The organism is Candidatus Ozemobacteraceae bacterium (assembly GCA_035373905.1).
Taxonomy (GTDB): domain Bacteria; phylum Muiribacteriota; class Ozemobacteria; order Ozemobacterales; family Ozemobacteraceae; genus MWAR01.
The window spans coordinates 115,344-173,014 of the sequence record DAOSOK010000005.1 but is presented as its reverse complement, the minus strand read 5'-3'; the positions used below and the strand labels follow the sequence as shown (position 1 = coordinate 173,014).

At 61.9% G+C, this 57,671-nt stretch carries 42 protein-coding genes (2 of these 42 cut by a window edge); 26 read left to right on the top strand and 16 right to left on the bottom strand.

What is annotated here, in order from left to right:
- Nucleotides 1-103 carry the beginning of an AmmeMemoRadiSam system radical SAM enzyme gene (gene amrS, locus PLU72_03925; protein ID HOT27314.1) on the bottom strand. The gene continues 1,034 nt to the left of window position 1, outside the view, so 103 of the gene's 1,137 nt are visible here — the first part of the coding sequence; the start codon lies at nucleotides 101-103; its stop codon lies off the left edge, out of view.
- A gap of 14 nt (nucleotides 104-117) precedes the next feature.
- Nucleotides 118-402 (bottom strand): metal-sensitive transcriptional regulator, encoded by a 285-nt coding sequence (locus PLU72_03920; GenBank protein HOT27313.1) that lies wholly within the window; start codon nucleotides 400-402, stop codon nucleotides 118-120.
- A gap of 142 nt (nucleotides 403-544) precedes the next feature.
- Between PLU72_03920 and PLU72_03915 the strand changes: the two genes are divergently transcribed.
- The 10 genes from PLU72_03915 to PLU72_03870 all read left to right on the top strand — a co-directional run bounded on the left by PLU72_03915 (nucleotide 545) and on the right by PLU72_03870 (nucleotide 13,033).
- Nucleotides 545-1,213 (top strand): AIM24 family protein, encoded by a 669-nt coding sequence (locus tag PLU72_03915; protein HOT27312.1) that lies wholly within the window; start codon nucleotides 545-547, stop codon nucleotides 1,211-1,213.
- A gap of 52 nt (nucleotides 1,214-1,265) precedes the next feature.
- Nucleotides 1,266-1,685 (top strand): hypothetical protein, encoded by a 420-nt coding sequence (locus PLU72_03910; GenBank protein ID HOT27311.1) that lies wholly within the window; start codon nucleotides 1,266-1,268, stop codon nucleotides 1,683-1,685.
- A 537-nt stretch (nucleotides 1,686-2,222) separates the two neighbouring features.
- Entirely contained in the window at nucleotides 2,223-2,897 is a 675-nt protein-coding gene (locus tag PLU72_03905; GenBank protein HOT27310.1) for a redox-sensing transcriptional repressor Rex, read from the top strand.
- A gap of 54 nt (nucleotides 2,898-2,951) precedes the next feature.
- A complete protein-coding gene (locus PLU72_03900) occupies nucleotides 2,952-3,446 on the top strand; it encodes an NAD(P)H-dependent oxidoreductase subunit E (GenBank protein ID HOT27309.1) in 495 nt (164 codons plus the stop codon).
- Nucleotides 3,443-5,338 (top strand): NADH-ubiquinone oxidoreductase-F iron-sulfur binding region domain-containing protein, encoded by a 1,896-nt coding sequence (locus tag PLU72_03895; protein HOT27308.1) that lies wholly within the window; start codon nucleotides 3,443-3,445, stop codon nucleotides 5,336-5,338. Before PLU72_03900 ends, PLU72_03895 begins: the two co-directional genes overlap by 4 nt.
- Before the next feature lie 5 nt (nucleotides 5,339-5,343).
- Nucleotides 5,344-7,350, top strand: a complete 2,007-nt coding sequence (locus tag PLU72_03890; protein HOT27307.1) for an NADH-dependent [FeFe] hydrogenase, group A6 — start codon at nucleotides 5,344-5,346, stop codon at nucleotides 7,348-7,350.
- A gap of 165 nt (nucleotides 7,351-7,515) precedes the next feature.
- Entirely contained in the window at nucleotides 7,516-9,315 is a 1,800-nt protein-coding gene (locus PLU72_03885; protein HOT27306.1) for a [Fe-Fe] hydrogenase large subunit C-terminal domain-containing protein, read from the top strand.
- Nucleotides 9,291-10,439, top strand: coding sequence for a SpoIIE family protein phosphatase (locus tag PLU72_03880; protein HOT27305.1), 1,149 nt, complete (start codon nucleotides 9,291-9,293; stop codon nucleotides 10,437-10,439). The genes PLU72_03885 and PLU72_03880 overlap by 25 nt, the downstream gene beginning before the upstream one ends.
- 105 nt (nucleotides 10,440-10,544) lie before the next feature.
- Nucleotides 10,545-11,582, top strand: coding sequence for an NHL repeat-containing protein (locus PLU72_03875; GenBank protein ID HOT27304.1), 1,038 nt, complete (start codon nucleotides 10,545-10,547; stop codon nucleotides 11,580-11,582).
- 11 nt (nucleotides 11,583-11,593) lie between these two features.
- Nucleotides 11,594-13,033 (top strand): adenylate/guanylate cyclase domain-containing protein, encoded by a 1,440-nt coding sequence (locus PLU72_03870; GenBank protein HOT27303.1) that lies wholly within the window; start codon nucleotides 11,594-11,596, stop codon nucleotides 13,031-13,033.
- A 2-nt stretch (nucleotides 13,034-13,035) separates the two neighbouring features.
- Here the strand turns inward: PLU72_03870 and PLU72_03865 are convergent, their stop codons facing one another.
- Both PLU72_03865 and PLU72_03860 read right to left on the bottom strand, forming a co-directional pair.
- Complete coding sequence (locus PLU72_03865; GenBank protein HOT27302.1) at nucleotides 13,036-15,447, bottom strand: ATP-dependent DNA helicase; 2,412 nt, start codon at nucleotides 15,445-15,447, stop codon at nucleotides 13,036-13,038.
- Nucleotides 15,448-15,588: 141 nt separating this feature from the next.
- Nucleotides 15,589-17,172, bottom strand: coding sequence for a fused MFS/spermidine synthase (locus PLU72_03860; protein HOT27301.1), 1,584 nt, complete (start codon nucleotides 17,170-17,172; stop codon nucleotides 15,589-15,591).
- A gap of 92 nt (nucleotides 17,173-17,264) precedes the next feature.
- On the opposite strand from PLU72_03860, the gene PLU72_03855 reads away from it, so the two are divergent.
- The 3 genes from PLU72_03855 to PLU72_03845 all read left to right on the top strand — a co-directional run bounded on the left by PLU72_03855 (nucleotide 17,265) and on the right by PLU72_03845 (nucleotide 19,686).
- Nucleotides 17,265-17,954: a hypothetical protein gene (locus PLU72_03855; protein ID HOT27300.1), complete on the top strand. Its 690-nt coding sequence runs from the start codon at nucleotides 17,265-17,267 to the stop codon at nucleotides 17,952-17,954.
- Nucleotides 17,955-18,125: 171 nt separating this feature from the next.
- Nucleotides 18,126-19,022, top strand: coding sequence for a hypothetical protein (locus tag PLU72_03850; GenBank protein HOT27299.1), 897 nt, complete (start codon nucleotides 18,126-18,128; stop codon nucleotides 19,020-19,022).
- 16 nt (nucleotides 19,023-19,038) lie between these two features.
- Nucleotides 19,039-19,686 carry a hypothetical protein gene (locus PLU72_03845; protein ID HOT27298.1) on the top strand — a complete coding sequence of 216 codons (648 nt, stop codon included), beginning with the start codon at nucleotides 19,039-19,041 and terminating at the stop codon, nucleotides 19,684-19,686.
- A gap of 18 nt (nucleotides 19,687-19,704) precedes the next feature.
- Here PLU72_03845 and PLU72_03840 read toward each other — a convergent pair whose 3' ends face one another.
- Entirely contained in the window at nucleotides 19,705-20,052 is a 348-nt protein-coding gene (locus PLU72_03840; GenBank protein HOT27297.1) for an STAS domain-containing protein, read from the bottom strand.
- A 642-nt stretch (nucleotides 20,053-20,694) separates the two neighbouring features.
- Here PLU72_03840 and PLU72_03835 point away from each other — a divergent pair.
- The 9 genes from PLU72_03835 (at nucleotide 20,695) to PLU72_03795 (ending at nucleotide 33,928) form a co-directional block, all read left to right on the top strand.
- Nucleotides 20,695-23,097 carry a hypothetical protein gene (locus PLU72_03835; GenBank protein HOT27296.1) on the top strand — a complete coding sequence of 801 codons (2,403 nt, stop codon included), beginning with the start codon at nucleotides 20,695-20,697 and terminating at the stop codon, nucleotides 23,095-23,097.
- Between the two features lie 139 nt (nucleotides 23,098-23,236).
- The gene (locus PLU72_03830; GenBank protein ID HOT27295.1) at nucleotides 23,237-23,881 is read left to right on the top strand and encodes a hypothetical protein; all 645 of its coding nucleotides are present in this window, start codon (nucleotides 23,237-23,239) and stop codon (nucleotides 23,879-23,881) included.
- A 67-nt stretch (nucleotides 23,882-23,948) separates the two neighbouring features.
- On the top strand, nucleotides 23,949-24,509 hold the full coding sequence (locus PLU72_03825; GenBank protein HOT27294.1) for an RNA polymerase sigma factor: 561 nt from the start codon (nucleotides 23,949-23,951) through the stop codon (nucleotides 24,507-24,509).
- Between the two features lie 470 nt (nucleotides 24,510-24,979).
- On the top strand, nucleotides 24,980-27,049 hold the full coding sequence (locus PLU72_03820; protein HOT27293.1) for a hypothetical protein: 2,070 nt from the start codon (nucleotides 24,980-24,982) through the stop codon (nucleotides 27,047-27,049).
- Nucleotides 27,046-27,510, top strand: coding sequence for a hypothetical protein (locus tag PLU72_03815; GenBank protein HOT27292.1), 465 nt, complete (start codon nucleotides 27,046-27,048; stop codon nucleotides 27,508-27,510). The genes PLU72_03820 and PLU72_03815 overlap by 4 nt, the downstream gene beginning before the upstream one ends.
- A complete protein-coding gene (locus PLU72_03810; GenBank protein ID HOT27291.1) occupies nucleotides 27,507-28,253 on the top strand; it encodes a prepilin-type N-terminal cleavage/methylation domain-containing protein in 747 nt (248 codons plus the stop codon). The genes PLU72_03815 and PLU72_03810 overlap by 4 nt, the downstream gene beginning before the upstream one ends.
- A complete protein-coding gene (locus PLU72_03805; protein HOT27290.1) occupies nucleotides 28,250-31,189 on the top strand; it encodes a SpoIIE family protein phosphatase in 2,940 nt (979 codons plus the stop codon). The genes PLU72_03810 and PLU72_03805 overlap by 4 nt, the downstream gene beginning before the upstream one ends.
- Before the next feature lie 206 nt (nucleotides 31,190-31,395).
- Entirely contained in the window at nucleotides 31,396-33,183 is a 1,788-nt protein-coding gene (gene aspS / locus PLU72_03800) for an aspartate--tRNA ligase (GenBank protein ID HOT27289.1), read from the top strand.
- A 127-nt stretch (nucleotides 33,184-33,310) separates the two neighbouring features.
- On the top strand, nucleotides 33,311-33,928 hold the full coding sequence (locus tag PLU72_03795) for a hypothetical protein (GenBank protein HOT27288.1): 618 nt from the start codon (nucleotides 33,311-33,313) through the stop codon (nucleotides 33,926-33,928).
- Between the two features lie 220 nt (nucleotides 33,929-34,148).
- Here PLU72_03795 and PLU72_03790 read toward each other — a convergent pair whose 3' ends face one another.
- The 3 genes from PLU72_03790 to PLU72_03780 form a co-directional block, all read right to left on the bottom strand.
- A complete protein-coding gene (locus PLU72_03790) occupies nucleotides 34,149-37,742 on the bottom strand; it encodes an efflux RND transporter permease subunit (GenBank protein ID HOT27287.1) in 3,594 nt (1,197 codons plus the stop codon).
- Nucleotides 37,743-37,751: 9 nt separating this feature from the next.
- Complete coding sequence (locus PLU72_03785; protein HOT27286.1) at nucleotides 37,752-38,975, bottom strand: efflux RND transporter periplasmic adaptor subunit; 1,224 nt, start codon at nucleotides 38,973-38,975, stop codon at nucleotides 37,752-37,754.
- A gap of 64 nt (nucleotides 38,976-39,039) precedes the next feature.
- On the bottom strand, nucleotides 39,040-39,663 hold the full coding sequence (locus PLU72_03780; GenBank protein ID HOT27285.1) for a TetR/AcrR family transcriptional regulator: 624 nt from the start codon (nucleotides 39,661-39,663) through the stop codon (nucleotides 39,040-39,042).
- A gap of 363 nt (nucleotides 39,664-40,026) precedes the next feature.
- On the opposite strand from PLU72_03780, the gene PLU72_03775 reads away from it, so the two are divergent.
- A complete protein-coding gene (locus PLU72_03775; protein ID HOT27284.1) occupies nucleotides 40,027-42,906 on the top strand; it encodes a SpoIIE family protein phosphatase in 2,880 nt (959 codons plus the stop codon).
- Nucleotides 42,906-45,476, top strand: coding sequence for an ATP-dependent helicase HrpB (gene hrpB / locus PLU72_03770; GenBank protein ID HOT27283.1), 2,571 nt, complete (start codon nucleotides 42,906-42,908; stop codon nucleotides 45,474-45,476). The genes PLU72_03775 and hrpB overlap by 1 nt, the downstream gene beginning before the upstream one ends.
- Nucleotides 45,477-45,517: 41 nt before the next feature.
- On the opposite strand, the gene PLU72_03765 is transcribed toward hrpB, so the two are convergent.
- From PLU72_03765 to fba, 8 genes are all read right to left on the bottom strand, one after another.
- Complete coding sequence (locus PLU72_03765; GenBank protein ID HOT27282.1) at nucleotides 45,518-46,300, bottom strand: flagellin; 783 nt, start codon at nucleotides 46,298-46,300, stop codon at nucleotides 45,518-45,520.
- A gap of 103 nt (nucleotides 46,301-46,403) precedes the next feature.
- Entirely contained in the window at nucleotides 46,404-46,748 is a 345-nt protein-coding gene (locus PLU72_03760; protein HOT27281.1) for an STAS domain-containing protein, read from the bottom strand.
- 46 nt (nucleotides 46,749-46,794) lie between these two features.
- Nucleotides 46,795-49,158, bottom strand: coding sequence for a HEAT repeat domain-containing protein (locus PLU72_03755; protein HOT27280.1), 2,364 nt, complete (start codon nucleotides 49,156-49,158; stop codon nucleotides 46,795-46,797).
- Nucleotides 49,159-50,259: a hypothetical protein gene (locus PLU72_03750; protein HOT27279.1), complete on the bottom strand. Its 1,101-nt coding sequence runs from the start codon at nucleotides 50,257-50,259 to the stop codon at nucleotides 49,159-49,161.
- A 15-nt stretch (nucleotides 50,260-50,274) separates the two neighbouring features.
- Nucleotides 50,275-50,922: a YbjN domain-containing protein gene (locus PLU72_03745; GenBank protein HOT27278.1), complete on the bottom strand. Its 648-nt coding sequence runs from the start codon at nucleotides 50,920-50,922 to the stop codon at nucleotides 50,275-50,277.
- Nucleotides 50,919-52,391, bottom strand: a complete 1,473-nt coding sequence (locus PLU72_03740; protein HOT27277.1) for a tetratricopeptide repeat protein — start codon at nucleotides 52,389-52,391, stop codon at nucleotides 50,919-50,921. The genes PLU72_03745 and PLU72_03740 overlap by 4 nt, the downstream gene beginning before the upstream one ends.
- Before the next feature lie 36 nt (nucleotides 52,392-52,427).
- On the bottom strand, nucleotides 52,428-53,003 hold the full coding sequence (locus tag PLU72_03735) for a hypothetical protein (GenBank protein HOT27276.1): 576 nt from the start codon (nucleotides 53,001-53,003) through the stop codon (nucleotides 52,428-52,430).
- A 1-nt stretch (nucleotide 53,004) separates the two neighbouring features.
- Nucleotides 53,005-53,949 carry a class II fructose-1,6-bisphosphate aldolase gene (gene fba, locus PLU72_03730; GenBank protein ID HOT27275.1) on the bottom strand — a complete coding sequence of 315 codons (945 nt, stop codon included), beginning with the start codon at nucleotides 53,947-53,949 and terminating at the stop codon, nucleotides 53,005-53,007.
- A gap of 259 nt (nucleotides 53,950-54,208) precedes the next feature.
- Between fba and PLU72_03725 the strand changes: the two genes are divergently transcribed.
- Together PLU72_03725 and PLU72_03720 are read left to right on the top strand one after the other, a co-directional pair.
- Nucleotides 54,209-55,735: a tetratricopeptide repeat protein gene (locus PLU72_03725; GenBank protein HOT27274.1), complete on the top strand. Its 1,527-nt coding sequence runs from the start codon at nucleotides 54,209-54,211 to the stop codon at nucleotides 55,733-55,735.
- A protein-coding gene (locus tag PLU72_03720; protein HOT27273.1) for a hypothetical protein crosses the window boundary here: on the top strand, nucleotides 55,732-57,671 show its 5' portion. The gene runs 280 nt beyond the window's last position; only the first 1,940 of its 2,220 coding nucleotides appear in the window; it begins with the start codon at nucleotides 55,732-55,734; its stop codon lies beyond the right edge, outside the window. The genes PLU72_03725 and PLU72_03720 overlap by 4 nt, the downstream gene beginning before the upstream one ends.

Sequence of the window (57,671 nt, the reverse complement as noted above, 5' to 3'; positions counted from 1 at the left end):
GCGGCGGCACCTGGGCGCACGCTTTGATATTCAGCAACCCGGAAGGGACGCCCGACATAAGGCAGACGCCTGCGCATGCTCGCAAAAAGGTTCGGCGGTGCATGGATGACTCCTACGTCACAGGAGTTGAGAGAGAATCTGTTCCACCTCGTCGACGGCCGCCTTCGAACTTTTCTTTTGGATGGCGTGGGCCAGGCAGTGCCGGACGTGGTCGGTCAGGACGATGCGGCGGGCGCTTTCGAGCGCCGAGATCACGGCCTTCATCTGCTGCAGAATCTGCGTGCAGGGCTTCTCTTCGCCGATCATCCGACGGATTCCTTCTATATGGCCAGCTATACGAGCGAGTCTCCGGTCGACGTCCGGATGCGATTCGTGGTGATGATGATCGTCATGTTCGTTCATGTCCGCTCTCCTTCGTTCAATATCCCATCCCCGAGGATAGCACCTTCCGGTCGTCCCCGCCTTCGGTCGTTCGGATTTTCACACTTCAACCCCGGTACGGTATCATGAGAGCATCCGATTTCACCAAGGGAGGATGCAAGAGATGGCAGAGTTCAAGCTGTGCTCGAAAGACGAAGTGAATTACGTGGAGATCATCCTGAAGAACGAGTCGGTCCGGACCGAGTCCGGGGCGATGCGGTATATGCAGGGCGAGCTCGAGATGGAGTCTCAGGCGCCCAGCGTTGGCGGCTTCTTCAAGTCGATGATGTCCGGGGAAACGGCGTTCAAGCCGACCTACAAGGGAACCGGCAAACTGGTTCTCGAGCACAGTTTCAAGAATTTTCACCTGATCGAGCTCAAGCCCGGCGAAAGCTTCATTCTCGACCAGGGCGCCTACTACGCCTCGGATATCACGGTCGAGGTCAGCGCCTACAGGAACGCGGCTTTTTCGGCGTTTTTCTCGGGCGAAGGCTGGTTCCAGACCCTCGTCAAGGGGCCGGGCAAGGTCGTGTTCTGTTCCCCCGGGCCGGTTGAACTCGTCGAACTGACGAACGACAAACTGGTGGTCGACGGGAACTTCGCCGTGGCCCGCAGCGAGTCGCTGAAGTTCGAGGTCGCGAAGGCGACCAAGAGCCTCCTGGGCTCCCTCACCAGCGGCGAAGGCCTGGTCAACACCTTCACGGGAACCGGCCGCGTCTACCTCAGCCCCGTTCCCAACCGTCTGACGGCACTCGGCTGGCTCGTTTCGTCGATGATACCCCGGGGAAAATGAGCCGGCTCCGCTGATGCGATGCCGGGTTCCGACCGGGTATCCGGGCTAACCCATGGATGAACGGGCATTCCCGCGCGACGGCCTCTCCGGCTTCGGAGGGGTGATTCACCCTTCCGTGCCGGGAGGCCAGGCGACGGGCCTCGTGCGCATCTTCGCCGAAACGCTCACCTACGACGATCTCGAGCGGGATATCTCTTTCGAGTATCCCCTCGCCCGCTGCCGCCCCGTTCTCGGCGGCCACGAGAACGGCATCCTGTATTTTCAGCCCGAAGACGCGGCAGATCCGGTCTTTTACCTCGACGACCTCGCCCTTCTCGACCGGCTCGTCGAGCTCGTTCCGCCCGAACGGCGCCACCTGTACGAGGCCCTGAGGCGGAAAGGACGCCCGGGAAGCGGCCCCTTCGCCTGCTGCCTCTCGTTCGTCGTCGCTCTCGGCGCCCTGCTGGGCCTTCTCTTCGGCATTTCCCCCTGACGCTTCCGGAATTCCGAATTCCGGGGACGTGATACGCAACTTTCACAACCAGTTTTCGTTCGTCACCGTGCCCAACAGCGTTTCAGCAGATGAGCCGTCGTCGCCCAGATCACGTTTGAGGGATTCCCAGGCCACCAGACAAGGTATTGAGTCCTGCATATCAAAAACCAGCTTCGTGTCTCCGTTCGTGCTGAGCTTGTCGAAGCACGAACAGCCACTTTCCGATGATTCCTCATTTCGCCCTTCGACAGGCTCAGGGTGAACGGGTGGCGTTCATTCTGCAGGAATCAATAAGAATCCCGATGCTGAGAGATAAACCCAAGAAAATCGGAAGCATATCCTCCGAATTCGGTATCACGTCCCCCTAATTCGAGTTTGAATAGAGAAAATTTTCACGATTTCTCTTGACGCGCCCCCGCTCTGCCGATATATTCATATCGAGAAACTTTTCTCGTTATAATTTTCACAATCCGTTTGGAGCCGTCCGGTGCCAGCCTGAAGGGACGGGAACCGATCGATCAACCGGAGGACATCGCGATGACAGCCGGAAACAAAGAAGAGACGGGGATGCCGAGAATGGCGCCGGAACCGACTCTGCGCCGACTCCCTCTCTATCACCATTATCTGAAAACGCTCGCCGAGCGCGGGCGCGATGTGGTCTCGTGCACGCACATCGGCGCCGATCTGCGCCTCGACCCGACGCAGGTTCGCAAGGATCTCGCCGTCACGGGCATCAGGGGCCAGCCTAAGGTCGGGTATCGCATCGCCCAGCTTCTGACATCAATCGAGGAGTTCCTTGGCTGGAACAACCTGACGGACGCGTTTCTCGCCGGCGCCGGCCATCTCGGCCAGGCGTTGCTGGGGTACGAGGGTTTCTGCCGGTATGGGCTCAGGATCGTCGCGGCTTTCGACAGCGACCCGGCGAAAATCGGAACGACGGTTTCCGGTTGCAAGGTGCTGCCCTGCGAGAAGATCGCGGACCTCGCACGGCGCATGAAGATCAGGCTCGGCATCATCACGGTCCCGGCGTCCGCAGCCCAGCAGGTCGCCGAAGCCATGGTCGAAGGCGGCATCACGGGCATCTGGAATTTCGCACCCGTCTCGCTTTCCCTGCCTGAAGAGGTGATCGTTCAAACGGAGAACCTCGCCTCGGGCCTCGCCGTTCTTTCGACGAAACTCGGCCGCAAGCGCTCTCAAGGCGCATCCCGCTGATTCACACACACCTTTCCCTCTTCACATCATCAGATCATCGAAGGAGCCGAACACATGGAACCGGTCACGCTCACCCGCAAGTTCGAAAAGGTCTGCGAGATCCTCGACCGACACGGCCGCGACCCCGGGAAGCTGATTCCCATTCTGCAGGCCGTCCAGGAGGAGTATCGCTACCTGCCCGAGGAGGTCATGGCCTTCGTCGCCACCTCGCTCGACCTGCCGCCCGCCCGCGTCTACGGCGTCGCAACGTTCTACGCGCACTTCGCGCTCGAACCCAAGGGCAGATACGTCATCCGGATCTGCGACGGAACGGCGTGCCATGTGAAACAGTCGATCCCGATTCTCGAGGCGATCAGGAAGCGGCTCGGCCTCGACGAGAAGCGGCGCACGACGCCCGACATGCTGTTCACCGTCGAAACCGTCTCGTGTCTCGGCGCCTGCGGCCTCGCACCGGTCATCGTCATCAACGACGACGTGCATGGCCAGATGACGCCCCAGTCCGCCGTCGCCCTGATCGACGCGCTCGCCGTGAAGGAGGCCGCGAAATGACTGCCACAGCCGATCTGAACTCCATCGCTTCCACGTTTTCCGCCGCCGCCGCAAAGCCGGCGCGCCGGGTCATCATCTGCGCCGGCACAGGCTGCGTCGCGAACGGCGCCCTCAAGGTCCACCAGGCGCTGATCGAGAAGATCGCCGCCGAGCAGCTGCCGGTCATCGCCGAACTCCGCGAGGAGAAAGCCGACAAGGCCGTCTGGGTCTCGAAGAGCGGCTGTCACGGCTTCTGCCAGATGGGCCCGCTCGTCACGGTCCTGCCCGAGAATTACCTGTATACGCGCGTGAAGGTCGAGGATGTCGCCGAGATCGTCGAAACGACGCTCAAGCAGGGAAAGCCCATCGACCGGCTCGTCTATGCCGACCCGGCCACCGGCGCCCACTGCGTCCACGGTTCGGACATCCCCTTCTACAAGCGGCAGCAACGGACCGTCCTCAGGGAGTGCGGCCATATCGACCCTGATGATATTCGTGAATATATATCGCACGGTGGGTATGAGGCCGCCAGAATGGTATTTACAAAGATGTCGGCAAAGACGGTCTGCGAGGAAGTCGAAGGCTCCGGCCTGCGCGGGCGCGGCGGCGGCGGCTTCCTCACCGGTAAAAAGTGGGAACTGACGCGCGTCCAGCCCGGGCCGAAGAAATACGTCATCTGCAACGGCGACGAGGGCGACCCCGGCGCGTTCATGGACCGCAGCGTGATGGAGGGCAACCCCCACAGCGTCATCGAAGGCATGATGATCGCCGCGCGCGGCATCGAGGCCGACGAGGGCTACGTCTACGTGCGGGCCGAGTATCCGCTCGCCGTGAAGCGCATCCGCTTCGCCGTCGAAGAGGCCGAGCGGCTCGGCCTGCTTGGGGACAACATCTTCGGCAGCGGCCTTTCGTTCCGCCTTCACGTGATGGAAGGCGCTGGCGCGTTCGTCTGCGGCGAGGAAACGGCGCTCATCGCCTCGATCGAAGGCAAGCGCGGCATGCCGATGCCGAAGCCGCCGTTCCCCGCCCAGAAAGGCCTCAACGGCAAGCCGACCGTCATCAATAACGTCGAGACCCTGGCCACCGTGCCGCTCATCATCCGGAACGGCGCGGCATGGCTGCGCGGCATGGGAACGAAGAACTCGACCGGCACGAAGAACTTCGCGCTCACCGGCCACGTCGCGAACACGGGCCTGATCGAGGTCCCGTTCGGCACGACGATCCGCGAGATCGTGTTCAACATCGGCGGCGGCGTGACCCGCGACGACGGCGCTCTCTGGCCCGACGGCTTCAAGGCCGTCCAGATCGGCGGTCCGTCGGGCGGCTGCCTGACGAGCGAGCATCTCGACCTGCCGCTCGACTTCGACTCGCTCAAGGGCGTCGGAGCGATGGTCGGCTCGGGCGGCCTTGTCGTGATGAACCGCGACACGTGCATGGTTTCGGTGGCCCGGTTCTTCATGCAGTTCACGCAGAACGAAAGTTGCGGAAAATGCGTGCTGTGCCGCGAAGGCACGCGCCAGATGCTGGCACTGCTCGACGACATCATCGAGGGCCGCGCCACGGCCGAGACCATCGACACGCTTGAGACGCTGGCCGTCGCGGTCGGCAAGGGCTCGCTGTGCGGCCTCGGCAAGACCGCCCCGAACCCGGTGCTCGCCACCCTGCGGTATTTCCGAAACGAGGTCGACGCCCACGTGTTCCAGAAGCGGTGCCCGACCGGCCGGTGCAAGGCGTTGCGCTCGATCACGATCGACGCGGCGAAGTGCAGGGGCTGCACCGCCTGCGCCCGCAAGTGCCCCGTCCATGCCATCAAGGGCGAGGTGAAGAAGCCGCATGTCATCGATCCGGCGGTCTGCATCAAATGCGGAGCCTGCGCGACCGCCTGCAAATTCGACGCCGTCATGGGAGTGTGACAACGATGAACAACACGACTGCCACCGTTCTGATCGACAACCGCCCCGTTCCGATCGAGGGCGAACGCAACATTCTCGAGATGGTACGCAAGGCCGGCATCGAGCTGCCGACGTTTTGCTACCACTCGGATCTCAGCATCTACGGCGCCTGCCGCATGTGCATGGTCGACGTCGAGGGCCGCGGCCTGATGGCCGCCTGCTCGACGAAGCCCGAGGCCGGCATGAAGGTGAAGACGACGACCGAGGAGATCCGGCAGATGCGCAAGATCGTGGTCGAGCTGCTGCTCGCCAACCACGACGGCCAGTGCCCGACCTGTTCGAAGAGCGCCGCCTGCACGCTGCAGAACCTGTCGCGACGGCTCGGCATCACGAAGAACCGGTTCAAGCCGATTCACCAGCCGCGCGCGATCGACGTCTCCAGCCCCTCGCTGGTGCGCGACCCGAACAAGTGCGTGCTGTGCGGCGACTGCGTGCGCATGTGCGCCGAGGTTCAGGGCATCGGCGCGATCGACTTCGCGGGTCGCGGCCGGGACGCCGCCGTCCTGCCGGCGTTCGGCAAGAACCTCGACCAGGTCGAGTGCGTGAACTGCGGCCAGTGCGCGGCCGTCTGCCCCACCGGCGCCCTCACCGTGCGCTCGTCCGTCGAGGATGTCTGGAAACTGCTCGACGACCCGTCGAAGACGGTCATCGCCGAGATCGCCCCCGCCGTTCGCGTCGCTCTCGGAGAGATGTTCGGTCTCGAGGCGGGCGAGGTCGTCACCGGGCAGGCCGTCGCAGCCCTCAAGGCGATGGGTTTCAAAAAGGTGTTCGACACGTCGTTCTCGGCCGATCTGACGGTCATCGAGGAGGCGGAGGAGTTCCTGACCCGCTTCACGAAGGGGGAACGGCTGCCCCAGTTCACCTCCTGCTGCCCGGCCTGGGTGAAATATGCGGAACAATATCACCCCGAACTTCTGCCGAACCTGTCGAGCTGCAAATCGCCGCAGCAGATGTTCGGTTCAATAGCTCGCGATACGCTTCCGAAGGCGCTGGGCATCGAGAACAAGAACCTGGTCATCGTCTCGATCATGCCCTGCACCGCGAAGAAGTTCGAGGCACGCCGGCCCGAGTTCGCGAAGGACGGAATTCGCGACGTCGACGTCGTGCTCACGACGCAGGAGTTCGCCCGGATGATCGAGGAACGCGGCATCGATTTCCGGAGTCTGTCTCCCGAGTCGCTCGACATGCCGATGGGCTTCAAGACCGGCGCGGGCGTCATTTTCGGCGCCAGCGGCGGCGTGACCGAGGCCGTGCTGCGCTATGCCGCCGAGAAGGTAACCGGACGCACCCTCGAGAATGCCGACTTCGTGCAGGTCCGCGGGGAAGACGGCCGACGCGAGATCGAGTTCGACGTCGCCGGCAAGAAGCTGAAACTGTGCGTCGTCCACAGCCTCGCGAACGCCCGCAAGGTCGCCGACGAGGTGAAGCAGGGAAAGAGCGCCTACCACCTGGTCGAAGTCATGGCCTGCCCGGGCGGCTGCGTCGGCGGGGCGGGCCAGCCGCTCAGCCGCGACACGGCCGCCAGGCGGCGGCGTGCGAAGGGGCTGTACGACGCCGACAAGACCCAGCCGCTCCACAAGTCGCAGGAGAACCCTTACATCAGCGAGCTCTACAAGCGGAATCTCGGCGAGGTCGGCGGCCACAAGGCGCACGAACTGCTTCACACCGGGTACCATTCGCGACGCCGACTGGGTGATACGGGAATTCCCCTGATCACCGGCACGGCCGCCGAGAAGCTCAAGATCACGGTCTGCGTCGGCACGAGCTGCTACGTGAAGGGCTCGCAGACCCTGCTCCAGGGGCTGGTCAAGCACCTCGAGGAGCGCGGCCTCACGCACGCCGTCGACGTGCAGGCATCGTTCTGCCACGAGCGGTGCGACCGCGGCCCGACCGTCGTGATCGGCGACAAGGTGTTCGAGAAGTGCACCCTCGCCACGGCCATCAAGACCGTTGAAGGCCTGATCACATCCTGACGGGACAACGTGAACATCGAACGATTCACGGTCGTGTGCCTCACGGGCGGGTTTCAAACCCGCCCCCACGTCAGGAGGGCAGCGGATCGTGATCCGCCCGCGTTCCGGCAGTGAAGGCTGTTCTCCTGATGTGGCGGATATTGATATGATGGGGGAATGAACGATATGGAACGGGATCGAGCGGCTACTCCGGGCCAGGTGGTGTTCACGAACAAGGCGCGGTGCCGGGACTGTTACCGGTGCCTGCGCGTCTGCCCCGTCAAGGCGATCCGTATGGAGAACGGGCAGGCCTCGGTCGTGGCCGACCGGTGCATCGCCTGCGGCACCTGTATCCGGGAGTGCCCGCAGCACGCGAAGACCTACCGTTCCGATCTCGAGCGGGCGATCCGGCTCGTCCGGGAATCGAAGAACGTCGCCGTCAGTCTCGCCCCCTCGTTCGTCGCGCTGTATTCGCCGTGGGAACAACGCCGCATCCCGTCGGCCCTGCGGGCGCTCGGTTTCGCCCGGGTCGCCGAGACATCGGTCGGCGCCTACCCCACCGCCCAGGCGACGGCTGCCGCCGCGGCCCGGGAGCCGAATCGCCCGCATCTCTGCACCGCCTGTCCGGCGTTCGTACATTATATAATAAAATATAGAACCGAACTCGTCGACGCGTTGACGCCCGTCAGTTCGCCGATGATCGCTCATGCCCGCATGCTCAAAAACCAGCCGGGCGGCGCCGATCACGTCGTTTTCATCGGCCCGTGCGTCGCCAAGAAGGCCGAGGCCGACCGTCCCGACCTCGCCGGCATCGTCGACTGCGTGCTCACGTTCGAGGAGCTCCGGCAGTGGTTCGAGCGGGAGAACATCAGGCTCGACCGGCTCGAAGAGAGCCGGTTCGACGACGAACCGGCGGGCGACGCCCGGCTCTTCCCACTCCCGGGCGGCCTGACCAGGACGGCGGCGCTGGGCGCCGACGCGCTCGTTTCCGACATCGTCGCCGTCAGCGGCATCGACGACGTGAAACGTCTGCTCGACGGCATCACGAAGACGAAAGGGCCGAGGATCGTCGAGCCGCTGTTCTGCAACCAGGGCTGCGTCAACGGCCCAGCGATGCCGGGGGACCGCCCCCTTCTCACGCGGCGCGACGGCGTCCTGAGCTACGCCGCGGCGGCCCCGGGAACGGTTCCGGGCAGTCGGGAAGCTGATTCCGACACGTCGGCGCAGTATGGACCAGAATATAAAGATATCGATATTGAAATCACCGAGGAGAAAATCCGGAAGGTGCTCGAGACGACCGGCAAGGCGGCGCCCGAAGACCAGCTCAACTGCGGCGCCTGCGGGTATCCCTCGTGCCGCGACAAGGCGATCGCCGTCATCCAGGGCATGGCCGAAGCCGAGATGTGCATTCCCTGGATGCGCCGGCTCGCGGAACAGCGCACGGACCGCATCATCGAAACGAGTCCGAACGGGATCGTCATGTGCGACGAGCAGCTCCGCGTCATCAGCATGAACCCGGCATTCCGACGCTTTTTCTACTGTTCCGAAGGGGTGCTGGGCAAGCATATCTCGGTCCTGATGGATCCCGAGCCGTTCGAAAAGGTCCTGACCGGCGCCGAACACCTCATCGAAACGACGGTTCGGCACGAACGCTACAATCTCGTCGCCCACCAGATCGTGTATCCGCTGCGCGACGAGAGACAGATCGTCGGCATCTTCGTGAACGTCACCATGGCCCAGAAGAGTCGCGAGCAACTCGACGACCTGCGGCTTCAGACGATCTCGCAGGCCCGCGAACTCCTGACCCATCAGGTCGACATGGCCCAGCAGATGGCGAAACTGCTCGGCGAAAGCAGCGCCCGGGGCGAAGAGCTGGTCGAGAATCTCCTCCGGCTCGTGAGTGATGCTCCCGGCATGAAGGAACCAGACGAGAAAGGGGCGGAACGGAACCGGTTCGCACCATGGGATATCTTCACGTCGAAGTAGACGCGGCAAGCTCCGCCAAAAAGCGCGCCGCGGCCTGCGGCGACGTCTGGAGCGTCGAGCGGACGCCGGAAGCCACGACGATCCTGCTTTCCGACGGTCTCGGCTCGGGCGTGAAAGCGGCCGTCGCGGCCCGGATGGCGGTTTCCCGAATGACCGAACTCCTGCGCCGGGGTTTTTCGATGCGCCAGGCGTTCTCGCGCGTCGTCCACACGATGCACGAGGCGCGCGGCACCGATCTTCCCTATGCCGTTCTGAGCGCCATCCGCCTTCTCAACACCGGCGAGGCGACGGTTCTCTCCTACGAGATGCCCACGCCACTGTATCTGACGCGCAACGCCGCCGTTGCCCTCCAGATGCGCACTATCGCCCTCGAAACCGAGCTCGTCGGGGAAACCGGCCTGTTCCTGGAGCCCGGCGAAGGAATCATGCTGATGAGCGACGGTATCACCCAGGCGGGCATCGGGAAAACGATCAAGCTCGGCTGGAGCACCGAAGGCGTGAGACGATATCTCGACGAATGCCGCGCGGAGGGGCGCTCCATGAGCGAGATGGCCGGGCTCGTGCACGATCAGGCCCGCATCTACTGGGAAGGCCCCTTCGGCGACGACTGCACCACCCTGCTCGCGCGGGTGAGAACCGGTATCGTTATCAATATATTTACAGGACCGCCCGCCGACCAGCGTCTCGACGGGGAAACCGCGGGCCGCTTCCTGCGGATGCCCGGCATGCACATCGTCTGCGGCGCCACGACGGCCCAGATCGTCGCGCGCCGGCTCGGCAGGCCGCTCGGCATGGAACCCGCCGGGCAAAGCCTGATCGCGCCGCCGGCATATCGTCTGGAAGGGGTCGATCTCGTGACGGAAGGCGCGGTGACGCTGAACCAGGTGTTCAACATCCTCGAGGCCGACCCCGTCGAATACGAGCCGGACACCGGCGTCACGCAGCTCTGCCAGGCCCTGCGCTCCGCCGACCGCATCAACATTCTGATCGGCCGGGCCACCAACGCGGGCCACGAGGATATCGCGTTCCGCCAGCGCGGCATCATGCGCCGTTCCGCCATCATCACCCTGCTGATCGAAAGGCTTCGCGCCGCAGGCAAGCTCGTCGTTCCCGAATGGATCTGATCCCGGGGTTTCACAGCCCGATCACCGCCCGATCTCTCCTGCGCTTGAAAAGCGAAACTTGACTCCCCCCTCTTTTCTCACTAATTTGATGAAAAGAGAGGATCGATGGACGGGGCGTCACCGAGAGGAAAGTTCTCCAGATGCGGCCATACCGTTCTCCCGAGAAGCGGGGGGCGCGTCGGCTGGTTGCTGTTTCTCGCCGTCCTGCTCGTTCCCTTTGCCACAGGCTGCGGACGGGAACCCCACATGCTGAATCGCCCCACGACACTTCGACTGACGGGCGACGAGACGCGACTCCTCATCCTGGACACCGGGAACCGCCGGATCCTGATCTCGGACCTCGATTTTCGAAACTCACGCGAGCTACGCATTCCCGGCGTCGATCCGACAGAATTCCCTCTCTGGGGTCTCGAAGTCACCGGCCCGTCCGAATTTGCCGTGGCCAACCGAACCCGGGGAACTCCGGGCGGTCCGAAACATGATGCCGATCTCGTCCAGATCTCCCAGATCCTCTTCTTTGACTTCGACGGGAACCAAGTTCATCGCATCGTCTGGGAAGGTCGCGACAGGGCCCTTCAGTTCCCTCTCCAACTCCAGGCCTTGCCCGGCGGCGATCTCATCGTCGCGGATGGCGACACGGCAAGACTCACACGGGTTCGCCGCGACGGGCAACCACTGGCGACATTCGGCAGGTTCGGCCGCAAGAACGGTGAGCTCCATTTTCCCCAAGACATCTGCCTGCTTCCCGACGGGAACATGCTCATCGTCGATACCTTCAACAGCTGTCTCCGGCTCTTCGGGCCCGACGGAACCTTTCTGCGAACGGTCGTCGAAGCGGGAGAGGAGGAAGGCCGCGTCCGGTTTCCCCAGTTCGTCTGCCGAGATCGTGCCGGGAATTTCTACTGTTCCGAGCTCGAGACCATGCGGGTTTCGGTATTCGATGCCGACTGGCGTTTCCGGAAGGCGCTCGTTCCGCGTATTCCCGATGCCTCGGCCGGAAAAGGCCGGTTTTTCCAGCTCGGCGGGCTGGCATACGCGGAGTCTCGGCGCGAACTGCTGGTCGCCGATGCGTTTCATTCCTGCATACACGTGTTCGACGCGGACGGGAATTGGGTCCGTGCGACCGGCGCCGTTCATCGGTGAGGATCGATCACATGTGGCACTCAGGACCGCTTCGACTGAGATGGAAGGTCTTTCTCCTGTTCAGCTCCCTCGTCGTTCTTGCGGGGCTCGCCTGCAGCGTCCTCACTTTTCGCCACGTCGAAGAAGCATATGAAAGCGAATTGAACGAGCATCTCCTGTCGCAGGCCGCACAGGTGGCGCTTGCGATCGATCCCGACAGGCTCGCGGCCATCGAGTCCGACGATGATCCGTATTGTCTGGACTTGCGGTCGTTCCTGAAGAAGGCACAGCAGGCCTCACGGTTTTCCTGGCTGGCCGTCTACCGGAAGAAGCGTGATTACTTCATCTCCGTCGCCGACGGTCACAACCATCTTGCCGGCACGTTCTGCATGGGGTATCCCATCTTCGACATCACTCCAGCCATGCTGAAAGCCTGGGACGGCACTCCGTCCCTTTCCCCGGGTGAATCCGACATGTATGGGTACTGGAAGACCGCCTACGCACCGATCCGGAACGCGTCCGGAACCGTCGTGGGGATCGTCGATGCAAGCCAGAATGCCGTTCTCAGGGATCGCGTCCGGGCATCGATCGTGTGGCGGACGGCCCTCCTGGTGATCATCGGGCTCCTCCTCAGCCTTCTGACGGCAAACCGCTTCTCCAGCCTCATGACCCGGGGGCTGGACACCCTGATGACCGGCATTGCGACGATCGGCGCGGGCGACCTGACCTTCCGGTTCCCGGTTCTTTCGGGGGACGAGATCGGCGTCGTCGCGCACAAGTTCAACGAGATGGTCCAGCACCTCCAGGAGAAGATGCGCCTTTCCAGATTCGTGTCCGAGAGCGTCTGCAACGTCGTTCGAAACGATCTTCGCGGGCAGGATGCCGAGGGCCGGGAGCGCAAGGTCACCGTGCTGTTCTCCGACATCCGCTCGTTCACCGCGATCACCGAAGTCCATCCGCCCCAGGCGGTCGTGACGATGCTCAACGGGTTCCTGGAGGCCATGGCCGGGGCAATCGAACGACACGGGGGCGTCGTCGACAAGTTCATCGGCGACTCGATCATGGCGGTGTTCTACCCCGACGAGGGAAACGACGACGAACTGCGGGCGGTTCAGGCGGCCCTCGACATGACCGAGGAACTGCGCCGGTTCAATCAGCGGCGCGAGCAGGCCGGCCTGTTCACCATCCAGGCCGGCATCGGCATCAACACGGGCATCGCCGTGGCGGGCATCATCGGCTCTTCGCAGGGAAGGATCGAGTACACCGTCATCGGCGACCCGGTGAATACGGCCGCACGCCTCGAGGATCTCTCGAAAAACGGCTCCCATACGCACATCATCATCTCCGGCAGAACCTGCCAGCCCATCAGCCATCTGTTCGATGTCCAGCGTCTCGGGATCGAGAAGGTCAAGGGAAAACAGAGCGAAGTCGAAATTTTCGAGATCATCGGCCCGAGAAAAAGCGTTCTATAGCGCTACCTATTTATGTTGTTCCAGAAGGCCGTCACCGCCTGTTTCAGCGTGTCGACCGAGCGGATCGTCCGGGCATGCGACCACTCGCTCGGAAACAGGCTCCGATACCCGTGCCGGAGGAACCGTTCGTCGATCAGCAGGACAATGCCGCGGTCCCGCTCCGTCCGGATGACCCTGCCCGCCGCCTGCATGACACGGTTCATGCCGGGATACCGGTAGGCGAACTCGAAGCCCGTTCCCGACTTCCGCTCGAAAAAATCGCGGATCAGGTCCCGCTCGAGGCAGATCTGGGGCAACCCGACCCCGACGATGATCGAGCCGATCAACCGCTCTCCGCGCAGGTCGATCCCCTCGCCGAAAATGCCTCCCATGACAGCAAAGCCGACGAGCGTGGAAGATCCATCGTCTGAGAACTCCCTCAGAAATGCGTCGCGGGCGTCCTCATCCATTCCCGAAGATTGTTCCAGAACCCGGATATCACGGCATTTCGCCGTGAAGATTTCACGAACGGCGTTCATGTATTTATACGATGGGAAATATACCATATAATTTCCCCGACGACCGGCGACCGCCGCGCGAATGATGTCGACAAGCGACTCGTAGCTTTGGTCGCGCACCCGAAACTCGGTCCGGATCTGCGGAAGCACCATCAATCTGAGGCGCGCGGGATCGAACGGAGAGGGAAGACGCAGAATGCGGTCCGGCATGTTTCCGCCCTTCCTGCCGCCCAGGATCTCGAAGAAATACTTCATGGGAAGCAGCGTCGCGGAGAAGAAGACGGTGCTGCGGGCACGCTTCAGGGCTTCGGCGAGCAGATCCGACGGATCGAGGCAAAACAGCCTGATCCGCACGTCACGACCCTCGACTTCCGTATAGCAGACAAAATGTTCATCGAACGTCTCGGCCACTCGCACGAATGCCGTGGCGCGGAAATACACCTCGAGAAGCGCCGTGCGGGCTTCCGACGGCTCCGGTTCGGTCAGACAGGCCTCCGCGGCCTTCAGAAACCGACGGAGTGCCTGCACCAGCTCTTCGGGAGGCTCGGCGGCAACGCCCGGCGGGCGGTCCCCGGCCGGCACGGCCTGCGACAGTTCCCGCGAGGCTCGCGTGAAATGCGGGGTGATCTTCGCGAGTGCTCTCGCGACCGCCGGGTAGGGGATCTTCACCGGCTTCTTCAGCTCAGCGAACCAGCTTTTCCGCAGCTCCGCCGAGAACATCTCCCGCGCCCGGTCCGGAAGGTTATGGGCCTCGTCGACGAGGAATGCATACTCATCCTGGGGCGGGTCGAAGAACCGGCGCAGATACACGCGGGGATCGAACGCGTAGTTGAAGTCGCCGATGACGACATCCGACCAGAGCGAGAGAAACAGCGAGAATTCGAACGGGCAGACCCGGTGGGCCCGGGCGACTTCCTCAACCGCCGGCCGGTTGAAGGAGTCCCGCTGAAAGATCGCCTCCAGGGCATCCTTCACGCGGTCGAAGTATCCGCGGGCATATTCGCAGGCTTCCGGCCGACAGTCGGGAGTGTCGAGAAAGCAGATCTTCTCCTTCGCCGTCAGCGTCAGCACCTTGCACCGCAGGCCGATTCCCGCGAGCATTTTCAGCGTGTCTTCGGCGACATTTCTTCCGACGGTTTTTGCCGTGAGATAGAAGATCTTCGCCACGAGGCCCCCGCCCAGCGCCTTCAGCGCCGGAAACAGCGTGGCGACCGTCTTCCCGATGCCCGTCGGAGCCTGGGCGAACAGGTTCACCCCATCGGCGATCGCTCGGTACACGCCGACCGCGAACGCACGCTGGCCCGCCCGGTAACCCGCGAAGGGAAACGCGAGGCCCGCGATCGAGGCGTCGCGAGCAGACCGCCATTCGTTCATCGTTCGCGCCCACACGAGATATCGTGAAACCAGGTCGCCGAAAAACGTTTTCAGCTCCGCGACTGCGTATTCCTGCCGCAGTTCGAGCGTCTCGAGCGTGTCGAGGTTCAGGTAGGTCAACTGAACGGCAATGCATTCGAGGTTGTGCTGCGTCGCGAACATATACGCGTAGACCCTGGCCTGGCCCCAGTGCAGCGGCTGGTTTTCAACCGTGATTTCCATGAGAGGCGTCGTCGTGGTCTTGATCTCGTCGATGACAACCGGATCGGCCCCGCGCCACACCCCGTCGATCCGCCCCTTGATCTCGAGCTCGACCTCAGGCGTGACAACCCGGAACGAAACCGCGATCTCCGCCTCGTAATCCGCCGGTCGGCTCTTCTGAATCCGCTGATGCCCCCGCGTCCCAGCCACCGCCCGCCCCGCTCCAACGAACATCCCACCGCCGAGATCCCCCGCCTGCATAACGAACTCAACCAGGTCCCGCACCGACACCCGCACGAGTTCGGGGCCAGCCCGTTCATGGCCAATGTGACGATCCGTCATGCGCTCGCATCTCCGATCACGCGTGCGGACTCACCGAGCAACGAGATGGATCCCGCGTATCGACGCGGGGAGACGGCGGCCATGACACACAACATCAGGCATGCATCCTTCCCGTCGTTTTCAGGCAATCCGGGAAAGGCTCTACAGTGTCCTCAGGGCGTGAATCGCCCGGACTTTCGCGATGGCGATTCCATCGCGGATGACGTTGCCGAGCGCCCGGTTACTCAACCATTCCACCGGGGCAAAGTCATCGGTGAGGATTTTCGCGGTGTCGACGATCTCCCGGTGCTGGGCCAAGAACGCTTTGAACACAGGATACAGGATGTGGTCCTCCCCGACCTGAGCATGCATCGGATCAGGGAGTCGGCTGTCCTTCGCCATGGTTGCGATGAAGATGGAATTCACCTCGTTCCTGACCGGACAAACGAAAACGCGGGGGAAGACGCTTTTCATCGTTTGGACGAGGGATTCCGACAGTTCGAGATCGGCAGCGAACGGCAGATTGTAGTTGACCGCCACGACACCGTCCGATGCCAGGCGGCTTTTCACCTGGTACCAGAATTCGGCGGTCGTCAGGTGGAAAGGGATGGATATATCGTGATATGCATCGAGCACGACCATGTCCCATGTCCGCTCGGTGCGGGTGAGAAAGGTCCGGGCGTCTTCGATCACCACCTCGTCCTGTCCCGGCTTCACGCCGAAGTAGACGGACCCGAGCGCGGCGATGGCCGGATCGATCTCCACCCCGGTGATGGTCGATGCCGGAAAAAAAAAGCGGCAGATACGTGAGATCGTGCCGGCCCCGTAGCCCAGCACCAAAAGCCGCAGGGGCTTTTCGAACCGGGGATTGTCACGGAAGAACGGGGCAAGCATGGCGTAATCCCAGTAATTGCCGGTCATCACGCCGTCATCCCGCGCGATCGACTGGCGGCCAATGAGAGTGTGCGTCGAAAGTTGCAGGCCGCCGTATTCCCGCGCAACGCGCAGGTAGTTGTACACCGATTCATCCTCGAGAATCGACGCCGTCCAGAAGGCAAACGACGGCCGGAGCGGGAGGACGGGCAAGGCGCAGAGCATCAGGACCACGAGCAGGCTTCCCGAGCCCGCACGATTCGATTCGGGGGACACAAGCCGGAAATACGCAAGGGAAATCAGCCCCAGCACCGCCGCAAAGAGCAGAAACGTGCGGGTCGAGCCAAGATACGGAATGCTCACGAAGGTCGGCAGGAAGGTGCCGAAGATGCTCCCGACGGTGGAAAGAGCCCCGAGGTCACCGGCGGTTCGACCGGTCGCGGCGGTATCGGGGAGGGTGAAGCGTAGAAGGAACGGTGACACCATGCCGAGAACGAAACAGGGCGGGGCGAAGATCAGGAGGCAGGAGAGCAGAACGCCGAGCGGCAACGCCTGGCCGGGCACTGCCACTATCATGCCGAAGAGAGCCGCCGTCATGAGATACCGGCCAAGCCAGGGCGTAAGGGCCACCCAGATCGCGCACCAGAAAAGAAGCCTGAACAGGCGATCGGGCCGGTCGCAGGAATCGGCCAGCCGGCCGCCGAAGCGGCTTCCCAGGCTCATGGCGGTGAGAATGATCCCGATCAGGATCGTCCAGGTGATCATCGACGAGCCGAAATACGGAGCGAGAAGACGCGAGGCGCTGACCTCGACACCCATGATCGCCATTCCGGAGAAAAAGGCAGCGATGTGAAAAAAAGTCGTCGGATTCATGCATTCCTCGTGTTTGCCGGTCAACGGATGGTAGAATATCTCCCGCTGGATTGTCACGAACTTTCTCGAAGCCCTCGTCCGGGAAACCCTGAATGGAAGGAAACGAAGAGATCCGCTCAGCCTGGAAAAAAATGGTTGTCACCGCGATTCTGCTGGTCGGTATCGCCGGAACATGCGGCTATGGGCTGTTTCGCGCAGCAGAGCGGGAGTTCCGGAACGTGACCGGCGACACTCTTGTTTGGGTTGCCACGACGACCAATGCACGTCTCATGGTTCCTCCTCCTTTGCGGCAGCACATCGCCGAGGAGGTCGCAAGCCTCTCACGCTCGGTCGCGGCTGGCACAAGCCCGCTCCTTCCGTCCCTTCGCTTGATGCGCTCGTTCGAACGAGGACCGCTCTATCTTGCCCTGCTGCTGCGGGGGTTCGATCAGCAGTGCCGCAACCCCGATATCTCGCGCCTGATCGGTCGCTTTTTTGCTGATTGGAAAGCACTCGGGCAACCCGACGATTCCGTCGCCAGCCTCAGCCGGCTCTTGACCGTTGAGGCGGAAGAGCTTGCCCAGACTCCGTCGGGGTTGGCCCTTCCGGAATTCGTCTTCGTCCTTCGCACCGATTGGAACGAAGCAGCCCTCGCATCGGTTGCAACCTTTTTTGCAGATTTCAAAACGGCATCCGCCTCGTCTGGTACGGGAAGCCAGCTTTCGAACGAGATCACGATGCCGGATCCCATAGCTGAACTGAAGGCCGAGATCATCCGGCTCGGGGTGGGAAACGGTCGTTAGACCCTCGAGAGTTCCCCGGGGTCGGGGCATCGAAATTTTCTGTTACAGAGCAATCGAAGCATCAGGTATTATTCCTTCGGAACGAGTTGATATCCGTCTTGCCCGCCACCGAGCATGTTGTCATCACGTTCTGGTTTCAATCCATCTTTTCACCTGAAGGAGGTTTCTCCCATGGTCCTGCGAAAAATAAGAACCATCTGTCGGGGATTCGTCCTTGTCCTGCTTCTCGTGGCGATGTCGGTCAGCCTGACCGGGTGCGCCGCTCTCGGACCGTTCCTTGCCGTGCTCGGACCTATTCTGAGCACCCTCGGTTCAGTCGGAGGACTCGTCGGATCGATTGTCGGTATTTTCAACCCGGAAGTCGGCCAGAAAATTTCGCAGATCAGCGGAGCCATCGGCCAAACAGGACAGACCTTTACGAACACTTGGCAACAGATCTCTCAATCGGCATCCCCGAACACCGGCACCCCCGGAACTCTCACCACTCCCACGATCAAAGGCGCTTCGTTGCGCGACGAAGATGGAAACGCCTTTGCAAGCACGAGAGTGTCGTCCACGGGCGGCGGCAGCATGCGAACATCGACTTCGGGCCTTTCCGGGACACAGACATCGCCCGGCCGTCAGACCACCCTCGCTCCCGTCTCGTCTCCGTCGCCCGCAGGATCCGCCCCCAGCAACGCGCAGTCCTTGATCAGCAGCGGTTTTGCCACAACCGGAACCAAGGCATTCGACGGTCGGCTCAATCTGACTCAGTATGCCGGGCCAAGCGATCGGACCAAGGACAAAAACACCATGATGGGCATCGGAAACCGGGACAACAAACTTCGTAGTTCATCTCTTGCTCTTTCCCCGGATCTGATCTCAAAATACGGTCTCAAGGGGGGAGAAGCGATCTCGATCCAGACTCCCCAAGGAACCCGATACCTCGGAACCTACGACGACACGACCGGCAACCGGAATGAACCGAACGTCATCGACATCTATGACCCGACTGACAGCCTCGGCAACGACAGCTTTATGGGAAACGTCAAGGGCGACTGGAAACTCGTCGTGGGCCCACGAAGCTGAGAAGGAGAATCGACGTATGACCAGCACACGTTCCAAGACCGAAACGACACGACGCCGTCCGTTGAGCGTCCGCCATGGATTGGCGCTCGGAATTTTCCTGCTTCTGATGCTGGCTTGGGGAACGACCCTTCCCCTCCTGGCTCTCGGCGAAAAGCTTCCTTCCGATGTTCCCGCCCCCGGCTATATCGACAAAATTCCCGCGCCCGGCGGCGACAAGGCGATGTTCTATCTCTTCAACCCGCCGCAACCGGGGGTATTCGGCGTATGCGACAAGGACAATGGCATTCTCTGGCAAAAGACCACCGGCCTTCGGTCGCTGATCACCTATTTTTGGGCCGAAGATGGAGCATCGATCGTTTTCGTGACTGATTGTCTCCAAAAGGAGGCGGATCTCCGCTTCGACCCGCCGGGTGATCCGGCTTCGGCGACCCGCAGCTGGTTCTTCGTTCTCGATGCGGCTTCTGGGAAGATCCTCGCCGAGGGAGACCTCGACATCGATGTCCTCAACCTTCCCAAGACGCTTCCTGACGCAGTCGGTGCGTCGCATCTGCTGAAGGTGAAACTCGAAAACGGAGTCCTTTCCGCCGAGATCGATCATCGGGGAACGATCATAAAGGGGTCCAGGCCTCTCTCCGAGCTTTCTCCGAAGCCGGGCAAACCGTGATGAAGCTGCGCCGGGGGCTCAGCCCCTGGCGCGGTGAACGGCTGCGGACAGGGAATCGACAAGCTCGGCCTGCGGCAAAACTCCGGCCAGATTCAGCACCTTCACCACAACCGGCGCGACTCCAACCAGATACAGTTTTCCCGCAAAATCCTCGACCACCCTCACGGTAAGTTCGAGGAGCTGGGCAACGCCCAGACTGTTCATGACCGGAGACCCCCCAAGGTCGATAATCAGGCGATTCTTGCCCTGCATCAGCAAGGGGTCCGCTCTGGCGTTCAGCTCTTTGCCGAGGGCTTCATCGAAATATCCCGACACCGCAAAGACCGGGATTCCCTCCGTTTCGTTCAGGTTGATCGTTGCACCCACGCACCCCTCCTGACAAACCCGGCATTTTCTTTGCCGGATGCGTCACCAGCACATCAGTAGCATAAACCCACCCTTCTGACAAGGCCGCGGCGTTGCGCATGCCCATGAGGGGCGCCCCCCCGGCTCCGCCACGTTCCCCAAACCGCACAGGCACGAGGAATGGAAAGCGGCGAGCGTGAAACATTCATATTGAGGGCTGTAGAATGAACATCATCCGTTCGCCCTGAGGCTTGTCGAAGGACGAGAAGCTCGCGCGCTTTGACAGGCTGGCTTATTGAGTCCTGCATATCAAAAACCTGCTTCGTGTCTCCGTTCGTGCTGAGCTTGTCGAAGCACGAACAGCCATTTGCCGATGATTCCGCATGTCGCCTTTCGACAGAGTCAGGGCGAACGGGTGGCTTTCATTCTGCAGGAATCAATAGCAGGAACGGGAACATCCCAGCGGCTTTCGTTGCGCAGAAATCAATCAAAAATCCGGGGTCAACAGCCTGATGGAAAGCGGGGACTCTGGTATACTTTTTTCAACGTCCCCGAGCGATGCGGCGGCGATGTGGCCGAGGCCATCCATGGTTCGTCTCCGTCACGACGGCGCAGGGAGATATGTTCTTCGCGGATACTCTTCGAAAGAGGACTGTTCTCAAGATGCCGGACCAGGCCACATTTCTCAATGAGCTCAACGCCCCTCTGAAATCTTTCCGATTGTTTGCCATCGAGCACTTCATCTACGAAGGAACTGGTGCCGATCTCGTTCAGACTCTGGAACAGGCCCTCGAAAATGAATCAGATGAAGAATGCAGGCTTCTGCTCGGCCATGCAATAGCCTCGGTCAAATCCAGAACCGCTCCCTCTCAAGCATCTGTCGTGAACATCACGCTTCCCGACACGACCGGCTTCCCTGGCACCTTCGGAGCCGCTTCACCGGAGGAAAAACTCCGGCTTCTCAGAGCTCTTTCGCCGAACCAGGCCAAAGATCTCGCCGCATGGGCGGTCGAAGCGTTTCGCCGAGAGAACCATCCCCTTGTAGCGCGCGATCTGATCCGCCGTTTCGGATCGATATGGCCTCTCGCCCGGCTCGACGTTCTAAAGGAAGCGTTGGTCTCCAATCTCCAGGCCGTGCGGTTCGCCGCCATCGAAGCATTGATGGAACTGGCACCCCAGGTATTGCTCGAACACATCCCGAGCATGCTTCAGAACCCCGACCCCCGGCTCCGCTCCCTGCTCATCCGCGCCCTTGTCGCCATTGATCCCGACGAGGCCCGCGCTCATCTCGAGGCGCTCCTGTTCGGAGCCGATCGGTACGGTCGCATTGCCGCTCTGCGGGAATGCGCCCGCCTTCCCTTTTCTCTCACACGCCCCCTGCTGTTGACCTTTCTGTCGATCGAGCCGGTTCCAGCGCTTCTCGACGCCGCCGGCGCAATCCTCGCAGCCAACCCCGACCCCGAGATCCCATTCAGGATCGCGGATATCCTCTCGCAACGCTCCGACCAGGGGCAGATGCTGGGAGCGATTCTCCATACGGTCATCTCGACTCTTCACGCCTCCGGTCAGCTAGCGGAAGATCCCGCAATCTACCGGGAACGTCTCCAGAAGCATGTCAACCGGCTTGGCGCCAAGCGCGCCGTCAAGACGCTTCAGGCCGCGTTCTCCCTGCCGGACACCGTGTTCCGCGAGGAAGCGCTCGCCTCTCTGAGACTTCGCCTCGGCCAGCCGGCGATCCGTGAAGCGTTGAAGGAGTTGCTCGAAGAGACGATGCCCGAAGACGTGCGGGCGGCCATCGTTGACATGCTCGAGCCACCCTCTGCTTCCCCCCTTGAAAAAGACCGTCCACAACCGATTTCCACGGTTGCCGAGCCGGGTTCTCCCAAGCTCGATCTCGCGTCTTCCCGGAATTGGCCCGCGGAAGCCTCACCGGAAGATCAGGCACGCTGGCTATCGAGCCGGTCCCGTGAAGAGGCTGACATCACGGCAGAAGTCATTCAGGGTCTTCTCGAGAAATCAAGCACTCCTCCCCAAGTCCGCGCCGTCGCCTTCCGAACCGCCTGTCGACTGGCCCTCCCCGGGTTCGAGACTGCCGCGGAAGAAGGGATTCGTCAGACGGACGACGCCGTTGCGGCAGCCGCATTTGACTATCTCGCCGCCGTTTCGCCCGACGAGGTCTTTCCTCTGCTGGGAAAATTCCTCAAGTCCCCCAGGCCACGCCTCCGTCTGGCAGCCATCAAGATCCTCCGCTCGTCCGACCCCCTCCAGGCCGTTTCGTCGCTGTTCACCCTTTTGCAATCTCCCAATGTGCAAGAAAGGGCTCTGTCGATGAACTGCCTCGTCCAATTCGAGTTTTCCCTCATCCGTGACCGTCTTGTCGACCTCCTCACATCCGGAAAAGCCCCCGAATTATGTGACAGTGCTTTCGCTCTGTTCGAAGCAAACCCCGACCTCGATTCACTTTATCCGCTCTACCAATTGGCCCGAAACGAAAATGAGGCAATCGCCAGACGTGCCGACCAAACCCGGTCACGCATCATCGATTTGCTGGTCACCGTGGGACGAGCCACCCCACAGACGATCAAGACCCTGGAAGAAGGATTTCCGGCACGTTTGAAACAGGATAATGCCCGCAGAGCCATCCCGGCTCCGGCCTATTCTCTCCGGTCAGTGAAGGAGACACCCCCGCCAACCGCTGAGATTATCCGCCAGATGCTGTACGGAATCTTCGTCACCCATGGACGATGGATCGTGGGAGCATTGGTCATCAGTCTCCTACTCGGCCGATTTTTCGGCTTCGACGGGGCGAAAACAGAAGTCAAAGCCATATCAGGAGCGGTGATCCAAAGCGGCATATCTCGAGCTTCCGGGAGCCTTGCCGAGATTCAGGCCTTCGGCTGGACGATCCGGCTGAACGATGGAACGCGCTGGCGGCTTTCGCCTCCGCCCGGCGGGTTTCCCCCGGCCTGGATCGGCGCGAGCGTTACCGTCGAAGCGGCGATCTATCGCCGCGACACGGACGGAGCGTTGTTGGGGCATTGCCGATCCGTCGTCATTCATCCATGATGGGTTCATTCGGCGCACCCGACATCGCAAGCAAATTCTGTTACATTTTCCCTTGAGGTTTCGGTATCATCAATTGTCAGGGTGCAAAAAATCATGAAAACACCCATGTATGAACAATTTCGAAAGAGGAGGGACCGTCATGACCATTCGGAAGATGAAAAAACTGTGCCGTGGTGGGATATTCATCATGCTCCTGATTCTCATGTCGATCAGCCTGACGGGATGCGCCTTTCTGGCAGCTCTGGGACCCATCCTGAGCGTCCTCGGCTCTCTGGCCAGCGTTGCCGGCACGATCGTCGGCATCTTCAATCCTCAGGTCGGATCAGCTATCAGTCAGGCAGGCGGAGCATTGTCTCAAAGCGGAGACACGATGTCGGCCTATGCCGCGCAGTTCCCCCCCCAGCAGCCGACCAGCCCCCAGCAGTTCACCTCCCCCACGGTAGTCGGGGCCCCTACCACGTCGGAGGATGGTTCCGGCCAGAAGCAGAGAACGAGCGCTCCGGCGGCCGCACCGCAGGCGACTCGCGTCTCTGCGCAGGGACAGTCGCAGGGATCGTCGCAGGGACCGACTTCCGGACAGGCTGCGGCAAACACCTCAACCCCCTTTTCCAGCATCTCTAATCTGCCCGCAAACAAGACGCAGGGCTCTTTCTCCAACATCAACGACGTTCCCGCTCAACCGGTTGTTCTGCTCGAAGACGCGTTCCGCCCCATCCTTCCCACCAGCGTCTACCAGATGGTCGACTGGAAGGCCGCACCCCAACCTGCTTCCAAAGCGCCTTGACGAGTCGTGAAAGCCCCGCTTTCCTCCGACTTGTCCGGTTTTCCCATGAGACGCCCGGTTGACCGACATGCCTGATGGAACTTCACACTCGCCCGATCTCGAGCTGATCGCGCAGGTTCTTGCCGGGCACCGGGAGTCGTTCGACCCCCTCGTCGTCCGGCATTTACATTCGGTTCAAGCCTATCTTCGCGGATTCGGACATCCCCCCGATCGCCTTGACGACCTGCTTCAGGAGACCTTCCTCCGGGCTTTTCGATATCTGGCTTCCTACCAGACGTCCCGCCCATTCCTCGGATGGCTGTTGGGAATCGCACGGAATTTGTCCCGTGACCTCAACAAACCCACCTATATCCTGACGGAAATGCAAATTCTCTCCGAGCGTGCTTCGACCGGGCCTGCCGTGGAAGATACCGCGCTGGCGGGTGTCGAGGTCGAGGCGCTCCTGGCGCCTCTTACGGAGGCCGATCGCCTTCTCATCGAGCTTCGCATTTTTCAAGGGTTGTCCTACCGCGAGATCGGCGAATTGGTCGATCAAACGGAACCCCACGTTCGCGTTCGCTTTCATCGAATTCTGGCCCGCCTGAGAGCCATCGTCCGTGAACGCCGGAGGCTTGCCTCGCATGACTGAACCGAATCTCTGTGAAATCTTCGCAGAAGCCCTTGTCAGCAACAAGGGTATCGACGGCTCATTGGCTGATCATGCCGCCGCCTGCCCTGCATGTCGCGACCTGCAGGAGGCTGTGTCCTGCCTTCGGAGTTCCGGCAGCGCGTTTCCCCAACCGCCGGCCCCATCCCTGACTTCACGCATCTCGAAAGCAATCGCCGCCGAGCCTCTTCCCGCAGGAGACCCGGCACCATTCTTCGGCATGCCAGGGAAGCTCATCCTTGGAATTGTCACGATCGCCGTCGGAACCGCGATCCTGGCGATCGCGTTGGGAAGGCAGCCATCTACGACATTCCCCGGGAAGGATGCGCCGCTGGCCTCCTCTCTCCCAATCGCCTCTTCCCCCCCATCGGGAGCATCGTCCGTGTCGGAACTTGATTTTCCGGGGAATAGCGCCTCGGCAACCTCAGCACCGACAACAAGCGAGGATCACGATGAGCTTCGATAGATTCGCCTGGGCCAGGCGAGGGATTGCATTGCATCTCGTCCTTTTCCTGGTTCTCATCATCTCCGGGCTGACTCTGGCGTTTTTTCAGTTGACGACCCAGGCTCAACGCACCGCCTTCCGGCTCGAACAGGGAGAGGTTCTTCGACAGATCGTCGAAGCGGCGGACGAAGAGGCCTTTGCTTCTCTTGACGCCGCCTTCGAAAATCAGGCTGCCGCAGAGACCCGGTGGGTGATCGGGCAGGGCAAGAACCCCGGGAAGCTGGCGATACCCGTTCCCCTGACCACCGAGGTCGCACGCGGCATGGTTCGGGCCCGACAGGAACTGAATCTGACCGTCGAGGCCCGGGTCGTCGATTTCATCAACCAGGATTACGAGAACATCGCCTATTCCAAGGACCCGAATGAAGGCGTTGGAAGAATCGAATTGACGACCCAGTGCCGGCTTTCCGACGCTGGGGGCGAGACGATCTGCCGACTGGTTCGTCGCCGCGACTACAAGGTCGCCGTCGTCGTCACCCCACGTGACGCGAACGGAGCGAGGTCTGCATTCGCCCAAGGCGCTGCTCTCGATTACGCGCTTTTGGTGAGGCAGGGGCTGCAGGAGTTTCGTGAGACTGGCGGCTTGATGCTGAACCAGAATCGCGTTCGAATCACGGTAGATCCTGTCGCCGGCCCGGCCGGAAAGCGCGGCAAAATCCGATTCGGCGGGGCTGACGGCCCAGGTGACGCCTACGTGTTCCTCAACCTTGACGAATCGACAAAGAGCCTGTTGCCTTCCTGCGGTTCGACGATCGATGTGACCAACGCCGACTGTCGTGTGCTGTTCGATCTCGACACCTGGATGGCCAACGAACTCGACTACAAGATCAAGGAAGCAAAAAAGCAACTGGGATCGAATTACAGCAGCGCGGTCGATGACTATCTCGCAGAAGAATTGAAGAAAAAATTCGACCGGGTCAAGGGAAAGTTCGAAGCCGGCGTTGCTCTCGTTCCAGGCGAGGGGCCGACCGACATCGCCACGAAGATCCGTTCCTACCTCTGGAACGAGGAATGGCGTCTGCAGGGTGGGCACACCCGCGATCTTCCCGATCGTTACGATCGGCCGGCACCGGGATTTCTGCTGCTCGGCCCCGACCCTGCCCAGGTCAACTCCGCCCTTGCAGGAGAAATTCTGGAAGGCGGGATCCGCCAGCGATTCCTGTATCATTCGGCCCTGTATCTGGACATTTCATCGCTCGATAAGGAGAAGGCGAAAGACATTCTCACCAAGCCATGGATGGGCCTGAATCCCCCGCCTCAGGGGCTCACGGCTCCGGCAGATATCCGGTTTTACGGTGAACTGCCGAAAGTCGATGCCGCCAAGGGCGCCGGGCATCTGCTGTTCTCCAGGTTCGACACCTCGTTTCCCTATGGGTCGATCGGAGCGGCCATCAACAACCCGCCCACTGATGCAGCGTTCCCGATCATGCCGATCCTCAATCGCCGTCAGGCGGTCATTTCCCCCGACCGGACCGGCCCCGATGGTTTCCGGCCATACGGGGGATTCGGCCTGTGGGCACGGCGTTTTGACAAGGCTGCATTTCTGCGCTCAGGGATGTACGACCCCACAGCGGGAAAACTCCATATCGACGGAATCGTCCAGATTCTCGGAGGGCGCGACTCCCTCATCGATCTTGGGTCGCCGGAGCGCCCCCTGATCGTGACGGGCCAGGGAGTTCTCGTCGCTCCGGGTTTCCAGATCCGCGGCGAAATTCGGCGTTCCGATCCCTCGCGGGATCTCCTGGTTCTCCTGACCAGAAAGGGAGATATCGTCATCGACACGGACAAACCGGTTGAAGCATCGTTGATTGCTGCCGGGGACGATCTTCGACGATCGGTCATCGCACGCCGACCGTTGAATATCATCGGAGCGGTCGTGGTGGATCGGCTCAACACACATTTCTGGTGCGCGGGGGAACATCACCTGAAGTATGACGCGGCATTGCAACCCGCCCAACCGATCTATCGCCCGGCCATCGGGCGCTGGGTCGTTTTTGAAAGGCTGGATGAGGGATGAGGAGACGCGGGTTCAACCTGGTCGAAGTGATCATCGCCATGATCTTCTTCGCGCTCGTGCTGGTGGGATTCCTCAGCGTGGCTTCGACCGCCAATCGCCAGTCGATGGATACGTATTATGAGTTCGCCGCCATGCAGGCGGCCCTCGAGCCGCTCGAGATCTTCCGGGCCGCCGGGTTCGACCTGGTGGCGAATTATGCCGCACATCCGCTGGCCGAATTTCCACCGGGGTGGAACGATCTTCGTGACGAACCGAATTCAGCGATCCGCCACCCTCTCGAATGGCAGATGTTCCGGCGCGAGATTACGGTCGATCCTCCGCAAAGTCTTCCAGGCGGAAATGGGCGACGAGCGGTTCGGATACGCATCCGAGTCGAGCCGAAGCAGGCCAGCCGGGCTGCCGCATGGCTGAGTCGCGGAGGCGTGGCAGTCGAAGGCCTGATCGTGGAGCTGCCGAAATGATGAGAACCTTTCGATCCCCAAAAGGATTCACCCTCATCGAGTTGCTGGTCGCGGTGATCTGCCTAGCTCTCCTTCTGCTTTCCGCCTTCCAGATATTCCTTACCGGAACCCGGACGTCGCTGGTCGGCATGCTTCAGGTCGAGACCACGATGGAAGCTCGACGGGTTCTCCGTCAGATCCACGCCGATCTCAAGGCCGCCTGCATGCCGTTCGATGACGGACCGATCGAATGGAATCTCAAGGATCTGCTTTTCTCGTCGCCGGATTCATCGGGCATCACATACCGGTTCCATGCCTTTCCCCGACACGCTCCCCTCGATAAGACGATTACAATAGAACCCTCAGGCCTTCGTCCGCATCTGGCCAATTTCATCACGTACCGATTGCGGCAGAAGAAGCCGGGAGACCCCCGGAAAGAGCTGATTCGGGAAGAGCGACCGCATCCGGCCACCGGACAAGCCCCGCGGACGACCGTCCTTTCCGACCGGGTCAATCATTTCGAGATTCAGATCGTCGATTTTCAGGGAATCGCTCCGAGATCGGCCTTTTTCGTAACCCTTCAACTCGTCGACACCATCGATACCGGGGCTCTCAATCGTCTCGACCCGACGAGCCTCAGCAAGCCACGCGGCGTCGTCCTGGCCGATTACTCCGAAATGGTCGCCCCCACGTTCATATCCTCGATGCTGGCACAGGAAGGGGTCAACCGCACCTGGTATTCGGAACTCAGAGGACCGCCTTGATCGACCCAGGAACATCCGATGTTGCCCCGGGGATGGTGAAGCGTTTCGGGCCGACCCTCCGCTGGCTTGGCCACGTTCTCGTGTTCTTCGCCATTCCTCTGCTGATCGTGGCGGCAGGAATCGGCCGAACATGGGACCGTGAGGAGCGGATGGCTCTCGAGCGTGCTTTCACACGCATCGACCAACAGATTCTGCTGATGCGAAAGCGCGGTGACACCCGGGTTTATCTCGGCGAACAGTTCCAAGCCCTTCGCAGGGTCTTGAAGAACGCACCCCCTGAGGAGTTTTCCAAGACAGCCAGCAAGGCGATGCACGCCCTTTCCGCCCGTTTTCCCGGTCTGCTTCGCCTGGTGATCGTCGATCGGAACGGACGTCGGATCGCCCCCGAGCTCACCCCGTCGGTCGGCCCCGCCATCGCAGCGCGCCTGTTCGAGGTTTTCGGCGAAGGGAACCGACGGGCTGCGGCGAAGAAGCACAAGGCCGTTCTGAAGGGGTATCTGGGGCCGGCCGTCAATCTCGAGGAACGGCTGGACGACCACCAGGCAAAGCTCATTGACGCCGATCCGACGGGAAAATGGCGTTGGCTTGTCCATTGCGGTGGTGACTGGGGAATTTTTTGCGCTCACATCCGTCACACCGCGGCTTGGAACCAACTCGCATATCGCGATCAGACCCGACAGCTCCGAATCTTTCGCCCACATCGCGTCATCGATCTCGGAATTGCCGATCTTCGAGGCCAAGATATCATTCCTTCCGACGTTTCGGCCGGTCTCCGCGTCTTCCGGCGGAACATGCAGGCCCACCATGTCCTGCCGGCGTCCCTGGTAGCCCTGCATCAGCTCGACGCGGGAATCTTCCTGTGGGGAACCATGGCCCGAAGCGAGCTTCCCGACTTCCAGTCGAAACGGGTATGGCTTTCTCTTTTTCTGGCCGGGGTCTTCGGACTTCTGGCTACGATTTCGGCCCGCTTCATGCTCGGGAATACGGAATTCGTCCTTCCCATCCGGTCACGCCTTCTCCTGCTCTTCGCCTTTGCCGGCGGGGTCCCCATGACCCTGATCGGCTTCGTGGAATGGGATGCTCTCGCGGAACTCGAGCGAAGGCGCACCCAGGAAGCTTCCGTTGCTATGGAACGCCAGTTGCACGCACTCGACGGCCAGTATGCCGACCTGCGAAGGGATATCGAGCGTCAACTCGAGGCCCTGCTGAGCCCACGCAATCGCGGGCGACTCGATCGCCAGGAATCCTGGCGAAAATTGATGGAGGGCGTGGTTCGTCAGATCAACCCCTTTGAACTGATCGTGTATGACAAGCTCGGCCAGCCCCAAATCAAATACCAAACCTATGGGAATCCCCAATGGCAGGAAAAGGAAATCAAGGATGAACGCGGGGCCAAGGTTCTCGGATCACTGATCCGGAGAATGATTTCCTTGCTCGATCAAACAGATCCGGGACTCGAAGACGAGTTGGTGCTTTCCCTCGCCGAGAGCGTTGCCGGCGAGGAAATGCCGATCGGCGACCTAGCGTCCGCTCTCGGAAAGGTGTTCGAGTTTTCGATCTTCAGGGAACAACGGTGGCTCTTCCTTTATCCCCTGACGGAGGATACACCTCGAAATAGAACATCTTCATCTGACGCGACCGTGGCCGAGTGGCGTGGTGCGGGCGGCAAGATCGATCGCGTGTTCGCCGCCGCATGGAAGCGAGATCTCCTTGAACGATTCTTTCTCGTACGTTCCATCCCCTCCTTCGAACGACGGTTTCCCGGAATCCGCGTCATGGGCTGGTCACCGAACCAGCCCTCCAACCCGATTCCTCAGAAGAGCCCTCTTTATAAACCTCTTCGTCCATTCCTCGCGCGGCTCGAAATTCTCGGAGGCTCGCAATTCGGCGAGCTTCAAAACCGGAACGGAAATCGCCTCCTCGTGGCCGGCATCAAACCCCGCCTGCTTTCCGACCATCTCCTGGTCGCGGTCCGCGACGATCGGTTCATCCATGCCGAGCGACAACAGCTGATTCGTAACCTGGTCGCGTTCTCCGCGACCCTGTTCGCGATCATCCTGTTCCTCGGCTTCATTCTGTCGAAACGACTTCTCCAGCCGATCGGCGAACTGACTGGCGGTATCGAGGCGATCGCTCGCCGCGATTTCAGCCACCGCCTGCCTGAGGCCGATCCGGACGAACTCGGGAGGCTATCCCAGGCATTCAACCAGATGATGGAGGGACTCTCAGATCTGGCGGTCGGTCGCATCGTCCAGGAACACCTGTTCCCAAAGGAGCAGCTGACGATCGGACCCTACCGGGTCTTCGGACGCAGCCATCCCGCATCGGAGCTAGGGGGCGACTATTTCGAGATCAAACAGCTCTCCGATGATCGGGCGCTCATCATCATTGGCGACGTCAGCGGACACGGCGTGGGCGCTGCGATGGTGATGGCGATGGCAAAGATCATGGTCGAGCACTGTCTTCCGGATTTTCAGCTTGCGCGATTCACCACCACCTTCAATGATTCCCTCTTCCGGGTGATGAAGCGCAAACGTATGATGAGCAGCCTCCTGGCAATTCTGGACACGCGGCGCCATGTTCTCGAATTGATCAATGCGGGACACAATTTCCCGTATGTGATCCGAAACCATGCGAAGCTGCTCGAACATATCGGGAACAGTTATCCGCTCGGGAGCCGGGCAAAGTTGTCTCCAACGGTTGTCGAGATCCCGATCAACCCCGGGGATACCCTCCTGTTCTACACCGATGGCCTGATTGAAACCGATACGGGGTCCGACCAGCTGGGATACGAGAAGGTCGCGACGGCCCTCCCGGGTCTGGTCGTGGAAGACCTGGAGCAATCCTGTACGGCGATTTACGCCTGGAACCGCCGCCAGGCGGTCCGGCCGCAACAGGACGACGACATCACCCTGCTTTTGATAAAGCGTGAATAGACTGTTTTCGAATACCCGCGTTCGTCTCCCCCTTCGAGTCGGGCTTGTATTCCGAAAGGCTTGAACGGCGGCAACGGGTCGCGATTTCCGGCGTCGGTTGACGTGCCTCTCGAAGCCGGGCCTCTTGCATTCGACGGCGGCGTGCGGTACACTTCGGCCGCGTCAATTCTGCTTTCAATGCTGACCAACACGAGGTAGAGGCCATCATGCATACGTATCGTTCACACACCTGCGGCGAACTCCGGGACACGCACATCGGACAGCAGGTTCGGCTGTCGGGCTGGATCCAGCGCAAGCGCGACCTCGGCGGCATGCTGTTCGCCGACCTGCGCGACAATTACGGCCTCACCCAGATCGTGGCACAGCCGGGCACGCCGGTGCATGCCCAGCTCGACGCGACACGGGTTGAGTCGGTCATCACGATCGACGGCACGGTCCGCACGCGCGGCGAGGGGAACATCAACACCCGCATGCCGACAGGCGCGGTCGAGGTCGAAATCTCGACCCTCACGGTGCAGGGACCGGCCGAGGTGCTTCCGTTCCCGATCGTCGACGACACGACGGCCCCCGAGGCGACGCGCCTTTCCTACCGGTTCCTCGACCTACGCCGCAACAAGTTGCACCAGAATATCCTGCTGCGCTCGAGGGTCATTTCAAGTATCCGGCGCCGCATGACAGAGCTCGGCTTCAACGAGTTCCAGACGCCGATCCTCACCAGCAGCTCTCCGGAAGGCGCCCGCGACTACCTCGTGCCCAGCCGATTATATCCTGGAAAATTTTATGCCCTGCCCCAGGCGCCGCAGCAGTTCAAGCAACTGCTGATGGTCAGCGGCTTCGACCGCTACTTCCAGATTGCGCCCTGCTTCCGCGACGAGGACGCGCGCGCCGACCGGTCGCCGGGCGAGTTCTATCAACTCGACGTCGAGATGTCGTTCGTCACGCAGGACGACGTGTTCGACGCCGTCGGCAAGGTCATCCACGGTGTGTTCACCGAGTTCTCCGACTGGCAGTCGACGCCCCTGCCTTTCCCGCGCATCCCGTATGCCGAGGCCATGCGCACGTACGGCAGCGACAAGCCCGACCTGCGGTTCGGGCTGAAGATCCAGGATGTGTCCGACATCTTCGCGACGTCGGGCTTCAAGGCGTTTGAGTCGGTCGTGGCCGGGAACGGCGCCGTGCGCGCAATCTGCGTGCCGGGTATTGCCGACAAGTCGCGCAAGTTCTTCGACGATCTCGAGGCGCTCGCGAAGGAGGCCGGGGCCAAGGGCCTCGCCACGCTGCATTACACGGCCGGCGGCGAGATCAAGGGCACGCTGTCCAAACCGCTCACGGACGGCGTCAAGCAGGCGCTGCGCGAGCGCATGGCCGTGGAAGCCGGCTCGTCGCTGCTGTTCGTGGCCGACCAGCCGACCGCCGCGTCCATCGTGCTCGGCAAGATTCGCGTGAAGCTCGCCGACCTGCTCGACCTGCGCCGCAAGAACTGCTACGAGTTCTGCTGGATCACCGACTTCCCGATGTTCGAGCGCGATCCCGAGACGAACGAGATCGTCTTCAGCCATAACCCCTTCTCGATGCCCCAGGGCGGCCTCGAAGCGCTTCTGACCAAGGACCCGCTGACGATCAACGCGTATCAATACGATATCGTATGTAACGGCGTCGAGCTGTCGAGCGGCGCGATCCGCAACCACCGGCCCGACATCATGTACAAGGCGTTCGAGATCGCCGGCTACTCGAAGGAGCAGGTCGACGCCAAATTCGGCGGCATGATCCGCGCCTTCACTTACGGCGCCCCGCCGCACGGCGGCATCGCCCCCGGCATCGATCGCATCGTCATGCTGCTCGCCAACGAACCGAACATCCGCGAGGTCATCTCTTTCCCGATGAACCAGAACGCGATGGACCTGCTGATGGGCGCCCCCTGCGAGGCCACCGAGAAGCAGCTCCGCGAGCTCCACCTCACGATCAACTACCCGGAAAAAACCGACAAGGCCTGACGTCAGCCGGGCAGCAACGCACGTTGAGGTTCTATAGGGGCGGGTTTCAAACCCGCCCCTACGCGCACTGGGCTGAAGAGCGTGATATACTGGGTTGCGTTTTCCAAACTGATAGAGGAGGATTGAGATGAGAAACCGCTGGATGAACTGTTTCCAGGTCGCCGTGATCGGCGCCATGTTGCTGCTTCCGCAAACGGAGGCGCTCGCCAAGCAGCATCACGAGAACAAGAAGGCGAAGGAGCGAAAAGATGCTCCGCACCCGAAGAACGTCGCCTACGAATACGACCATTTCCTGAACCAGAACGTGTATTACAACCGCACGACCCGCACGTATTTCTGGATCGATTCGGGGAAATGGCACCACGGCCCCAGTCTTCCGGCTCATTACACGGTGGGTGGCGCAACAGAACGGATCAGGATCGGCGGCGAAACCCCGTATGAGTATCACCGGATCAATTACGAGCGCCTTCCCTACACCTACGGCAAAAAGAATTTCGGAAAACGCCGCGGACCGCCTGCTCACGCCCCGGCCTGGGGATACAGAAGAAAATTCGGTTACATCTACTATCCGAACTGCGATGTCTACTACGATCCCTACGAGAAGCAGTATGCCTGGGTCGAAACCGGCAAAATGAAGATCGGCTACGAACTCCCCGACTGGATCAAGGTCGATCCGTACAACGGCATCGACATCGAACTCGAGAAAGCCGTCAGCCTGGAGAATTTCAAGCGGATCTTCCGCTGACGACCACCGCCCTGCGAAAAGGCCGGAAACGGCCTTTCGCAGGGCAGGGCGTTTCTTCGCGCCTCATCCGGGAATATAATTCTATTTTCTATATATCTCTGCGCGGCACAAGCCGGTTTTCACGGACCCGTTCGTGCTGGAGCCTGTCGAAGCACGAACTTCTCGCCCTCTTCGACAGGCTCAGGGCGCCCGGGGAACATCATCCAGCAGAATTCGATAATCATTCCTGCCGGTTCTCTTTTCCCGGCTCCGGCCACTCGACGAGGCCGAGATCCCTGACAAACACGGCATACAGGGTCGGAACCAGCAGAAGCGTGACCAGCGTTGCGACAGCGAGGCCGCCGATCTGGGCGTAACAGAGGGGTTCCCAGAGGGGGCCGCCGTGCCTGGCGAGCGGCAGCAGGGCGATGAGGGTCGCCGCGACCGTGATCATGACGGGTCTCAGCCGCATGATGCCAGCGTCGAGCAGGGCGTCCTCCAGGCCGGCGCCGCGTTCGCGTTCCTCCTCGATAAAGTCGAACAGCACGATGATGTGGCTGACGATGACCCCGATCAGGCTGGCGACCCCAAGAAACGCCATGAATCCGAACGGTGCGCCCTGCCAGAGCAGTATCAGGACGGCGCCCAGCATTCCGAACGGGATCGCCCCGAACACGATGAGCGGCTTCAGCGCGTGGGAAAACTGGAACACGAGCGCCAGGTAGATCATGCAGACTGAGACGCCGAGCACGACCGCCAGTTCCCGGAACCCCTTATCCTGCTTTTCCTGTTCGCCGGCGATTTCAAGGCGATATCCCAAGGGAAGGGATTCGGCGAACGAAGCCAGCCCGGGCCGGAGCCACGCGATCACCTGCGAGGGCAGATAGCCTTCCGCCGGGAAGCACGAGACGGTCACGCACCGGAACTGGTTGCGCCGCTGAATCTTCTCGGGCTTCAGCCGGTATTGGAGATTGGCGACCTGGCCGAGCGGCTGCCGCTGGTTCGTCAGGAGCGAGAACACATACAGGTTTTCGAGATCCGAGAGGTGGGCCCTCTGCTCAAGGGCGGAGCGGGCTATGACCGGGATTTCCCTGTCGCCTTCCCGGTATTTCGTCAGGGGAAAGCCGTTCACCGCGATCGCCGCCGCCGATGTCACGTCGAGATGCGTGATGCCGGAGAGGTTGGCCCGGTCGCCGAGCGTTTCGAGCGAGAGCGTCAGATTGGGCGTTCCCCAGTTGTCTCGGACGCGCTCCGAGAACGGGCATGCGGAGAGCAGTTTTTTGAGGCCCGCCGCTCGTTCGCGCAGCTCCGTGAGATCCTGCCCGAAGATACGCAGGGAAACGGGCACTCCGACGGGTTCGCCGGTTTCCAGCTGCCGGACATCGAAGCGGGCGCCCGGAACCTGCTCCGACAGGGCTTCCTGCAGACGCGGCACCAGGAACCGGGTGACGTGCTTGTCGGTGACTTCGACGAGAATCTGGGCGTAGTTGAGCTGCTGCAGTTCGGGCGAGACGGAGAACCAGAACCTGGGTCCGCCTCCGCCGACGAACGTCGTCAGATTCGCCAACACCCGCCCCGTGGCTCCGCTCATGCCGGGATGTTCCGCTCCCCACTTTTCCGCCGTGTCACGGATGACCTTCTCCGCCTTCGCGGCGATCTCGTTCGTCGCGGAAAGCGGCGCGTCATCCGGAAGCCAGACGTCGACGTAACTCAGATACGAGAGGTCCTTCGCGAAGAACTGCCGCGGAAGGCTCGAAAAGGCGATCGCACCGGGCACCAGGAGGCTGAGCGCAAGCAGCAGGACTTTCTTCCGGTGGGCGACGGCCGTCTCCATGAGCCGCCCGTATGCCGCATACAGCGGGGATTTCCGCAACTCGGCGATCGACGGCTCGGGCACGGGGCGCAGCAGCGAGCGACTGACCAGCGGAACGAACGTCAGCGATACAATATTAGCAGCTATAAGTGAGCAGGTGATGACGACGGGCAGGCTGTACAGGAACCGACCGACGTTGCCGGACAGCATCAAAAACGGCAGATACGCCACGATGTTCGTGAGGGTGGCGAAGAACAGCGCCTTGTTGAGCCGCGAGGGACCGAGCCAGCAGGCCTGGGAAGACGGAACGCCGTTTCCCAGCAGCCGCTTGATCGAATCGCCCGCCACGACAGGGACGTCGACAAGCAGGCCCAGCGCGATGATCAGCGAGGCGATCGACACCTGCTGGAGATCGATGCGCAGCAGGTGCATCATGCCGAAGGTCATCGCCAGCGTGAGGGGGATGGATGCGGCCAGCAGCAGCGCGGTCCGCCAGTCCCAGAACCCGATCCAGGAGATCAGGACCACCAGGATGACGGCTTCGATCAGACTCTTGAGGAACAGATGGATGTTTTCGCTGACCTGGACCGGCTGATCCGAGGTCCGCTCGAGAATCAGCTCGGCCGGAAGTTGCTGGCGGAGGGATTCGAGCACCCTGTCTATCTCGGCGCCGAACCGGCCGATCTTTTCGCCGGGACGCATCTGCACGGCGATCGTGACGGCGGGGAACCGCTTCCATGTGCCCCGCGCATCGGGCTTCGAGAGATAGTTCAGGAATCTGGGCGGGTCCTGGTAGCCGCGGAACTGCTCGAACAGATCGCGCAGATAGAGCGGCGTTCCGGAGTTCCCGACCGACAGGAGCACATTGCCGAGCTCCTCCGGGGTCTGGAAGGCGCCCGATCCCTCGATCATGATGTTGCGGTCGGCGATACTCAGCATGCCCCCCGGCTGAAGGCGGTTCCTGGCCTCGAGCAACGCAGGGAGATCGGCGAGTTTGAGCCCGTGGGCGGCAAGCCGTTCCTGCTTGAAGACCAGGTAGATCGCCTCCTGGAGCAGACCGACCCGGTTGACCTTCGAGACCTGCGGCAGCGTCTTGAGGTTTTTTTCGATCAGCTCGGTCATGGTATCGAGCTGTCTATATGAAAACTTCGGCCCTGCCACCGCGGCCATGGCTTCACGCGTCGCGGCGGGGTCACGCACGAGGAACGGCTCCCAGGCTTCGAGCGAGAGTTCCGGCCACCGCATGTTGTCCTCGAGAAACGCCTTGATCAGCTCATTGAGCCGTTCGTCGGGCAGCGGGCTGGAAAAATCGGCCCCCACCATGCCGGCGATCTCGAACGTACGAATATCCGTCGCCCGGGCTTTCTCCTGCAGAAATTGAGCGAACAGCTGAACCGGCCGGGCCAGGAAATCCCGCACGGGAAAATGCGGCAGGCACAGCACGGCGGAAACCCTCTCGGTCGAGGAGGTGCCAGCCCGCAGGCTCAGGATTTCATCCTGGAGAAACCGGGCGCGGACCTCGATCTCTTTTTCGTCGACGAGGGGGCTCGCGACGGTCAGCATCAGCGCCGACGTGTCGCCGAAATCCCTGATGAAATTGATCGGCCCTGCCCCGGCCGGAAGGGGAACGGCGTTCAGCTTGAGCGCGATGTCGTCGAACTCCCTGCCCGTCTCGGCAAGCCTTTTGTCGAGGGTCACGAACACGATCGACACGTTCGTGCGCGACGTCGATTCGATGGTTTCGACCCACGCGTTCTCGGCGACCTTCGTCTCGATCCGCCTGGTCACCAGTTGTTCGATCTTCTCTGCCGACGCCCCGGGCCAGGCCGTGATGGCGACCGCGAGATGGACCGGGATTTCCGGATCCTTGCGCTGGGGCATGCCGAAATATCCGTAGACCCCCCAGAGCAGGACCGAGATCAGCAGAACCCAGGCGACCTGCCTGGACCGGACAAAAAACCGGGGAAGGACCGTCTGGAGCGACGTTTCCTCCTGAGGAGTGGCGGAGAGATGCGATGACATGGCCTCGCCTCACCTCGACTCATCGACAACGTGGACCTGGTCGCCGTCTTCGAGGAACGCCGCCCCCGAAATGACGATTTTTTCGCCGGGAAGAACGCCCGAATCGACGGAGATGAGGTTGCCCACCGGCCGTCCGAGTTTTACCTCTCGCCGGCGGGCGATGGTTTTTCCCTCCGAGGCGGTCACCTGGAATACGGCGAAGGTTTCCCCGTCGCCAGGCCCCGGAACGATGGATTCAAGAGGGATCAGCCCGACGCCTTTCCCCATGTCCGGAGGCAACCCGATCTGGACGATCATTCCCGGTTTCAGAATACCCTCGGGATTGGGAATCGTGACCTCGACGTCGAACAGGCGCGTCTTCGGATCTGCGCTCAGGGCAACGTTCGTCACGTTTCCCCGCACCGGGTATTCCGGCCGGAAATCGAGCCTGCCTTCGAGTTCCATGCCAACGGACACCTTGTCCAAGAGCCGGTCGGGAATGGAAAACCGGAGCTTCAGCGGATCCATCTGCGCAACGACGAACCCCACCGTTCCGGGGCCGATGAGGCTCCCGGGCTCGATATTCCGGGAAAGGACGAATCCGTCGAGAGGCGATCGCACCGAAGTGTCGCTCGTCACGGATTCGATCTCCCGCACCATGGCCTGCGTCGCCTGGATTTTCGCCCGGAAGGCCTCGACGGAAGCCCGGGCGGCGGCGAGGGCTTCGTCCGCGTTGCGACTGCGCGTCCGGGCCGCATCGCGATCGACGCGGGTAATGGTGTCGTTTGCGAACAGCCGCTCGGCGCGCTGATAATCGTCTTGCGCCTGCCGGGCGGTGTTCTCCGCAGCCGAGGCCTGGGCCTGGGCCGCAACCAGTCCCGACTGTGCTTCGAGAACGCCCGCCTGCGCCTGAGACATGCGCGAGCGGTATTCGCGGTCCTCGACCTGGGCCAGAAAAGCCCCCGAAGCGACGCGATCGCCGGTCTGCAGGAACCTCGGCCCCCCCCCGGGTTCGACGATTTCGGCGATTCGTTTCACGTATCCCCCGGTCCGGAAGGCCACGGGAACGACGATTCCCGGCTCGATGGTTCCCGAATATCTGAGCGAAACCGCCTGTTCGTGGTCGGATACGGTTCCGACGGTCACGGGTACGGGACGTTTCATCACCGGCCGTTCCCCGTCCGCACAGCCGGACAGCCCGACAAGAGCGGCCGCGAGAGCGAGGAATGCGATACGCATGCCGTCCGGCTTCATCGATGTTCTCCGAGCCATCGCGAATCACCAAATGCTACGCAATTTGAATAGTAAAACATATATATTACTCTTTGCGCCGTTTCGCCGGCCGGCTTTTCGCGCGTCCAGCAGGGATACGTTCTTGGTCCGGAGGCGGAAGCAGGATGTTCGCGATCACCCGGATCATTCCCTCGACCCCGGGATTCGTCGGCACGTCGATCAGAGAGGACTCCATCGCCCGGAACAGGACGGCATAGATGGCCCAGGCCAGGTCCGCAGGATCCGCATCCATCAGTTCTCCGGCGGCGATGCCCCGGCGGATGATCCCCTCCAGAGTCTTCAGAAACCGCTGAACGACGGCATCGACACGCTCGCAGATTCGGACTTCCTCGGAATGGGAAAACGCCAGGCTGAACAACAGCCTCGTCATGACGGGATTTCGCCCGGATGTGAGGAGCCCCTGCCGGCACAGTTCGAGAAGTTGCTCCCTGGCGGACAGGCGGGCGGGCAGGTCGTGCTGGAGAAGCTGGTCGTAGCCGATCAGCGCCTGTTCGACCAGCGCTTCGAACAACGCCTGTTTGTTTTTGAAATAGTAATAGAGCATGGGCTGGGTGACCCCGGCGGCGGCAACGATCGCGCTGACGGTTGTCCCGCCGTAGCCATGCCTGGAAAACAACTCCAATGCGACCTCCAGGAGCCGCTCCCGCATCTGCGACCCCCCGGAAGACAAGACCGAATCAACCTTTGGCGGCATCATCCCTGCGCTCCATCATATTTACTAAATAGTAGGTTACTTATCAGTAAGTATATGTTCGCCCACGCCCTCTGTCAAGAACGACGATCACGGAGTTTCCGAAATGACCGGATCGCTTCCTGCGCACAAAGGGGCCTCAGCGCTCCGTCATCGGGGCTTCCTTTCGGGAACCATTCCGCAGATGAGCCCCTGCAAATCGGAAATCATCACCGCAGTTTTTTCTGCGAAACCGCCGTGTCCTTCGCGATCTCCGTGATTCAAGGGGGATGAAAATGGTATAGTGAGAAAATCCCGAATGAATCCGGAGACAGGCTGCAGATGAACCGTTGGCCCATTCTGATGAGATGGCTCGCAACATGCCTCGTCTTTTTCGCGTTGCCGGTACTGCTCGTCGCTTACGGTCTCGGTATCCGCTGGAACACCGTCGAACAGGAGTCGATCGAGGAATCGTATCAGCTTCTCGACAACGTCCTCCTGACCTTCCGCAAACGCGAAAACACCCCGGAACTCCTCAGCAGGCTCGTCTCCAAGCTTCGCTTCATAGCCGACGCATCACAAGACAGAACAGGGATCCTTCGCCGGGGAATCATCGCTCTCGAAAAACGGTTTCCAGGCGTTCTCAGGTTCACCGTCACCGACTCCCAGGGCAACATCATTCCGGAACTGACAGGCGGCAATCCGTCGAAACTGCTCGTGAAAAGACTGCATGAGGCCGTATCGAAAAATCCACGGGCGATGCCGGACGAAAACGAAAACGACGCGATGCGCGCCAAAATGGCGCAGATGTGGCCGATGTTCCAGACGTTCATCGGCCGAGAAGCCTCGCTTGCACGCATGAATCTCTACCATCGAAGCCTCTTCGAAGCGTCTTTCCTCGAAACGGGGAGATGGTTCGGGTATACCACCTCACCGAAGGGCTGCATCTTCATCCACGCCAATCACGTTCCCGACTGGCCTCTGCTGGCACTCCGGGACCTGATGGTCCGCTTCATGAAGACCCGTGCCGGCCGCCTCGGCGTCACGGTCGGCATCCAGGATCTCAACTCCCAGGCTCCCATACCGCCAGATCTTGCGCTGGCCCTGGGCGAGTATCAGCGATCCACCCGCGAGCACCACCTGATCGGCGACAAGCTCTTCACCGTAATGCCGTTCTCTTCCACGTCACGACTCTGGGCAAGCCGGCCGAGGAGTGTCGCCGCCGACTTCACCTGGACACGCCTGCTCTTCACCGCGATCGCCACCCTCTTTTTCGCCGCCTGCACCGTCGTCAGCTATCTCGTGATGGTTCGCGGCGTCCGGTTCCAGTTTCCGATCAGGTGGCGGCTCGTCGTCCTGTTCGGCTTTGCGAGCGGCATTCCCCTCGCCGTCGTCATCTTTGCCGGCATGGATTATCTGAATCAGAAATACAAAGCCCGCATCCGCCAGACGCATGACGAATGCGAACGGGCCCTACGGGCCTTCGACGCCCGATTTCCCCAGATGCGCGGCATGATGGAGATCACGTTCGCAAAACTGGTCAACACCTGCCAGACCGACGGCAATAATCTCAGTCGCGTGCGAAAAGTGATGAAGTTCTTCAACAAGCGGTATCTGTCGAACAATATGGTTTTGTATGATGCCTCCGGCGAAGTCGCCGTCGACCTCGACAGAGAATCGGGCGCCGAGGGCCGGCGAGCGCGGAAGATGATGGGTATCGTCGGCGCCCAGGTCATCGCCAATCTGAACCAGGAACAATTCTCCGGCAAGCTCGACACCGCATCCCTCATCATGGAAACCCTCTCGCATGGGGAAAACCTTGCGACCAACCTGACCCGTGAGATCGGCCGGGTGCTGAACCTGTCGCTTGCCGGCAACGAGACCTGGATGCTGATGCTCCCCGTCAAAAATTCGACCGGCCGTGTCACCCACATCATGCTTTCCTACTGGAGGAAGTTCGCCCTCGAGTGTGTCTATTTATCGAAATATCTCGTGCCATCGCAGCGGGCCTTGCCGGGCCTGCGCATGTATGCCTGGAACTCGAGCGAGAAAAATACGCCGGCAGATTTTCCTCTCGCGAAACGGCTGGCCCCCCTCCTTTCCGATCTGAAGCTCAGGCAGTCGACGACGATCGGCCAGCTCACCGGTCTCAACCAGAGCTGGCTCGCGACCGGCATCAAGCCGAAAGAACTGGCGAACCATCTGTTGATCGGCCTCGTGCCGAAAGCGCCGATCATCGAGGAAATGAAGCTGCTCGAGCGGCGGATCTGGATGTTTGCCGGCATGATCGTCGTGATGAGTATATTCCTCGGCGTCCACCTCTCCCAGCGGTTCCTCACGCCGATCGGGGAACTGACCACAGGCGTCGCCGCGATCAGCCAGCGAAAATTCTCGCACCGCGTGCCGGACGCCGGCCAGGACGAACTGGGCGACCTTGCACGGACGTTCAACGGCGTGATGGAAGGCCTCGCCGACCTCGAAGTCGCGAAAATCGTCCAGGAGAGCCTGTTCCCTGGGAACGAGGTGAAGGCCGGAGAGTACTCGATCTACGGCGAATCGCATACGATGACCGCTCTGGGCGGCGATTACTACGACCTCCAGCAACTGCCCGACGGCAGAGTTCTCCTGCTGGTCGGCGACGTCTCCGGACACGGCGTGCCGGCGGCTCTCGTCATGGCCATGGCGAAAGCGCTCGTCGAGCGCGAGAGCGAGGAGCCGACGACTCCGGAATCAATACTTGGAGTTATACATCGAGTTTTATTCAGAACGCTGAAGCGGAAGCGCATGATGACCTGTTTTCTCGCCATTCTCGACCCCGTCCACAACAAGATGCTGTATGCGAACGCAGGACACAACTACCCGGTGAAATTCCGCACCGGCGAGCCGCCGCTTTTCCTCGAACTGCACGGAATGCCCCTGGGAAGCATGAAGAAGAACCTGCTGACTCCCGCCGAGACCGATCTTCAGCCGGGCGACCGCGTCGTGTTCTACACCGACGGCATCATCGAGGCGAAGATCGGCGGCCAGCCGATCGGATACCAGCGCATGAGCGAGGAGATCGCCGCCCGCCTCTGCGACGACGCGCGCAAAAGCTGCGAACGCATCTTCGCCTGGCATCGCGATCTCACGGCCGACACCATGCAGGAAGACGACATCACCCTGCTCGTCCTCACCCGCGCGTCCGCCCCCACCCCGCCCGAATCGCCCCAGGCCGCATCGTAATGCGCAATGGCCTGCCCTTGTTTCCCATCACGGAAACGCTCCCCGGCATCCGCCGCACCCTGGCGGAGGGACAAAACCTTGTCCTGACGGCCGCGCCCGGCGCGGGCAAGACGACGATCGTGCCGCTCGCCCTCCTCGACGAAACCTGGCTGGCCGGCAAGCGCATCCTGATGCTCCAGCCCCGCCGCGTGGCGGCACTGTCTTCGGCACGCAGGATGGCGGCGCTTCACGGAACGCGTCTCGGCGAGACGATCGGGTACCAGGTCCGGTTCGACAAGCGCACCGGGCCGGCCACCCGGCTCGAAGTCTTGACCGAAGGGCTCCTGACGCGCAGGCTCCAAGGCGACCCGTTCCTCGACGGCGTCGGCCTCGTCATCTTTGACGAGTTTCACGAACGCAGCCTGCAGGCCGATCTCGGCCTGGCCATGACGCGCGAGATCCAGCAGACGGTGCGGCCGGACCTTCGGATCCTCGTCATGTCAGCCACGCTCGATCCTGCGCCCATCTGCCGCTTTCTCTCCCCCTGCCCGTCGCTCGAGGGCAAAGGGTTCCTCCACCCCGTGACCCGCGTATGGGCATTGAAGCAGCCGGGCTCCGACATCTGCAAAGCGGCGGCCGACGCGGCGGTCCGGGAACTGGCGAACGATCCGCTTCGCGGCGACATGCTCGTCTTTCTGCCGGGCGCCGGGGAAATCGCCAGAACCACGGGCCTCCTCTCGGAGTCGACCGCGGCCCGCGACGTCTCGCTGGTGCCCCTGCACGGCAGCCTTCCCCTCGACCGGCAAGACGATGCACTGAAGCCATCCGGAAAACGAAGAATTATTATATCTACAAATATTGCCGAGACGTCGCTGACGATCGAAGGGATCACGACCGTCGTCGACAGCGGCTGGTGCCGCATCCTGCGGCTCGACCCGCAGACGGGCCTCGAAAAACTGCAACTCGAGCGGATCAGCAAGGCGAGCGCCGAACAGCGAGCCGGCCGCGCCGGGCGTCTCGGCCCAGGCCGGGTGCTCCGCCTCTGGCCCGAATCCGACCACGCTCTTCTGCCCGATTCGACGCCCCCGGATATCCAGCGCGTCGATCTTGCCGGCGTTTTTCTCACGCTCGCAGCCTGGGGAAAGACCGATCCGGCGTCCTTCGGCTGGTTCGAGGCCCCGCCGGCTCCGGCGATGGCCGCCGCCGTCGAACTCCTGAAAACGCTCGGCGCCCTCGACCGATCGGGCGCGATCACCCCTCTCGGGGCGAAGATGGCCGAGATTCCGGCAGCTCCGCGCCTCGCGCGGATGCTTCTGTTCGCCGCCGGGCACGGCATGGCGCAGGAAGGTGCAGATCTCGCGGCCCTTCTCGGGGAGCGGGATCTCGCCGTGCGCACACAGGACCGCGAGACCCGCATCGTCACACGCAGCGATCTCCTCCTGCGGCTGGACCTTCTCGAAGAGGCCCGCTCATGCGGTTTTCGAGATACCGGTGACCGGATCGACATGCGGGCCGCGGCAACGGCCGACCGCGTCTCGCGGCAGCTGTCGGCGCTGGTCGGGAATCGCGGGAAAAGCGCGCCGGCACCGTCCGGAACGGCTCGCGAAACCCTGTTGCTGAAGACCATTCTGGCCGGATATCCCGACCGGGTGGCGCGCAGACGCGCCGAAAACAGCCTCCAGTTCAGAATGGCGGGAGGTCGCGGGCTCGTCCTCAGCCCCGCCTGCTCCGTGCGCAACGCAGAACTGATCACCGTTCCCTCAGCCGACGCCGCCGCCGGCCGGGGCATCGGGAACGAGGCGCTGATCCGCTGGGCATCCGCCGTGGAGCCGGACTGGCTCCAGGAGCTGTTCCCCTATGCCGTCGGAACCGAGCGGGAGGTCTTTTTCGACCCAGCGAAGGAAGCGGTCGTCGCGCGCAGGCGGAAGCGATATCTCGATCTTCCGCTGGAAGAAACGGTCGTACCGCTCGCCCCCGACGAACAGGAGGCGGCATCGAGACTCCTGGCGGCGGAAGCTGCGAAAGACCCGCGCCGCGCCTTCGCCTGGCCCGAGGAGTTCGACCAGTTTCTTCTGAGACTCGAACTGCTCCGCAGCGCCGCGTCCGAATATGCCATTCCGCACATCGACGCCGGCTGGTGGTCGGAACTCCTTCCGGACATCTGCCGAGGCTCGAGAAGTTTCGCCGAACTCCGGCGACTCGATCTGTGTCGGGAAGTGACCTCGCGCCTCACGCACAAACAGCGGCAGGCCGTCGAACGGCTCGTACCGGAACGCCTGCCGGTGCCTTCCGGAAGCCGTGTCCGCCTCGATTACCAGCAGAAGGGGCCTCCGGTGCTGGCCGTCAAACTTCAGGAACTGTTCGGCCTCACCGAGTCGCCCAAAATCGTCGACGGGCGGGTTCCCGTGCTGGTACATCTGCTCTCGCCCGCCGGCAGGCCGCTCCAGATTACCCAAGACCTGCGCAGCTTCTGGCTGAACGCATACCCGGCGCTCAGACGCGAGATGCGCGGTCAGTATCCGCGCCATCCCTGGCCGGAAGATCCGTTCACGGCCGTTCCGACCCGCCGCGTCGCGCCGAGAAAAAAATAACCGCGGTCAACGACCGCGGCGCCAAGGTTTCAAGGAATGATTCAGGAAAGCAGCTGAAGCACCTTGGAGCGAGAAGCCTCATCGATTTTGAAAACCCGCATCGTGGCTTCCTGCTGGAGCTGCTGCGTTGTCATCTGCAGGACGGCCTGCGCCATGTCGACGTCGCTGATGCGCGACTGCGCGGAAAGGGCGTTCATGAGCTCCTGCTGGAGTCCAGCGATCTCGCTGGTGATGCCGTTGGTGATCGCCCCGACGCGCGAGCGTTCGGAAACGACGGATTCTCCCGCCCGCCCCGCGGCCGTCATGGCGGCGTTCGCGCCGTTCACGGTCGTGACGTCGATCGCCGACGTGCCGAGCGTCGCCGAGTCGAGAGCCGGAACGGCGAACCGGTTGCCGTTCTGGAGCTGGATGTTCAGGCTGCCGTCGAGAAGCGGCTTCGTGTTGTAGTTCGTCGAGCCGGAGATCTGGTCGATGCCGGCGTTGAGCTGGGCGATCTCAGCCTGGATCGCCTGTCGGTCTTCGGTGGTCAGGGTGCCGTTTGCCGCCTGTACGGACAACTCACGGATGCGCTGGGTCATCTCGCCGATCTGGGACATGCCTCCCTCGGCCGTCTGGAGCAACGAAATCTCGTCTTGCCGGTTGGCGATCTGCCCCGTCAGGCTGCGCGCCTGCGACTCGATGGCCATCGCCATCGCAAGGCCGGCCGCGTCGTCGGATGCGGAAAGAATCTGCTTGCCGGACGCAACCCGCTGGACGGTTTTCTCGAGCGACCGCTGGATCTCGGCGAGCCTGTTCGCGGACATCATCGACGTTTTCTCGACCATCTGCCTCACCTCGGGGTCCCCGATATTGTACAGATAAAACGACTGGGGAACCGCCCTATCTTAAATATAGCCGCCAATCGGCGCTTTGTCGATTGGCCGAACGTCAGAACGACCCGACAGCGGCGTCCTCGGTCGGAAAAGCCGTTCCCATCCTGAGAAGGCCGACCATCTTGAACACGTTCATCGTCAGGTCGTTGAGGCCGGTGAAGGCGAGCTTCCCTTTTTTCTCGTCGACGACGATCTCGGTGATTTCGATCAATTGCGCGATTCCCTGTGAATTGATCACGGGGGAGCCCGCGAAATTGAGTACGAAGTTCCGGAATCCTTTGGGGAAAGCCTCTTCGACGGCCTTTCTCAAGGACATTCCAGCGTTTTCATCCAGGTAACCGGTGCTCCTGAGGACGAACACGGCTCCCCTGGCTTCACCCGCGCACGCATACTGGCTCATGGGGGCATCATACGTGCCCCGAACCGCCAATGTCAAGGAACCGGCTTCAATAAGCCATGACCAACTGGGCGAGAATCTCGTCGCCCTCTTTCGAAAGAGGCTTGATCTGGCCGTTGAATTCCGATCCGGCTGCCGGCGGCGCGGCGAGAGCGGTGCCGATCTCGATGAGATAGGTTTCTCCGGAAGCGCCGGCGGGTTTCAGGGTGAAGCGCTTCCCGTCCGACGAAACGCCGGTGACGGTGCCAGAGACGTTTTTCGGCCGTTTGTCGAATCTCGGCTTGGGTGCCGTTTCCGTCGTTTTTCCCGGCTTTTTCGGCGGCGACGAAGGGGGCGCAAGGAACAGGAACCAGATCAGCGCCGTGGCGACCGCCCCCACGAGGACCGAGACGATCGCGAACGGCACCAGACCAGGATCGGCTTTCGGCTCTTTTTCCCCTTCCGCCTGCTGTTTCCGGATCTTCTGAATGTTCGACAGGGCGTACGACGGTTGGGCCGTGGCTTTCTTCGCCCGTTCCGCCTCGAACCGGGCCCGCGCCTTTCCCTTCAGGAACTCGAAATGCTTCTGGGGTTGCCCGCCTGAAGACAGGCTCTCCGCAGCCTCCCTGCACAGGCCGAGCAGCATCTCCTGCCGCGTCCCCTGGGTGTTCTCGACGATCCTGAAGATGCTCATCCAGAGTTCCTCGTCCATGTTCGCCTTGAAGATGGCTATATATTGTCCGATATTTTCCGGATCCTGTTCACGTTGAAGCGAGGAGACCAGCATCTCGCGAACCGCTGGAAAATCGAACTGCGAGGCGCATGAGATCGCGTAGGCCCGTTGCCTGGGCTGGATCGAGGCGAACATTTTCTCGACCAGCGAGAGGGCCTGCTTCTTGTCGAACAGGGCGAATACGCGGACGGCGACGGCCCGGACTTCGTCAGCCGGGTGCTGGATCAGTTTCGGAAGATACGGCGACAGCACGTCGAGGTCGAGAGAGCCCAGAGCCTCGATCGCGGCGGCGGCGGCCGCGTGCTCCCCGCCGGTCAGATACCCCGTGATCAACGGCGCATCGGACTTGTCACCCACCCTTCCGATGGCTTGCACTGTCAGAAGACGCTCTTCGGGCGTGCAGTTCCGCATGAACTCGCGCAGTTTCGGTCTCAGTTTCTTGAACCGCTCGCCGTCGAGGCCGGCCAGCAGTCGCATCCGTTGTTCCGGTTGCAGCTTCTGCAGATCCAGGTCGGCGGCGGCCGCGGCTTTCTCGTCGAGGGCCGCAAGCCGGGAGCGTATCGCGGTGCGGACATCGGCATCCGCCTCGCCGCCGATCCATTCGTCGAGACATTTTCGGGCCTCCGGGTATCCGAGCCGCGCGAAATCGCACAGGCGCAACGCCGCCTGCTTCCGGGTCTCGGTGTCCTGCGAGGCGAGAGAAAGCCTGCATCCTTCGATGAGCTGACGGGCCTTCCGGCGCTGGTAGACTTCCTCGAGTTCGAGCGTCAACTGCTCGGGCGTCTTCTGAACGAGCCCCGCCTGGTGGAGAGACCGGATCACCCCCGACAGGATCTCGCCGACGATCCTCCGCTTCTCGCCGCGGCAGTTTTCTCGAACCTCGAGCAGCCGCAGGGGCTCTTCGGGAGCCGGATTCGCGCGGAACAGGAAGCCGGCCTTCTCGAGCAGCGACGGCGCATCCTCGATCGCGATGAATCTGAGCATGAGGGGCTCGATCTCGGGAAACGGGAAAAAGAACGCCTGAAACAGAGCGGCGTTGCGGTCGTTCGCATCTTCGGAAAACAGCGCCGCCTCGAAGTGGTTCATCGCCTCCTGGGGATCCCAACGGTAGAGGAGTCGGATCGCTCGGGAGCGGATGCCGTGAATGGGGTTCACGAGCAATGGAACGATCAGGTCTTTCAGACTGTCCGGGCTCAGCTTCTCGAGCGCCTCGACCGCCGTCGTCAGGACGCGCGGATCGGCGTGCCGGCACATCGTCTCGATTTGGGCCACGTCCTCGATCGAGCCGAACTTTTTGAAGAACTGAAGGATCGAGGGGAGCAGTTCGGCCGAAAAGTTCCACCAGCCGGCTTCGCGGAGGGCAATCGCGGCGAGCGGCGCCTCGCCGCGCCGGATGCCCTCGACGACGATCGCGAGGCTCAGATCGTCGCGCCCCGGGTCCTTCAGGAGAGCTTCGAGTTCCGCCAGGACGCCGTCGGCGCCGGCGGAAACCGTCCCGGATCTGCGCTCGATCCGTGCCAGCAACTTCTGCATCTGGAACCGCGTTCCGGGATCCGCTTCCGCCGCGGCGCGCCGTTTGAAGGCCGCGAGCGTTTCGGCCGTCCACTCGACATCCTCGACGCGGGACAGAACGGAGAACCTGATCGTCGGGTCAGGCGACGACAGGTCTTCGAGAAGCGCCGCGACGGGATCGATCGCCAATCAGCGTTCCTTCAACCGGGCGTATTCATCGCCGGCAAGGACGTAGGCCGGCTTCATTTCGACCGCCAGCCGGAGCATCTCACGGGCGCTCGAGCGATCGCCCTTCGCGATCATCAGCAGTCCTATATTTCTCAATACATATCGCTGCACGGAGAGTTTCCGGTTCTTGTAGAAGGCTTTCTGGAGAGCCTGCTCCGCCGTTCTGCGATCGCCGGATGCCCATGCGGCGAGTCCCCGCAGGTTCTCGGCCGCGACCGCCAACTCGACGGGCACGTCGGCCGCATCCCCGCTTTCGCTCGCGAAGCGGTTCAGCAGGGCCTCGGCCGCCGGGAAATCGCCCTTCAGATACGCCTCGACGGCGAGCACATACAGGCCGAGAAGCTGGTCGAATCTCTTCTTTTTGAGATCGATGCCCTTTTCGGCGAGCGAGGCCTCCAGCTTCGGATCGCTCTTGAGAAGCGTCCGGAGCTTGTCGAACATCTCGACGTCGGTCTGGGCCTGGAACGGCGTGATCATGACGTCACGGTAGAGGCAGGGCCCGCGGACGGCCCCTTCGGGCCTGAGTCTGTCGTCGTAGGTGATCCACATGTCCGGGCCGAGGGGATAGAAGCCTTCTTCTTTGTACAGGGCGAACGCCATGTCCGCGAAGGCCTCGTGCATATCCGGCCACGAAGTTATCGTTTGAGCTATTTTATTTGCCTCTTCGGGAAAACGGCGGCCGGCTTCCCGGATCAATTCCGCCTTCGGGGTGCGAACGCGGAGCCTGCAGCCGATGGAGCCGTTCGGGAGGGGACCGGCGGGGGTGACGACAAAGCGGAAAAGCCGGCTGGAACCCGAGCCGAGGCGGCCCTTTGGCTCCTCCCGCGGGACATGGGCCCATCCCTGGGGGAGAAGAAGCGATACGTCCACGTCTTCGAGGTCGCCGAGGCGGGCGGTAACGGTGGCAAGCACCTCGACCGGAACGCCGACTCTCGGGATATCGGCCAGCGAGGCGTCGAATCCGTACCAGGAAGGCAGTTTCGGCATATCGGCCGCGACCGGAGGGATCGCGCACGCTCCGATCAGGAACAGGCACAGAAGAAGGCGGAGGGACAGTCGCATGTGAAACTCCTTCGGTCAGTTCACCTTGTCGTGGCGAGGCGATTTGCCGCGCCTGTGACCCGATGTTGAGCGGCCGGAAGAACTCTCGCCGGAGGGATCTTCCGATTCGCCCGGGTCGTCGTCTTCCTCTCCGTCACCGGGGTCCCCGGGCTCGGGATCGTCGGCGACCACCGGGATCGCGTCCCCCGTTTCCACGGGCTGCCGGGTGCCGTAGAGGATATGCATCAGTTTCGGATACGTATCGTCGACGATATAGGCGACGACCATCATCGTCTGCATGCACTGGGCCTTCGTCATCGTGCCGTCTTCGACGATATGGGTGCAGGCGGCCGAAAGGCTCTGGCCGTCTTTCGCCAGCTCGAACCTGATGTCGAAATACTCGTCCATCAGCTGCATGAGAGTCATCAGAAGGTCGAGACGGCGAAGTTCGACGTTGCGGATGAAGCCCGGCACGCGCACCACCAGATGCCTGTTGTGCGCGTAGATGAGCATCCGCATCGTGAGATTCTTGCCCTGGAGATACAATTCGAGGCAGGCATCCGACAGATACTGGAACCGGTAGCCCTCGTCGGTCAGGTGCTTCGCAACCGACTTGATGATCTCGATTTCCCAGGCGGAAGCCTGCGGAGTGTCCTTGTCTTTCGAAGAATGGTCCTGTTTCATGCTGCCACCTCGCGGAATGCGGCCTTGACCGCATCGGATGATACATTGAGCGTCTGAGCGGCAAGAACGACCATCTTCCGCTCCAGTTCGTCGATTTTCCCGTCTCGGATCACGGCCGCCGCCAGCCGCCGAAGAAACGCCTCGCTCCGGAACTCGCCTCCGCCGTCGGTCATGGGACTGCGCGGGGTCGCGGCAACCGCCTCGTCGAGGATCCGGGCGTGCGCCTGGTCGGATATGCGGAGGGCCGCGCGGAACCGGTTCAGGAGGGCCGCTTCATGCTGCGACACCTGGCCGTCGCGAAGCATCTCGGTCACGATGATCGAATAAAACTCCTCGGGGCTCATCGCCCCGTCACGCTCGGGTTGCCCGTCGCGGCCGGCGTCGGCCGCCGGGGCGGGAGAAGCCGGAGCGAGTTCGGGGTGGCGGGCCTGCAGCTCCGCCTTCAAACTATTCCATTCTTGTATATATATATCGCCGATCATCGTCTCGATCAGCGAATTCCGTCTCGCCACCCAATTCCGGAAAAACGCGGCCGACGGCATGCCGGCCGTGCGGTCGAGCAGGACGCCGTATCCCCGGAGGGTGGCGATATACGCGCCGTTCAGGCGCAGGATTTCGCACCGTTTCATCGTCTGGAGCACGAAGGGATCGGCCAGCCAGCCGGCTTCGGCCCGCAGCAGGGCGGCGAACTCGGCGGGCGAGGCGCCGCAGGCGGATGCCATCGCAAGGAGATGCTCCTGCGCCTGGGGCGCGTCGGCCCAGGCTCCCAGGAGGCGCATGTTCAGCGAGGCGAACAGCCGCGAAGTCTTTTGTCCCTCGGCAGCGAGCAGCCTGGCGAAGTGCAGCAGGGCGTTGAGGTAGAACTGGTCGCGTTCGAGCGCCTTCTCGAACATGGCGCGGGCTTCGGCGTTCCGGCCGGAGCGCGCGAACAGGATGCCGAGATTCGCGAACGCATCGGGCATGGCCGGTGACGTCTCGAGTTCACGGCGATATGCGGCTTCCGCCTCCTCGTTGCGACCCAGGAGGCGCAGGCACAGGCCGCGCAGGTTCGCGGCGCGGGGCAGTTCCGGCACCTCGGCTTCGGCGCGGCCGTATGCTTCGACGGCCGCTTCCAGCTCGCCCCTCATCTGCTTTTTGATGCCTTCGTGCAGGAACCCCGAGGCGTCGAACGGCTCGAGTTTCACGACCGCCGCATCGGCATCCTGCGACTCGGGAACGTCACCGGAAGCCAGAACGTGGGCTTTCGCGGAGTTCAGGGCCGTTCGACATTCCGGCGAAACGCTCACCGAAGCGAGGGGCATCCCCGACTGGAATGACAGCAGAACAACCCGATCAGGATTGCCAGGCGCTTCAGCAAGCAGGGCGACCGGCTGGCACATCCAGTCCTGCCAGGTCATGGCGCCGCCGTCCGGCCGGAATACGATCGCGGGTCGCCCATCGGACATACGGAATCTCGTCTCAGTGCTCATCGCCGCTCAGCCTCCTCTTTCCAGGATCATGCTTTGTCAGGGTGCGGGGGGAAACTGCAGACCGGTCGTGTCGTACCGTGACAGTTTCGTGATCCCCCAGCGTTCGATCCGCTGCCATTCGATCTGAACAGGTTCCGTGAGCGTTCGTGCATTCCCCTCGGCATCTTTCCAGGAGCAGTTCAAGGTGCCGGCGCACAGGGCCCAGGTTTCACCGTTGGATGTAAACTCCCTGCCGTCGATGCTCAGGATGATGCCGCTGGCGGATTCGACGAAGTTCCGAAGGTATTCTTGAAAGGCGGAATACCTCAGAAACCCATTCGTTCCGGCCCGAAAATAATATATATTCGAGTCTACATAACGCATCGCGCCGTCGATGTTTTCGGCATTCAGGGCGTCGACGAAACCGTCGACCTGGGCGCCGATCTCCGGCGCCAGCGGGTCGGCGTCTCCGCCGTCTCCCCCTCCTCCGCCGCCGCACCCGGTCATGAAGGCCGCCAGCAGCGCGAGAAAGAGCAAGCAGGCAAGGGCGACCGACGTCGGCCCTGCCCGGAAAAACACGGGCCGGAGCGGCGTTGCCGCCGCCCCGGCGATCGCGGTTCGTCTGTCGGGCACCTCAGGCCTTGCCGGCGCAGCCCATCAGGCGCATCTTGCGGCGCACGACCTCGCGGATCGAGTCGCGGGCCGGGCCGAGATACTTGCGCGGATCGAACTCGCCCGGATTCTCGGCGAACACCTTGCGGATGGCGCCGGTCATCGCGATGCGGAGGTCGGTGTCGACGTTGATCTTGCAGACGTTGCTCTTCGTGGCCGCCCGGGCGATCATGTCCTCGGGCACGCCCTTCGAATCCTGGAGCTTGCCGCCGTATTTGTTGCAGATGGCGACGAGATCTTCGGGCACGGAGCTGGCGCCGTGCAGAACCAGCGGGAAATTCGGAACGGCCTGCTCGATCTCGGCGAGGCGCTCGAAGTCAAGCTTCGCATCGCCCTTGAACTTGTAGGCCCCGTGGCTGGTGCCAATCGCGACGGCCAGCGAGTCACACCCGGAGCGTTCGACGAACTCCTTCGCCTCGCGGGGATTCGTGTAGACCGCGTCCTTCTCCGAAACCGACACCGCGTCCTCAACCCCGGCCAGCTTGCCGAGCTCGGCTTCGACGCTGATGCCGCGGGCATGGGCGTAATCGACGACCTGCTTCGTCAGCTTCACATTCTCCTCGAAACTGTGCTTCGACCCGTCGATCATGACCGAGGTAAAACCGCCGTCGATGCACTTCTTGCAGATCTCGAAATCATCGCCGTGATCGAGGTGAAGGGCGATCGGGATGTCGATCCCGGAACTCTTCGCCATCTCGATCGAAGCCTGAATCAGGTGGATCAGATACTCGTGCCGCGCGTATTTGCGGGCCCCGGCCGAAACCTGGATGATCAGGGGCGACTTCTCGGCGATCGCCGCCTCGAAGATTCCCTGGACGATCTCCATGTTGTTCACGTTGAACGCGCCGATAGCATACCCGCCCTTGAGTGCACGTGCGAACAGTTCCTTCGTTGTGACCAGCGGCATCGTGTAAAGCCTCCTCGTCATTGTGGGGCCCATGGCCCCGAATTGGAATCCGGTCAACGGAAAACGGGCCCCGGCACGGCATGGGCACATGCCCGCCGGTATTGATGCAATCTAGCAAAGCGCCAGGGAAATGTCAAAGGAATCCCCCTCTCTCCCGAATGGTGGGAAAATCTCCGGTTATGGGGTATCATGGTACAAGAGTTGAAATCAGAGGAACGAGTTGATGGGAATGCTCCGTCCCGGCCACGGATGTCGTACATTGCATATCATTCGGTATGCCGTTCTCGTTCTCGTTTCGATATCCATCCCGCTTCTTGCCGCTCCCCAAGCCATCAGACAATGGCTCGAAAAGGCCGAGTTCTACTTCCGCAGCGGCAACCTCAAAGCCGCGGGAACCCACCTGGAACAGGCCCGGGCCGTGGCTCCCGACGACCCCGACGTCGTCCGCCTTTCCCGGTTGATCGCCGAGGCGAAAGCGCAGCGCGTCGCCGCGGCCCTCCGCTCGGCCCAGTTTTACCAGAGCGCCGGCAATCTTCCCGACGCCGAGAAACAATACCGTGAAGTCCTCGCCGTCGATCCGACGAACGCCGATGCCCGAAAGGCGCTCGAAGAGCTCCAGAAGGTGAAAGACACGATCGAGAAATACCAGGAAACCGGCGTGAGCATCGCCCCTTCGACCGGACGGGCGTACGACGTCGTGACCTACTCGCTCGCCTCCCTCCTTCTTCGTGCCCAGGCGGCCTTCGGCCGGGGCGATCTCGACACTGCCGACACGCTCCTGGACGATCTTCTCAAACGCGAGCCCGCGCACGGCCGAGCACTCGCACTCAAAGCCAGAATCGGGAAACTCCGGCAGATCAACTCGCTCCTGTCTTCGCTCGACACCCAGTTCGGCAAAGGCGATTATTTCGCAGCCGTGACCGCCCTCGACAAGCTGCTGCAGGAGTTTCCCGGCCGCCCCGATCTTCTTTTGAAACGCGGAAAGGCGCTTCTGAAGATCAACCGACCGCTCGAGGCTCTCCGCGATCTCGAACGGCTCACGGCAACGTCCACCCTCCCTCCCGATCTCCTCCCGGCCCTGTCGGACGCCTACGACGCGGCCGATATGCCTTTGAAGGCGGCGGCCGTGGCAGGCGCATCTTTCGCCGGCTCCCCGGTGAAACCCCTGCACCGTCGCCTCATCCTCGTCTGGAAAGCCTACCCCTTTTCGGGCAGCCTGCTGGTTCTCGGCCTTCTCCTTCTCCCCGCAGCCGTTTTCTGGACGTGGGTCCAGTTCGACCGGCTTTCGGAACGCCATCCGCCGGGCCGGCTCATCGCGCTCGCCCGCCTTTTCCTTCACGCGGTCATCTTCGGAATCCCGGATGCGGACGCCGAGGCTTGGAAATCGCTTGCGTTGCACGCCGGCCACCCGTGGCTCTCCTATATCGCCGGCCTGCTGCTGCTCCGCCAGGGAGACGCAGTCGCCGCGCAGGAACCCCTTCAGAAAGCCCTGGAATCGCCTGCGCTCGCCCCCCGGGCTTACTTTTTCCTGGGAGTTCTCCGAACCCGCCTCGGCCAGGCCGTCGCCGCACACGACCTCGAACAGTGCCTGCTCGCGGCCTTCCGTGGAGTCGAATCCGCCTTCATCCCGGCGTTTCTGTCCCGCCTCGAGCGGGAAGTGGCCGGGCAGGCAGGCTCGAACGCCGAAGCCTGCGCAACCAGCATCGAAAGCCTTTCCCGACAAGCCGCCCTGGAACTCTTCGGCCAACCGAATGACACGACACAGTCGCACGGAGGTTTGAAATGACGCGGTCAAACCGGTTCAGCATCCATCTTTCCCTGGTCTTCATCTGCTTCATCCTGGCGGGCGGTTCCGCATGGGGACAGATCGAAAATCAACTCGTCGCCCCCGGCTTCATCACGATCACCTCCGACTTCGGCGACTCGCCTGTCAACACGTACGAGGACGTTGATGCGATCACGAACATCCACATCGTCACCCCCTCCCCGACGACGCTGTTCGTGGTCTGGTCGGAACTGATGAACATCCTCTCCAACCATTTCGACCATGCGACGCTCGGACGGCTCCAGGCGATGCTGAGCACCCCCAAAGTCATCCTGGGTGGCCCCAGCGGAGCGGACGACGTCGACAAGTTCTACCGGAAATACGCGTTTCTCGCCCGCGGGCCCTGTCCCGGCGGCTGCAACAATCAGACTCACGATCACACGGATGCGAAATGGCACTACAACACCGTCCTCACCTGGAGCGGTGCCTCCGCTCTCAACGAACCCGCCCACGACAAGCCGGATTCGATCTCGTATCTCGCCGGAATCAACGGCGGCTGGCGGTATGTCGATCCCGTCACATCCTGGCCCGGCCCTCACTTCACCTGCGACTGCGGCAAACGCCCCTGCCCTGATTCGGTCTGCGAAGAGCACGAGGTTCCCGACCCCACGCCCGCGGATCCCGATCGGACGAAAACGGAGCGCGATCATAAGCGGGTCACGGCGAATATCTGCTACAACAACGCTCCGGTCAAATCGGCTCTCGATGCGCATAAAACAGGCAATAAAAAAGAACCGGAGGGAACGGCAACCTTCAAGATCAACTGGCGAGACCGCACGCCGCCCCACATCAGCGGTCCTTCGGGAAACGCGATCGGTCATTTTCCCGACCTCGGCCGAAAACCCGGAACGGGTTCCACAGCCCGACCCGCGACGACCGGCGACTTTTTCAAGCCCAGCGATCTCATCGCCGAGGACAACGACGGCGGCATGCTGACGTCACGATTTGCCATCGGCCGCATGAACGGCCCTGCCGACGCGACCTCGGTCTGGACCCCCACCGAAGAATGGGACTGGATCGGAAGTGCGGCGCTTTCCCTCAGCGGTTCGGCGCTTGCAAAGCACGTTTTTCTCCCGAACGACTGCCTCGGCGAAATGAAATACTCCGTCTTCGTCTGGGACAAAAACAACATCCTGAATCCCGGTTGTCCGAATATCGTCGAAGACTCCCCCGAAACGACCTACGGAATGAACCTGGGCGACCTCGGCCGCGACCCGGGAACGGCCCGGCCGTTTCCGTACACATACGACGAGACGAATCCGATCGATCCTTCCCAGCGTTTTCCCGGAGGCGAAGGGAAAATCTGGATCGAGGACAACGACCTGCCGAACCTGTTGATCAAGCTCGTTTCAAAGCGAGACGAGGGAAAACCCAACAGCGTGCTGGTCTTTCCGCCGCCGATTCAGAACATGCTCACGTTCGACCCCGATTACAGCGGATTCATTCAGAACTCCGTCAAGACCTTCGAGGAACTCGACGCCGCTCCGAACGATAGAGATGCATATATAAAAATTTTGGATCTTGATCTCGGCAACTGCCCGACGTCCGAACAGGGATGGAAATGGAAGTTCCGGATCGATCCTCCGCCCGCAGGCTTTGCGGGGCCCTTCCCGGACACCTTCTGGTACCGGAATTTCCGGCTCGAGGATTACAGCCAGTCGGACAACGACCTGAACGCGGACCCGATCGACGGGGACGAGGCGACCTTCGCGAAGCGCAACGGCTTCGGCCGGTCGGCGACCGTTCTCTGCACGATTCCGGTCATCGAGGATGTACAGTATGATCTCTCCCTCTGGGCCGAAGACAACGTCAAATGGCTCAACGACGAGGACAACCTCCTCAATCTGCCGATCACGCAGATTCCGGCGCCCTATACCGGTGTCGCGCACGCGCGGCT

Bases quoted from the DNA above. Each gene is read 5' to 3' on its own strand.
- fba (HOT27275.1), bottom strand. From the start codon at position 53,949: ATGCCGCTGGTCACAACGAAGGAACTGTTCGCACGTGCACTCAAGGGC.
- PLU72_03900 (HOT27309.1), top strand. From the start codon at position 2,952: ATGGAACCGGTCACGCTCACCCGCAAGTTCGAAAAGGTCTGCGAGATC.
- PLU72_03885 (HOT27306.1), top strand. From the start codon at position 7,516: ATGGAACGGGATCGAGCGGCTACTCCGGGCCAGGTGGTGTTCACGAAC.
- PLU72_03920 (HOT27313.1), bottom strand. From the start codon at position 402: ATGAACGAACATGACGATCATCATCACCACGAATCGCATCCGGACGTC.
- PLU72_03910 (HOT27311.1), top strand. From the start codon at position 1,266: ATGGATGAACGGGCATTCCCGCGCGACGGCCTCTCCGGCTTCGGAGGG.
- PLU72_03870 (HOT27303.1), top strand. From the start codon at position 11,594: ATGTGGCACTCAGGACCGCTTCGACTGAGATGGAAGGTCTTTCTCCTG.
- PLU72_03905 (HOT27310.1), top strand. From the start codon at position 2,223: ATGACAGCCGGAAACAAAGAAGAGACGGGGATGCCGAGAATGGCGCCG.
- PLU72_03820 (HOT27293.1), top strand. From the start codon at position 24,980: ATGAGCTTCGATAGATTCGCCTGGGCCAGGCGAGGGATTGCATTGCAT.
- PLU72_03835 (HOT27296.1), top strand. From the start codon at position 20,695: ATGCCGGACCAGGCCACATTTCTCAATGAGCTCAACGCCCCTCTGAAA.
- PLU72_03780 (HOT27285.1), bottom strand. From the start codon at position 39,663: ATGCGGGAGCGGCTCCTGGAGGTCGCATTGGAGTTGTTTTCCAGGCAT.
- PLU72_03790 (HOT27287.1), bottom strand. From the start codon at position 37,742: ATGTCATCGCATCTCTCCGCCACTCCTCAGGAGGAAACGTCGCTCCAG.
- PLU72_03810 (HOT27291.1), top strand. From the start codon at position 27,507: ATGATGAGAACCTTTCGATCCCCAAAAGGATTCACCCTCATCGAGTTG.
- PLU72_03750 (HOT27279.1), bottom strand. From the start codon at position 50,259: ATGCGACTGTCCCTCCGCCTTCTTCTGTGCCTGTTCCTGATCGGAGCG.
- aspS (HOT27289.1), top strand. From the start codon at position 31,396: ATGCATACGTATCGTTCACACACCTGCGGCGAACTCCGGGACACGCAC.
- PLU72_03740 (HOT27277.1), bottom strand. From the start codon at position 52,391: ATGAGCACTGAGACGAGATTCCGTATGTCCGATGGGCGACCCGCGATC.
- PLU72_03855 (HOT27300.1), top strand. From the start codon at position 17,265: ATGGAAGGAAACGAAGAGATCCGCTCAGCCTGGAAAAAAATGGTTGTC.
- PLU72_03795 (HOT27288.1), top strand. From the start codon at position 33,311: ATGAGAAACCGCTGGATGAACTGTTTCCAGGTCGCCGTGATCGGCGCC.
- PLU72_03875 (HOT27304.1), top strand. From the start codon at position 10,545: ATGGACGGGGCGTCACCGAGAGGAAAGTTCTCCAGATGCGGCCATACC.
- PLU72_03915 (HOT27312.1), top strand. From the start codon at position 545: ATGGCAGAGTTCAAGCTGTGCTCGAAAGACGAAGTGAATTACGTGGAG.
- PLU72_03880 (HOT27305.1), top strand. From the start codon at position 9,291: ATGGGATATCTTCACGTCGAAGTAGACGCGGCAAGCTCCGCCAAAAAG.
- PLU72_03825 (HOT27294.1), top strand. From the start codon at position 23,949: ATGCCTGATGGAACTTCACACTCGCCCGATCTCGAGCTGATCGCGCAG.
- PLU72_03760 (HOT27281.1), bottom strand. From the start codon at position 46,748: ATGAGCCAGTATGCGTGCGCGGGTGAAGCCAGGGGAGCCGTGTTCGTC.
- PLU72_03815 (HOT27292.1), top strand. From the start codon at position 27,046: ATGAGGAGACGCGGGTTCAACCTGGTCGAAGTGATCATCGCCATGATC.
- PLU72_03775 (HOT27284.1), top strand. From the start codon at position 40,027: ATGAACCGTTGGCCCATTCTGATGAGATGGCTCGCAACATGCCTCGTC.
- PLU72_03785 (HOT27286.1), bottom strand. From the start codon at position 38,975: ATGAAGCCGGACGGCATGCGTATCGCATTCCTCGCTCTCGCGGCCGCT.
- PLU72_03830 (HOT27295.1), top strand. From the start codon at position 23,237: ATGACCATTCGGAAGATGAAAAAACTGTGCCGTGGTGGGATATTCATC.
- PLU72_03890 (HOT27307.1), top strand. From the start codon at position 5,344: ATGAACAACACGACTGCCACCGTTCTGATCGACAACCGCCCCGTTCCG.
- PLU72_03860 (HOT27301.1), bottom strand. From the start codon at position 17,172: ATGAATCCGACGACTTTTTTTCACATCGCTGCCTTTTTCTCCGGAATG.
- PLU72_03765 (HOT27282.1), bottom strand. From the start codon at position 46,300: ATGGTCGAGAAAACGTCGATGATGTCCGCGAACAGGCTCGCCGAGATC.
- PLU72_03745 (HOT27278.1), bottom strand. From the start codon at position 50,922: ATGAAACAGGACCATTCTTCGAAAGACAAGGACACTCCGCAGGCTTCC.
- PLU72_03895 (HOT27308.1), top strand. From the start codon at position 3,443: ATGACTGCCACAGCCGATCTGAACTCCATCGCTTCCACGTTTTCCGCC.
- hrpB (HOT27283.1), top strand. From the start codon at position 42,906: ATGCGCAATGGCCTGCCCTTGTTTCCCATCACGGAAACGCTCCCCGGC.
- PLU72_03850 (HOT27299.1), top strand. From the start codon at position 18,126: ATGGTCCTGCGAAAAATAAGAACCATCTGTCGGGGATTCGTCCTTGTC.
- PLU72_03845 (HOT27298.1), top strand. From the start codon at position 19,039: ATGACCAGCACACGTTCCAAGACCGAAACGACACGACGCCGTCCGTTG.
- PLU72_03865 (HOT27302.1), bottom strand. From the start codon at position 15,447: ATGACGGATCGTCACATTGGCCATGAACGGGCTGGCCCCGAACTCGTG.